We start from the raw sequence: 57671 nt of genomic DNA, 5'->3' as shown, positions 1-57671 counted from the left end.
GGCCCTGTGAGCTGGACTGCCACCCGGAGACCATGGACGAGCACCCAGGACTGCGCTGGCACTGCCGCGGGTCCTACGTCCTCGTACCGCCCGCCCAGCTGCCCGGCGAGGACCGGACCGTGCACTGGGTACGCGGCCCCGAGCACCCGCTGCCCGACCCGCTGAGCCTGCTGGAAGTCCTCACCGACGCCTGCGCACGCTACGCCGGCGAGGAGCCCGACCACGCCTCCGCGGCCTGGCCCCTGCGCCGCCACTGAGCGGACGCGGACCTCACTCGCCCTTCGCCGACGTCAGCCCCTGGATCCGGCCGAGCACATCCACCTTCCCGGAGCCCTTCGGATCCAGCGCCACCTCGTTGGAGACGAACTCCATCGTCAGCGACTGCTTGATCTCGCCCTGGGTCAGCGCCTCCACCGCCTTGCCCGGCGAGGGGACCGAGGTGCCCGCGTACGCCGTCCGCTTCTCGTAGTAGTGGGTGGTGAAGAACACCAGCGCACCGCCGTCCGCCGTGCGCAGCGCCAGCGGGGCGTAGTCCCCGTCGGTGAGCGGCTCGTCGATGAACTGGCTGACCAGGCCCGGCCGTTTGGCGTCCTTGTCCCGGTCCGCCCGCCAGGTGCTGGTGTGCGGACCCTGGGCGAACGTGCCGCCGCCGTCCTTCAGATAGCCCGCATAGTCCTTGCTCAAGTCCCCGGGCGGTACGGCCAGTTCGGTCGAGTTCGCGGGCACGGCCTCGGCCCAGCCGTCCTTGTCCGTCTTGAACTTCGGCACGTCACCGGGGGCCATCAGCGTCAGATACGCCGCCTCCCACGGGTCGTCCAGGCCGCTGCGGGTGAACACGAAGACCCAGCGCGCCCTGCCGCCCTTGTTGGCGGCCGTGTCCGCGACGAACCAGCGTGGCCAGCCCGCCTTCTTGGGGATCGTGAACTTGGCGTCCGACAACTCCAGCGGAGTGTGCGCCGCGTTGCCCTGGGGGCTGAGCGCCTTGCCCGCCTTCAGCCGGGCCCCGTCGATGTCGCTCAGCGCGCCCGTGACGTGATCGGCGTACAGCGAGTTGTCGTACGCCTTGTCCGCCTTGTTGTACGCGGTGGTGAACTCCTTGAGGGCCTCGGCGGCCTCCGCCCTGGTCGCCGAGGGAAGGATCTCCCGCTCCCCGTGGACCACCACACATCCGCTCGCCGTCAACGACAAAGCGGTCGCACCGGCCGCTATCAGTACGCTCCGGTCAAGCCTGCGGAGCCTTCGAGGGCCGCGTTCCCTGCTCATCAGGTCCCTTCACCTTCGCCTTCCCGGAGGCGAACCCTACCGGGGCGAGGAACAGCGCGAGCGTCGGGATCAGGTACAGCAGCCACACCGTGACCTGGAGGACGGTCGGATCGGGCTGGAAGTTGAAGACACCCTTCAGCAGGGTGCCGTACCAGCTCGACGGATCGATGGTGTCGCTGATGTCGAACGCCTTGTCGCTCAGGCCCGGCAGCCAGCGCGCCTCCTGGAGGTCGTGGAAGCCGTACGCCAGCACACCCGCCGCCACGACGACCAGCATGCCGCCGGTCCAGGTGAAGAACTTGGCGAGGTTGATGCGCAGGGCGCCCCTGTAGAACAGCCAGCCGAGGACGACCGCCGTGGCGATGCCGAGGGCCGCGCCGAGCAGCGGGCGCGGGGTGCCGTCACCGGCGGCGCGCACCGACGCCCACACGAACAGGGCCGTCTCCAGGCCCTCCCGGCCCACCGCGAGGAACGCGGTCGCCACCAGCGCGCCCGTGCCCATCTGCAGGGCCGCGTCCAGCTTGCCGTGCAACTCGTCCTTCAGATGCCGGGCGGTGCGCCGCATCCAGAACACCATCCACGTCACCAGCCCGACGGCGAGCAGCGACAAGGACCCGCCGAGTGCTTCCTGCGCCTCGAACGTCAGCTCCTGCGAGCCGAATTCGAGGGCGCAGCCGAAGCCGAGCGCGAGGGCGAGGGCGACACCGATGCCGATCCAGATCGGCTTGAGGGCGTCCCTGCGGTCCGTCTTCACCAGATAGGCGATGAGGATGCAGACGACGAGCGAGGCCTCAAGTCCCTCGCGCAGTCCGATCAGATAGTTGGAGAACACGGGCTACGCCTCCTTGCCGAACAGCGTGCTGCCCCACCAGTCGTCCTTGCCGCGGACGCCGGGCGGGACCGCGAACAGCGCCGAACCCACGTGCTGGATGTACTCGTTGAGCGAGTCGATGGCCAGGTTGCGCTGGATCCGGATGAACCCGGTGCGCGGGTCGCGCTGGTAGGCGAGGAAGAACAGGCCCGCGTCCAGGCGGCCCAGGCCGTCGGTGCCGTCGGTGAAGGAGTAGCCGCGGCGCAGGATCGTCGCCCCGTCGTTGGACTCGGGGTGCGCGAGCCGGACGTGCGCGTCGGGCAGCATCGCCTTCAGGAACGGCTTGTCGCGCTCCTTGGCCTTGCCGACCGGGGCGCCCTCGCCCTTGTCGCGGCCGATGATGTCCTCCTGCTCCTGGAGCGAGGTGCGGTCCCAGGTCTCGATGTGCATGCGGATACGCCGGGCGACGAGATACGAGCCACCGGCCATCCAGGCGGGGCCGTCCTTCTCCCCGACCCACACGAACTTCTCCAGCCGGTCCGTCTCCGTCCCGGCGATGTTCCGTGTCCCGTCCTTGAAGCCCATCAGGTTGCGCGGGGTCTGCTCCTCGGGGGTGGTCGAGGAGGTCTTCCCGAAGCCGAGCTGGGACCACTTGATGACGACCTTGCCGAAGCCGATGCGCGCCAGGTTGCGGATCGCGTGCACGGCGACCTGCGGGTCGTCCGCGCAGGCCTGCACACACAGGTCGCCGCCACTGCGGTTCTTGTCGAGGTTGTCGCCGGCGAAGTGCGGCAGCTCGACGAGGGCCTCGGGCCGCTGCTCGGCGAGGTCGAACTTCTCGAACAGCGAGGGACCGAACCCGATGGTGAGCGTCAGCCGCGACGGCTTCAGGCCCAGCGCCTCACCGGTGTCGTCCGGCGGCGCCTCGGCCGGCCCGCCGTACCCGCCCTCGCCGACGGCCTGCCCGGCGGTCATCCGGCGTGCCGCCGCCGTCCAGTCCTTCAGCATCTGCACGAACGCGGCGCGGTCGTCGGTCTTCACGTCGAACGCGGCGAAGTGCAGCCGGTCCTGCACCGGGGTGGCGATGCCGGCCTGCCGGTCGCCGTGGAAGGGGATCGCGGCCCCGGTCTCGGCGGCGGCCGGATCGACATCGTCACCGGTGCGGGTCATCGCCACGGCCGCACCGCCGGCCGCGACGGCGCCGAGCGCGAGCCCGGCACCGCCCCAGCCGATCAGCGAACGCCGGGACGGGGACTGAGCGTCCTCGGTCATCAGGGCCCCTCCCTACTTCACGACGACGGCGGCGGCGAGCTTGGACAGCGGCTCCGCGAGGGCGTTGACGCCGTCCGACAGCTCCTTGCGGTCGTCCTTGCCGACCTTGTCGTACGAGGTGAAGTCGTACGACGCCTTGTCCGCCCGGTACTTGTCGAGCAGCGTGTCCAGCGCGGCGAACTGCTTGTCGAGCTCGGTGACCAGCGCAGGGTCGTTCTCCTCGGCGACCGGCTTCAGCAGCTCGTACGCCTTCTCAGCGCCCTCGACGTTGGCCTTGAAGTCGACCAGGTCGGTGTGCGAGTAGCGCTCCTCCTCGCCGGTGACCTTGCCGGTGGCGACCTCGTCGAGGAGTTCCTTGGCGCCGTTGGCCATCGAGGTCGGGGTGATCTCGGCCTTGCCGACCCGGTTCTGCCAGTCCTTCAGGTCGGTGATGAGCTGGTCGGCGAGCTGCTTCTCCCGCTTACCGATCTTCTTGTCCTGCCAGAGGGACTTCTCCAGCCGGTGCCAGCCGGTCCAGTCCGTGGCCGGGTCCTGGCCGTCCTCCAGACCGTCCTCGCGGACGTCGACCTTCGGGTCGATGTCACCGAAGGACTCGGCGACGGGCTCGGTGCGTTCCCAGCCGATACGGGAGGTGGCGTAGGCCTTCTTCGCGGCCTCGATGTCCCCGTCCTTGACGGCCTTCGCGAAGGTCTCCGCGAGCGGCAGCGTCTCGTCTGCCTGTTCCTGGACGTAGGTGCGGTAGGCGGCGACGGCCTTGTCCAGCCGCGGGTCGCGCTTGGCGGCGGCGCCCTTGCCGGTGGCCTTGACGGTCTGCCGGATGCCGTCGCCCTTCATGCCCGGCTTGCAGGCGATCGTGTAGTCGCCCGCCTTCACCTCGGCGGTGACCCGCTGCTTGGTACCGGGGCCTATGTTCTCGCGCTCGGTGACGATGCGGTCGTCCGGGAAGAGGATGTAGACCTCGGTGACCTTGGAGCCCTTGTTCTCGATGGCGAGTTCGACGTGCCCGGCCGGGAACTCCTTCTTCGACACCTCGCACTTGTCGTCCGTCGAGGTCACGTTGACGACCCGGTCGCCGCCCTCGGTGCTCCCCTTCTCGGTGCACCCCGTGACGGCGGTCAGAGCCGCCACGGCGGCGATGGCGGTGGTGACGGGGAGTCTGACGGTGCGCATGAAGGCTCCATGAGGTGGCCGGAAAAAGTCCGTGACGGGCCTCACATACCAAGGTGAGGCTCGCCTAACGGAGATAAGGATTACCTAAGTGGCCAAAATCGACCCCATAGAGAAGTCAAAGGATGGTCAAAGGTTCCGTCGCGGGGTCACCAGCAGTGCCGCTGTCCGAGGATGCGAAAGCACGTCGACCGGCTGGTCGTAGACCTCCGACAGCAGCCGCTCGGAGAACACCTCGGCGGGCGGCCCGTCGGCCGCGATCCGTCCGGCGCGCAGGATCGCGACACGGTGCGCGTACGCGGCCGCGAGCCCCAGGTCGTGGAGTACGACCACGACGGCGTCCCCGGCCCGTGCCCGCGCCCGGCACACCCGCAGCACCAACTCCTGGTGCTTCAGGTCCAGTGCGGCGGTGGGCTCGTCGAGCAGCAGCAGCGGGGTTCGCTGCGCCAGCACCCGGGCGAGGGCGACGCGCGCTCGCTCGCCGCCGCTCAGCGCGGAGAACGACCGCACCGCGAAGTCGCCCACCTCGGTGGCGGCCATCGCCTCGGCGACAGCGAGGTCGTCCTCGGCGGGGGAGGAGGCGTGGGGTGCGCGGCCCATCCGTACGACCTCCTCGACCGTGAACGGGAACGAGAGTGTCGCCGACTGCGGGAGCACCGCGCGTCGCAGCGCGAGTTCGGGCGCGGTCCACTCCGTCGCCGGCCGCCCGTGAATCCTCACGACCCCCTCGGCGGCCGGCAGATCCGCGGCGAGCGCACCCAGCAGCGTCGACTTGCCGGCCCCGTTGGGCCCGACGAGCGCGAGCACTTCACCGGCCCGTGCGACAACGGAAACCCCGCACAACACCTCCCGGGCCCCAAGCCGAACCCGAAGCCCCACCGCCTCGGCAAGGACGTCACCGGGTACGGCGGGGGTGGGGTACGCGGGCCGAGGCCGGAGAAGTCTCATGCGCGGGTTCCTTGAAGGGTTGGTCGGGCGGTTCGGCACCGCCGAGGAGGTCGTGGGGGTTGAGCGCCGTTGCGGCGGAAGGGGGGTGGTGCGGGTGGTTGATGGAAGGGTCGGTGTGGTGGCGGAAGAGGCGGGGCGGGTCGGTGGCGGCAGTGGGTGGCAGCGGTGGTGCGTGGGCGGGCTCGGGCCGTGTGGCGGTCGGTTGGTGCAGTCGCCGGGGCAGTGGACGTCCCTCAGGGGCGCGGGGAACTGCGCGACCAGCCCCCACCGACCCGCAGCCGGCCCACGACCCACATGCCCTCACCAACCCGCAGTCGACGCCCACCCCCCTTGCCGCCGCAGAGTCCTCCGCAGCAGCCAGAAGAAGAACGGACTGCCCAGCAGGGCCGTGAGCACCCCGAGGGGCAGTTCCGCCGGTGCCGCCACCGTCCGTGCGGCGAGGTCCGCCGCGAGCAGGACCACCGCCCCGCCCAGCGCACTGCCCGGAATGAGGAACCGATGCCCCGGACCCGCGGCCATCCTCAACAGGTGCGGCACGACCAGCCCGATGAACCCGATGACCCCCGAGACACTGACCGCCGCCGCCGTCAGCAGAGCGACCACCAGGATCAGCGCGACCCGCATCCGCTCCACGTCCACCCCCAGATGCCGGGCGGGCCGGTCGCCGAGCGCGAGCAGGTCCAGGCGGCGCGCGTACAGCGGTGCCACCACCAGCCCCACGACCGCACATGGCAGGACGGCCGTCACCTTCGGCCACGTGGACTGGGCGAGTGAGCCGAGCTGCCAGAACGTGATCTGGTTCACCGCGGCGGAGTCCGCGAGGAAGATGAACAGGCCGATCAGTGCCCCGGCGAAGGCATTGACCGCGATCCCCATGAGGATCAGGGTCACGACCTCCGTACGGCCGCCCGCCCGGGACATCGCGTACACCAGCAGCACGGTGCCGAGACCGGCGACGAAGGCCATCGCGGGCAGCGTCCAGTTGCCGAGGAAGGTCAGCCCCAGCGAGATCGCGGCGACCGCGCCGACCGCCGCGCCCAGGGAGACGCCGATGGTGGCCGGTTCGGCGAGCGGGTTGCCGAACACCCCCTGCATCAACGCCCCGGCACACCCCAGCGACGCCCCGATGAGCAGCGCGAGCACGATCCGCGGGAAGCGCACGTTCCACAGCACCGACTCGGCGACCCGGTCCAACTCGCCCCCGCCGAGGCCCACTTTGTGCTGGATGGAGGCGAGGACGTCCCCGACCGGGATCGGGTAGGCACCGATCCCGGCGGCGACCGGGACGAGGACGAGGAGCCCGAGGCTCAGCCCGAGGGTCAGCAGCGGAACGGCCGTGTGCCGTCCGCGCGGCGGTCTCGCGGCCACGGCCTCGGACGGCTCGGCCTTCTCCACCACGGTCATGCCGCGTCCCCCTCGTACAGCTGTGCCACGACCGACTTCAGCACCTGGTCGGTGCGCGGCCCGTAGCTCAGCAGCGCACCGTCCTCGATCGACACGATCCGGCGGTCCGCGCCGGCCGGGGTCTCGGCGACGCCCGGGATTTTCACCAGTCCCTCGACGCCGCCGACCGATTCGAGGCCCTTGCTCATCACGAGGATCGCGTCAGGCGCCGCCTTCGCCAGGGCCTCACTGGTGATCGCGGTGAAGTCCTTCGCGAGCCCCGACTCGGCCCCGGCGTCGACCCCTCCGGCCGCCTCGATGAGGGAGGTGGCGCCGGAGCCCTTGCCGCCGATGAGGTAGACGGAGGCGGAGCCGCGCAGATAGAGGAAGGCGACCCGCGGCTTCTCGCTGCGCCGTGGTACTTCCTTGCGGGCGGCGGAGATTCGGTCCTGGGACCGCTCGGTCAGCTGCCGGCCCGCCGCCGGCACCCCGAGCGCGTCGGCGACGGCCCGGATGCGCGGGCCCACGTCGTCGAGTCCCCGCGCCGGGGCGACGACCAGGACCGGGACGCCCGCGGCACGGATCTGGTCCATGGCCTCGGCGGGCCCGGTCGTGGTCTCGGCGAGCACCAGGTCCGGCCTGAGCGACAGCACGCTCTCGGCCGAGACGTCATGGCCCCGGGTGACGACGGGCAGCTTCGCCGCCTGCGTGAAGGTGGCGGTGATGTCGCGGGCCACGACGCGGTCGCCGAGCCCGAGCGTGAAGACGAGCTCGCCGATGCTGCCCGAGAGGGGGACCAGGCGGTCCGCCTTGCGCACGGTCACCTTCCTGCCGTCGGCGGAGCGGACGGTGACCGGGAGGTCGGGGTCCGGTCGGCCGGCGAGGGGCTCGACCCGGTTGGCGGTGACGTTCGTGCCGGTGCCCTCGGCGTCGGTCGGCGCCGGGCTCCCGCCCCCGCATCCGGCCGTCGTGAGGGCGAGCACCGCCAGCAGTGCGCCCGTAAGTCGTGTGCGCAAGCGTCGCACGGTCCCGTCCGTTCCTCTCGGTCCACTGCCGTTCCGGCAGAGCAAAGCTTAGGTTAGCCTTACCTTCGTTCGCTACCGGTCGTCGTGTCCGTCGTCTCGGAGGGCCTCTCATGCCTGCCCCTGCCCGTGCTCTGGTCGCCGTGCTCTGCGCGGCCGTACTCGGTGCCCTGCTCCCGGCCACGGCCGCGCACGCCGCGAGCCGAACCGTGCAGGGAGGCAGGCTGGACTGGGGCGTCAAATCCTCCTTCCAGAGCTATGTCACCGGGCCCATCGCGCAAGGGAGTTACTCCCTGACCGGCGGCGCGGCGACCGTGGGCAGCGGCGGCTTCCGCTTCCATTCGGCGACGGGGACGTACGACGGCGACACGGGCGCCTTCCGGGCCTCCTTCTCCGGCGGTGTCCATTTCGTCGGCCACCGCACGGACGCCGGCACCTACCAGCTCGACCTCGCGCTCAGCCGCCCCACCGTCCGCATCTCCGGCTCCACCGGAACCCTCTACGTGGACGTCACCAGCAAGGCGAAGGGCACCGGGACGGTCACGACGTCCCGTCGGGTGCCCTTCGCCGCCCTCTCCCTGAGCGGGATCGACATGCGCGGCGGCGGCGAGGCGGTCGCCCTCGACAACGTCCCCGCCACGCTCACCTCCCAGGGCGCCCGCTCCTTCGCCGGGTACTACACCGCCGGGACCGCCCTCGACCCGGTGAGCCTGTCGGCGGACGTCGTCGCGGCGAAGACCACCGAGCCGACACCCTCGCCCACGCCGACCGCCACCAAGTCCCCCGCGAAGAAGGAGACTTCGGGCAGAAAGCTCGTGGACGGCGCCGTCGACTGGGGCGTGCGCCGCACCTTCCGGGAGTACGTCACCGGTGACATCGCCAAGGGCGAGTGGGCGCTGTCGTCGGGCGCCGAGGACGGCGGCGCGCTGTTCCGGTTCCCCGACGGACGGGGGACGTTCGAGAACGGTGACCTCCGGGCGTCGTTCAAGGGGGCGGTCCGTTTCACCGGGGCGCACGGCCTGGACCTGAGGCTGAGCGGCGTCCGCGTCACGGTCGAGGACGGCAAGGGCACCCTCTCCGCCGATGTGACCGCGGCCGGCTTCACCGGCGACGAGGTGCCCCTGGTCACCTTCACGGCCAAGGACCTGAAGGCCGAGGGCGGCCTGGCGAAGGTCACCGAGGCACCCGCGGAACTCACCGCGCAGGGCACCAAGGCCTTCGGCGGGATGTACCGGGCGGGCACGGGGATGGACCCGGTCTCCCTGGCCGTCGCCACCACCGCCGACGCCGAACTGCCCGCCCTGCCCGATCTGGGCAGCGACCCCACGCCGGCCAAGTCGTCGGCATCGGCCGAGCCGTCCGCCGAACCCGTCGTGAGCGCTTCCGACGACGACGGCAGCGTGCCCGCACTGCCCATCGGCCTCGCGGCCGGGTCGCTGCTGCTGGCCGCCGCGGCCTTCGCGTTCGTCACCGTGCGCCGGCGCCGTACCCGGCCCGCCGCCGAGACCGCCGCGTCCCCGTCCGACGCGGACTGACCGAACTCCACGCCCCGTCCGCTGGGCCGCGATCGGCCACGGCGGACCCACCACCCATCACAAGGAGCCCCCCGCCCATGCCTGCCAACGACCGCAGACGCCGTCCCGTCGTACTCGCCGCCGCCGTCGCCACCGCGGCCACCCTGGGAGCCACCGCGCTCGCCACCCTCGGCGCAGGCCCCGCCTCGGCGGCCGAAGTCCCGCTCAGCGGCTACGAGTTGACGTGGGGCATCAAGCAGTCCTACCGGACCTATGTGACCGGCATGGCGGCCGGCACCTTCACCGCGACGGACGGTGCCTCGCAGGCCGCCGGCAACGGCGCGTTCACCTTCACCGAGGGCACCGGCACCTACGACTCCACCGCCCACACCGTCGACCTCGGCTTCAAGGGCAGCCTGCGGATCGCCTCCACGGCGCACGGCTTCGACCTCACGCTGTCCGACGTGCGGTTCGACAGCGCGGCCGCCGAGATCACCGCCGACGTCACCAAGTCCGGTACGACCACCCAGGACGTGCCGCTCGCCGACGTCACCGTGACCCGGGCGATGACCGACATGACGACCAAACTGACCAAGGAGGCCGCGGACACCTTCGGCAGCCCGGGCTACGAGGGCGCGGAAGGCGACCCGTTGACGGTGGTGCAGAGGACCGCGCCCTCGTCCCCGCCCCCGACGGCCACCCCCACGCAGTCCCCGACCCCGACGGCCACCCCGACCGCCACCGCCACCGCCACCACTCCCGCCACGGAGTCCGCCTCACCCTCCACCAGCGCCGCCCCTTCCGAGCAGGCCCCCGAGGCCCCGGCCCGGGGCGACATGGCCGACGGCACGCTCGACTGGGGCGTCAAGCAGTCCTTCCGTACGTATGTCGTGGGCGGTGTGGCGAAGGGCGAGATCACGACGTCGGGCGGCGCCTCACAGGCCGCGGACAACGGGGTCTTCACCTTCACCGACGCGACGGGGGAGTACGACACCGACGCCGACACCCTCTCCGCGCACTTCAAGGGCGCGGTCACCTTCAAGGGCCACAAGGGCCAGGGCGAGGGCGGCGGTTACGGTCTCGACCTCACGCTGACCAACCTCCGCGCCACCCTCGACGAGGGCACCGGCGAACTCACCGCCGACGTCACCAGCCTCGGCGAGAGGACCGAGGACGCGGTCCTCGCCGACCTGAAGGCGGACGAGCCCGACCTGACCGCGCGGGACGACGTCATCACGGCCGACGACGTGACGGCCACCCTCACCGACGCCGGAGCGAAGGCGTTCGGCGGCTTCTACACCGCCGGCACCGAACTCGACCCGGTCGACCTGGCGGTGGCCCTGACGGCGGACGCCGAACTGCCGGACGACGGCGGCGCGGGCGGCGCTTCGACCGGCGGCGCAGGTTCGACGACCGGCGGCTCATCCGGTACGGCAGGGTCGACCACCGGCGGCACGGGCACGGGATCGACCACCGGCGGCATCACGGGCGGCCTGGCAAGCACCGGCTCCGACGTGCCGGTGGCCGCGCTGGGCACGGCGGCCGCGGTGACCGTGGCGGCCGGTGCGGGCGTGGTGTTCGCGATGCGCAGGCGGCGTACCGAGGCGTAAGCGGGTTTTTCAGCCGGCCGCGGGCAAGTGCTTCAATTCCCCCGTGACTGACTACGACGTCCTGCGCGTCTTCTGCGGGCCGACCGGCGGATACGGCAACGAACTCGGCGTCGTCCGCGAGGGATCCGTACTGCCGGACCCCGCGGAACGACAGGCGTTCGCGGCGAAGCTCGGCTTCAGCGAGACCGTGTTCGTGGACGACCCCGAGCGCGGGGTCATCGACATCTACACGCCCTCCGCGCGGCTGCCGTTCGCCGGGCACCCGTGCGTCGGCACGGCCTGGCTGCTCGACGTGCCCGAACTGATCACTCCGGCGGGGGTGGTGGGGGCGCGCCAGGACGGCGAGTTCTGCTGGATCGAGGCCCGGGCGGAGTGGGCGCCGCCCCGCACCCTGCGGCGGTACGGCAGCGCCGCCGAGGTCGATGATCTCGCCGTGCCCCCCGCCGGGGAGTGGGTGTATGCCTGGGCGTGGGAGGACGAGCCGGGCGGGCGGGTGCGTGCCCGTGGCTTCCCCGGGAGGGGCGACGGCGTCGAGGAGGACGAGGCCACGGGAGCGGCGGCGCTGCTACTGACCGATCAGCTCGGCCGCGCCCTGAACATCACCCAGGGCGCAGGTTCCCAGATCCTCACGGCGCCGCAGCCGGGGGGCTGGGTGGAAATCGGCGGCAGGGTGTTCCTGGAACGCTGACCCGCTGGGCGACGGTCAGGCGGACAGGGGGAACTCCTCACCCAGCGCGCGGAAGACCCCCGTGTTCAGGGCGAACGCCCGCTTGCACTCCGCCACGATCCGCTGCTTCTCCAGGTCGTCCGCGCGGACCGCGTCCAGCAGTTCGCGGTAACTCCGCTTGAACGCGGCCGGGTTGGAGATCTGATCGAAGACGTAGAAGCGGACTCCGTCGCCCTTGCGGGCGAAGCCCCACGTCTTCTCCGCCTTGTCGCGGATGATCTGCCCGCCGGAGAGGTCGCCGAGGTAGCGGGTGTAGTGGTGGGCGACATAGCCGGCCGGCCAGTCGTCGGCGCACTCCCGCACCCGCTCCGCGTACGCCCGGGTCGCCGGGAGTGCCGACAGTCCCGCGCGCCACCGCGGACCGCGCAGATGCGCCAGGTCCCGCTCCAGCGACGCCAGCCGGAACAGCTCCGGCCGGATGAACGGACCGGCCACCGGATCCGACGCCAGCCGCTCGGCGGCGGCCTCCAGCGCCTCGTACACGAACCACAGCTGCTCGGTGTACCGCGCGTACGCGTCCACGCCCAGCCGACCGCCGAGCATGTCGCTCATGAACGTCGTGGTCTCCGCCTGCACGTGCTCTTCGTGGGAGGCGGTGCGGATGACTGTCGAGAAGGAGTCCATGGGAGTATTTTCTGAGGTTAGGCTTACCTAAGTCAATAGGTTTACCGACGTCGTGTCGGTAAAAGCGTACCGAGAAAACCCGCCCTCCGCAGGAGGACGGGTTCCGGGCGATCACCGGGATCAGGGAAGCGTGAGGATCTCCGCCCCGGTCTCCGTCACCACCAGTGTGTGCTCGAACTGCGCGGTGCGCCTGCGGTCCTTCGTGACGACCGTCCAGCCGTCGTCCCACATGTCGTACTCGTGCGTGCCCAGCGTCAGCATCGGCTCGATCGTGAACGTCATCCCGGGCTGGATGACCGTCGTCGCGTGCGGGCTGTCGTAGTGCGGGATGATCAGGCCGGAGTGGAACGACGAGTTGATGCCGTGGCCGGTGAAGTCACGGACCACGCCGTAGCCGAAGCGCTTGGCGTACGACTCGATGACCCGGCCGATGATGTTGATCTGGCGACCCGGCTTGACCGCCTTGATCGCGCGGTTGAGGGACTCGCGGGTGCGCTCCACCAGCAAGCGGCTCTCCTCGTCCACGTCACCCACCAGGTACGTGGCGTTGTTGTCGCCGTGCACCCCGCCGATGTACGCCGTGACATCCAGGTTGATGATGTCGCCGTCGCGCAGGACCGTGGAGTCCGGGATGCCGTGGCAGATGACCTCGTTGAGGCTGGTGCACAGCGACTTCGGGAAGCCGCGGTAGCCGAGCGTGGAGGGGTAGGCGCCGTGGTCGCACATGTACTCGTGCGCCACCTTGTCCAGCTCGTCCGTCGTCACGCCGGGCGCGATCAGCTTCGCCGCCTCGGCCATCGCCCGCGCGGCGATACGGCCGGCGACCCGCATCGCCTCGACGGTCTCCGGGGTCTGCACCTCAGGACCCTTGTACGGGGTCGGTGCGGGCTTGCCGACGTACTCGGGCCGGCGGATGTTTCCGGGTACGGAACGGGTGGGAGACAGCTCCCCTGGTACGAGCAGCGACTGGCCAGACATGCCAGCGAGTCTAAGACAGCGGCCATGGGGGACCATGACCATGGCGAGCTCAGGTGAAAGGAGCGGGTCATGGCCCTGTTCAAGAAGCGCACGGTCGGCAAGCCGGGCGAGTGGTACTACTGCCTCGTCCACAAGAAGGTCGAGGAGGGCCCGGAGTGCCCGGCCAAGGACCGCTTCGGGCCGTACGCCACCCGGGCCGAGGCCCAGCAGGCGATGGACCTGGCGCGCGAACGCAACCTGGAGTGGGAGAACGACCCCAGGTGGCACGACGCCCCCACGGGCCCCGCGGACGAGAACTGATCCCGGCCGGTCAGCCCTCCGCCGGCACCGCCGCGGGCGGCGGCGGTGCGGCGGCCGCCGCCGTCCGCTGCTCCCGCAGCCGTACGGCGTGCTCGTTCGTGCGCGCGTCGTACGTCATCAGCTTCGGCAGGCACAGCGCCAGCAGCCCCACCGCACCCACGCACAGCAGCCCGCCCGACCACACGGACGCCCGTACGCCCCACCACGCGGCGAACCCGCCCGACCTGACCTGGCCGAGGGTCGGTCCGACGGAGTACGACAGCAACTCGATCCCGGCGAGCCGCCCGCGCAGCTCGTCCGGGATCGTCTGGTTCCACATCACCCCGCGGAAGAGCCCGCTGACCATGTCGCAGCCCCCGGCCACCGTCAGGAACAGCAGCACCAGCCAGACGTTGTCCACGACACCCGCGCCCGCGACGGCCACCCCCCACAGGGCCGCCGCCAGCACCACCATCCGCCCGTGCCGGTGGATCCGCCCGGTCCAGCCGCTGCTCACGCTCACCAGCAGCGACCCGAACGGCACCGCCGCGTACATCAGCCCCAGCGACCACTCCGCGTCCAACTCGTCCGCCAGGAACGGCAGCACCGCCAGCGGCATCGCCAGGAACATCGCGGCCAGGTCGATGGCGTAGGTGCCGAGCAACTCCTTGCGGCCCCAGGCGTACCGGGCGCCCTCCGCGATGGCCTTCAGGGACGGCTTCGCCGCCTCGTGCGCGGCGGGGGAGGAGGCCAGCGGAATGATCAGCACGACCGAGACCACGAAGGTCAGCAGATCGGCCGCGTAGGCCCAGCCGAGGCCCGCGTACGCCACCACGACACCTGCCAGCGCCGGTCCCGCGACCCCGCCGACCGTCCAGCGCAGGGCGTTCAGCGAGGCCGCGGCCGGGAGATGGTCGTGGGCCACGATCCGCGGCCACAGCGAGTCGAGCGCCGGGCGCTGCACGGACACCAGCGCCGAGGACAGGGCGGCCACCACGTACAGCGGCCAGACGGCGGGCTCCGGCAGCAGCGCGTTCACCAGCAGCGCCGCGCTCAGTACGCCCTGCCCCACCTCGGTCCACAGGATCAGCCCGCGCTTGTCCAGCGCGTCGGCGAGCGCACCCCCGTACAACCCGAACACGATCAGCGGCACCAGCTCCACGGCCCCGATCGCCCCCACGGCCGCGGCGGACCCGGTGAGCTCCTTGATCTGCACGGGCAGCGCGACGAACGTCAGAAAACTGCCGAAGGTCGTCACCAGCCCCGCCAGCCACAGCCGCCGAAAGTCGGCGGAGGCCCGCCAGGGCGCGAGATCGGGGAGCACGGAGCGGAGGCGGGAGGGACGGGCAGGATCGGACGTGGGGGATTCGGCGGTCACGAGGGGTCATGGTCGGACGGGGTAGGTGGCTGGGGCAACCGGTTTTCGGGTGCGGTCCAGCCGACGCGATGGCAACGCCGCCCAGGGGCGCGGGGAACTGCGCGACCTGCCCCCACACGCCGATGGCCGCCCGACAACAGCAGCCACCCCCACCATCGGCGCATTCACCACCGCGGCGGTGGCGGTGCCGTCAAGGACTCCACCAGCCGCGACAAACGGTCCCGGAACCGCCCGCGCCCCCGCCCGGAGGGCACCGTGTTCTCGCCCGCCCCCGCGCTGACCAGGTGCTGCACGGTGTCCAGGTCCAGCTCGGCGCCCTCGGGCACGACCAGCCGCTCGTGGGCCATGGTCGTCAGCTCCCCCTCGCCGGTGCCCAGCGCCAGCACCGTCGCCCCGGCCCGCCGGGCGTCGTGCACCCGTTCCAGCAGCGGCGCCCCCGGCCGGTCCGGCGACACCACCAGCAGCGTCTCGCCGCGCCGGGCCGCCGCGAGCCGCCCCAGGCCGACCGCCAGATGGGCCGGATCCGAGGCCCGCGCGTCATGCCGTACGAGAGTGGGCGCCAGCTCCGGCGTCCCCGACCACGCGGCCTCGTCGACCAGATGTGCCGCCAGATGCCACGGCTCGTACTCCCGGGTGCCGACCAGCAGCAGCCCACCCCCGTGCGCCACCGCCGACGCCCGCAGCGCCCCCGCGAACCGCCGGGTCGCCCCCAACCACTCGGTTCCGGCGAGTACTTCGCGCAGCAACGCGACACGTACGGCATCCATGCGACCGCATCCTGCCCTAACCGACCACTCGTGACCCGGAGTTCACCACGAATTCGCCCAACCTGGGCAGACGCCTTCGTTATCCCGCTCAACCACCTGCCGTGGTGATACCGGCCATCCGAGGAGCCCCCATGACAGAGACCAGCGTCCCCTTCCGCGCCGGCCAAGAGGGCTACGCGAGCTTCCGCATCCCGGCCGTCGTCGCCACCTCCACCGGCACCCTCCTCGCCTTCTGCGAGGGCCGGGTCAACTCCTCCGCCGACCACGGGCACATCGACATCGTGCTGAAGCGTTCGACGGACGGCGGACGCACCTGGGGGCCCCTGGCGGTGGTGGCCGACAACAACTACCACCTGGCGGGCAACCCCGCCCCGGTCGTCCTGGACACCGGCCGCATCCTGCTCGTCTACATCCGCAACCACGTCACCGCCACCGAGGCCGGCATTCTGCGCGGCGAGGTGAGCGACGCGGACGGCCGCCGGATCTGGGTGCGGCACAGCGACGACGAGGGTGTCACCTGGTCGAGCTCCAAGGAGATCACCGCGCAGGTGAAGAGGCCGGGCTGGCGGTGGTACGCCACCACCCCCGGCCACGCGATCCAGCTGAGCACCGGCCGGGTCGTCGTCCCCGCCAATCACACGATCCCGCCCGCCGGCGACGACATCGGCACGGAGTCCAGATACAACAGCGGCCACTGTCTCCTCAGCGACGACGGGGGCAGCGGCTGGCGCATCGGCTACATCGACGAGAACACCGACGGCTACATCAACGTCAACGAGACCACCGCCGCCGAACTCCCCGACGGCCGCGTCTACTTCAACACCCGCAACGACTCCGTGTCCCCCGGCAACCGCGCCGACGCCTACTCCGAGGACGGCGGCACGACCCTGACGAAGCCCTTCCGCCCACAGGCCGGCCTCGTCGCCCCCATCTGCCAGGCCGGCGTGCTCCAGCTCCGCGACCCCGACGTGCTCCTGTTCTCCGCCCCCGCCGACCCCGGCGCCCGCGCCCTGATGACGATCCGCGCCTCCACCGACCACGGCGTCACCTGGCGCACCGCCTACCCGGTCGACGGACTGCCCGCCGCGTACTCGGACCTGGTCCGGATCGACGAGGACACGGTCGGACTCCTCTACGAGACCGGCGACTTCGGCCCGTACGAGAGCATCACCTTCCGACGGGTGCCCGTGAACCGGCTCACCTGAGCCGTCGGCGCGGGCGGGGCGGACGTAAGGTCGGCCCATGACCTCTACCGACAGTGCACAGCAGCCCACCGACGCGCCCGCGAAGGCCCCCGCCAAGGACCCCTGGGACCTCCCGGACGTCTCCGGGCTCGTCGTCGGCGTGCTCGGTGGGACCGGGCCGCAGGGCAAGGGCCTGGCCTACCGGCTCGCCCGGGCCGGCCAGAAGGTGATCATCGGCTCGCGGGCCGCGGAGCGCGCCCGGGCCGCCGCGGAGGAACTGGGCCACGGCATCGAGGGCCACGACAACGCCGAGACCGCCCGCCGCAGCGACATCGTGATCGTCGCCGTGCCGTGGGAGGGCCACGGCAAGACGCTGGAGGCGCTGCGCGAGGACCTCGTCGGCAAGCTGGTCGTCGACTGCGTCAACCCGCTCGGCTTCGACAAGAAGGGCGCCTACGCGCTTCGGCCGGAGGAGGGCAGCGCCGCCGAGCAGGCCGCCGCCCTGCTGCCGGACTCCCGGGTGACGGCCGCCTTCCACCATCTGTCGGCGGTCCTGCTGGAGGACCCGGAGATCGAGGAGATCGACACCGACGTCATGGTGCTCGGCGAGGTCCGCGCCGACGTGGAGATCGTCCAGGCGCTGGCCGGCCGGATCCCCGGCATGCGCGGCATCTTCGCGGGGCGGCTGCGCAATGCCCACCAGGTGGAGGCGCTGGTCGCGAACCTGATCTCGGTGAACCGCCGCTACAAGGCGCACGCGGGGCTCCGCGTCACGGACGTATGAGGCGATGGGGGACACTGTTCCGGTAGCAGTGTCCCCCGAAGGAGCCGAGTGAAATGCCCCGCCTTGGTGTCTATGCCCTGATCGTATGTGTGCTGGCCGTGATCGCGGCCGTGGTCGCCTTCGCGCAGGGCAGCTGGCTGGGGATCGTGTGGGTGCTGCTGGCGGGGCTGTCGTCGAACATGACCTGGTACTACCTCAAGCGGGCCAGGGACGAGCGGCGGGGCTCGGCCACGGGCTGAGTCACCCGCCGACCGAGCAGTACTCGTTGGAGTCCCGCCAGAAGCGGAACAGGTCGTAGCCGCAGTAGGTGTCGCCGTCGCTGATGCCGAGCCCGCGCAGGATCGCGTCGATCACATCGAAGAACCCGCTGTTGATAGACGGCACCCACAGCAGCGCGAACACGAACAGCAGGCCGAACGGGGCGAACGGCTCCACCTGGCGCTTGATGTCGTGCGACAGCCAGGGCTCGATCACGCCGTAGCCGTCCAGGCCAGGGACCGGCAGGAAGTTCAGGATCGCGGCCGTGACCTGGAGCAGCGCGAGGAAGGCGAGCGCGAAGCGGAAGTCCCTCGGGACGTCGTCGAGGGCGCCCAGCCAGAACGGGGCCGTGCACACCACGGCGAACAGCACGTTCGTCAGCGGGCCCGCCGCCGAGATCAGACTGTGCCGCCAGCGGCCCCGGATCCGGCCGCGCTCGATGAAGACCGCACCGCCCGGCAGACCGATCCCGCCCATGATCACGAAGATGACCGGGAGCACGATGCTGAGCAGCGCGTGCGTGTACTTCAGCGGGTTGAGCGTGAGATAGCCCTTCGCGCCGACCGAGATGTCGCCGCTGTGCAGGGCGGTACGCGCGTGTGCGTACTCGTGCAGACACAGCGACACGATCCAGGCCGCCGTCACGAACAGGAACACGGCCAGCCCGGGCTGCTCGGCGAACCCGGTCCAGGTGGCCCAGCCCGTCACGGCGGTGACGGCCAGGATCCCGACGAAGACGGGGCTGATCCGCCGCTCGCTGCGGCGGCTGAGGGCGGTGGTCATGGGGCTCCCTGAGCTCTTGTGCACGCGGGACCGCGTGGGGACCAGCCCGACCGTACCGGGCGCACGGGGAAAACGTCTCGCGGTGGGGCAGTGGTTCCGGAGAGGGTGGAGCCGAACTGCCCGCCCGCGTCGACCACCGGCCGGGCCGCTCCCGCTCCGTCCGGGCCGCCGCGCCTCGGACCCCAACCCTGTGACCGTCCCCGAGCCCACCAGAGACAATGGACCCCGTGCGCTATCGCATTCTCGGCACCACCCAGGCACTACGCCCCGACGGCCGGACCGTTCCGGTCGGCGGGGCGCGGCTGCGTGCCCTGCTCACCGTGCTGGCGCTGCGCGTCGGACGGACCGTGCCGGTGGGGCTGCTGGTCGACGAGGTGTGGGGCGCGGAGCCGCCCGCCGACGCGACCGGCGCTCTCCAGGCGCTGGTGGGCCGGCTGCGGCGGGCCCTCGGCGCCGACGCCGTCCTCTCGGTGGACGGCGGCTACCGGCTCGCCGCCGCGCCCGACGACGTCGACCTGCACCGCTTCGAGCGGCTCGTCGGCGAGGGCACGCGCGCGCTGGCCGACGGCGACCCCGCGAAGGCGGCCGGCGTCCTCGACGACGCCCTCGCCCTGTGGCACGGCCCCGCCCTCGCCGACCTCCCCGACCACACCGCCGAGGCGGCCCGCCGGGAGACCCGGCGCGTGGACGCCCTGCGCGTCCGCCACACCGCGGCCCTCGCCCTCGGCCAGGCCGAACAGTCGCTGCCCGAGCTGACCGCCCTGTGCGACGCCCACCCCCTGGACGAACCCCTCCAGGCCCTGCGTCTGCGCGCCCTGCGCGACACGGGCCGCACGGCGGAGGCCCTGGCCGCCTACGAGGACGTACGCCGCCTGCTGGCATCCCGCCTCGGCTCGGACCCGGGCCCGGAACTACGCTCCCTGCACGCGGAGTTGCTCCACCCACAGCCACCGGCCCCGAAGGGGCCCAACGCCCCCACCACCTCCCACAAGCCGCCCACACCCCCCTCCAACGCCTCCACCCACGGCGCTCCACGCCCGGGATCCGGTGAGCGGCACGCTCCGGGCCCGTGGGTCGACCCTCGCCTGTCCGCCGATCCCGGCGAGGTGCACGCGCCGGGTTCCTGGGCGGAGCGTGGCGCGTCTGCCGGTGCTGGTGCGGGGTCCGGCGAGCCGCCCGTTCCCGGTTCCTGGGCGGACCCCGGTGCGGCAGCCCAGCCTGGCGCCCCCGCTCGTTCCCGCGGGGCGCACGCTCCCGGATCCCGGGTCGGCCCGGGTGCGCCCGCCGACCCCGATGCCCATGCGTCGGCCGGGTACCACGAGGGGCATGCTCACGGCTCCGGTGTGCCCGCGCACGGCGTCCGCCGTACCACTCGCCCCCACCCCCTCGACTCCCCGACCCGCGTGGACGAAGCCGCCCGTCGGGCCGCCGGCGATGGTCTCCCCGGCACCCCTGGGCCGGCCGGCAGGACCGCTCCGCCCCCGCCGGCCGGTACAGCCACGCAGGCTCCGGCGGCCGGCAGGATCAATCCGGCCTCGGCCACTCAGCCCGCGCCCACCGGCCCGTCCACCCCGCCCCCGCCGGCCGGCAATCTCCGTGCCCGGCTCACCTCCTTCGTCGGACGTGAACCCGATATCGAGGCCATCCGTGGGGATCTGGGCGGCGCCCGTCTCGTCACCCTGCTCGGCCCCGGTGGCGCCGGGAAGACGCGGTTGTCGCAGGAGGCCGCCGAGCGGGTGCGGGACGGTGTGCCGGACGGGGTGTGGCTGGCCGAGCTCGCGCCGGTCGACGACCCCGTGGCCGTACCGGAGGCCGTCCTCACCGCCGTAGGTGCCCGCGAGACCGTGCTGTACGGCGCCGGTGCCGAGGCCATGCGGGCCGGATCCGACCGGTTCGACGACCCCGTCGAGCGGCTCGCCGAGCACTGCGGCACGCGCCGCATGCTGCTGATCCTCGACAACTGCGAACATGTCGTCGAGGCCGCCGCCCGCCTCGTCGAGGAACTGCTGGAGCGCTGCCCGAGACTGACGGTCATGGCCACCAGCCGCGAACCCCTCGGCGTACCGGGGGAGTTGCTGCGCCCCGTGGACCCGCTGCCCGAGCCGGTCGCGCTGCGGCTGCTCGCCGACCGGGGGGCCGCCGCACGGCCGGGGTTCCGGATCGAGGACGACCCGGAAGGGTGCGCCGAGATCTGCCGGCGGCTCGACGGCCTGCCCCTCGCCATCGAACTCGCCGCCGCCCGGCTGCGCGTGCTCACCCCCCGCCAGATCGCCGACCGGCTCGACGACCGCTTCCGGCTGCTCACCTCCGGCAGCCGTACCGTCCTGCCCCGCCAGCAGACGCTGCGGGCCGTCGTCGACTGGTCCTGGGAACTGCTCGACGACGGCGAACGGGAGGTGCTGCGGCGGCTGTCGGTCTTCGCGGGCGGCTGCGACCTCGCCGCCGCCGAGGCGGTGTGCGGGCCGTCCGCCCTGGAGGCGCTCGGTTCCCTCGTCGACAAGTCCCTCGTGGTCGCGGCGCCGCTGCCCGGCAAGGGCACCGACGGCGAGATGCGCTACCGGCTCCTGGAGACCGTCGCCGAATACGCGGGCGAACGGCTCGACGAGGCCGGTCAGCGCGCGGAGGCCGGGCGCGCGCATCTGACGTACTACCGCGAACTCGCCCGCACCACCGACCCGTTGCTGCGCGGCCCCGGCCAGCTCGCCGCCGTGGCGCGGCTGGAGCGCGAGTACGAGAACCTGCGCACCGCCCTTCGCCACGCCGTCGCCGGCCGCGAGGAGCAGGAGGCGATGTGCATGATCCTGTCCCTGGCCTGGTACTGGCAGATGCGCGACCTGAAGACCGAGGCCCGTAACTGGTCCCGCGAGGTCATGGTCCTCGGCCCCGACCCGTTCCCCGAGACGCCACGGCCCGCCGCCCCCGTCTGGGAACGCTGCACGGACAGCCCGCCGCCGTGGACCGGGGAGGTCCTCGCCGAGGCCCGGCGCGGGGTGCATCTGGTTCATCTCGCCTGTATGGACACCGAGTTGGACGCCTGGCAGACCCCCGAGGCGCAGACGAAGCTGCGCTCCATCGCCGCCACCTACGAGCCCGGCCAGCCGCAGACCTGCCGCGTCCCCGGCATGCTCTGGTTCTTCGCCGTCATGCTCTCCGGCGACGTGGCGCGGCTGCGGACGATCGCCGACGCCACCGTCCGCACCTCCCGGGAGACACCCGGCTACGAGTGGGAGCTCGCCGCCGGCCTGCACTGGCGCGCCAACCTGTACGCCAACCGCAGCGACTGGGCGGGCGACGCGACCCGGGACGCCGAGGAGTCGCTGGAGATCTACCGGCGGCTCGGCGATCTGTGGGGCACCGCCGAGGCGTTCTCCGCGCGGGCCGAGGCCCATGAACGCACGGGCCGGCACGACCTTGCGGCCGCCGACTACCGGCAGGCCATCGAGATCGCCGAGCGTCTCGGCGCCCGCGCCCAGCAGTCGGTCCTCAAGGCCCGGCTCGGCAGCGCGCTGCTGGAGACCGGCGAGCTTGAGGAAGGCGAACGGCTGCTGCGCGAGGTGATCGCGGGGCCGGAGGGCGCGGCCAACGAGGCGATGCCCGCCGCGCGGCTCTTCCTCGCCGGGTGGCTCGCCATGACCGACCGGACCACCGAGTCGCGCGAGCAGATCAGGCTGCTGCGCGAGCAGTTCAAGATCGCCCATTTCGTCATCTTCGACGGCTTCATCCTCGGCATGGAAGCCTTCGTGGAGGTGGCCGACGAACACTACGAGGCCGGCCTGGACAAGGTCCGCGGCGCCCTGGAGCGGGCCGAGGACCCGCTGTCGCAGGCCATCGCCCCGCACATGCGCGCGATGTACCTGCACATCGCCGCGGTCGCCCTGGCCGGCGTCGACGGCGGGAGCCGGGCCCGCGACGGGGCCCGCTGCCTCGCCGCCGGCGACGCGCTGCTGCCGGACAACCACGCCCCGACGACCGTGGAACGCCGGACACACGCCGGTGCCACCCGGGCGCTGCGCGGCGTGCTCGGCGACGCCGCCTTCGAGTCCGCGTACGCGCAAGGCGGCGGACTCTCCCCCCAGGAGGCCGCCGCCCTGGTCTGACCCCCGTCCGGGACCGGCGTCAGCTCTTCGTGCGGAACTTGTGGATCGCGATCGGCGCCATGACCGCCGTGATGGCCACCGACCAGCCGAGCGTCACCCACAGGTCGTCGGCGACCGGACCGCCCACCATCAGGCCGCGCGAGGCGTCCGCGAGGGTGGACAGCGGGTTGTAGTCGGTGAAGCCCTGGAGCCAGCCCGGCATCGAGTTCGTCGGCGCGAAGATCGACGAGCCGAACTGGAGCGGGAACAGCACCAGGAAGCCCATCGCCTGCACGGACTGCGCGTTCTTCATGATCACGCCCAGGGTGAGGAACACCCACATGATCGACGAGGCGAACGCGGTGGACAGGGCCACCGTCGCGAACAGGCCCGGCCAGCTGGTGATGTCGAAGCCGACCAGGACGGCGACGATCATCAGTACGGCCGTGGCGAACAGCATCCGCAGCAGTTCCACGGAGATCTTCGCGAAGAGCACCGAGCCGCGTCCGATGGGCAGGGACCGGAAGCGGTCCATGACACCGGAGTTGAAGTCCTGGCTGAAGCCGGTGCCGACGCCCTGGGAGAGCGTCATGCTCATCATCGCGATCATGCCGGGGATCACGTACTGGACGTACTGGTCCTGGCCGCCGCCCAGCGCCTGTCCGATCGAGCCGCCGAAGACGAACACGAACAGCAGGGTGAAGATGACCGGCATCAGCAGCGCGTCGGCCATCGACTCCGGGTCCTGCCGGATCCACAGCAGGTTGCGGCGCACGAGCGCGCCGGTGTGCCGCAGGTGCCCGCGCAGCGGGATGCGCGCGTCGTCCTTGATGCCGGCGTCGGTCATGGTGGTGGCGCTCATACGGCGACCTCCTCGCGGTCGTCGACGGGCACGGTGTCCTGCGGGGCACTGGCGCGGTGGCCGGTGAGGGACAGGAACACCTCGTCGAGGCTGGGCAGTTCGGTGGTGATGGAGGCGAGCGTGATGCCGCGGGAGGTGATGGCGCCGACGACGGCGGTCAGCTGCTCGTCGCTGAGGATCGGGATCAGCAGGGTGCCGCCGGCGGTGTCCACGGTGGTGGCGGCGAGCCCGGTGATGCCGAGCTCGTCGAGGTACCCGGCGAGCGGGCGCAGCTGGAGCGGGTCGACCGGGCGGACCCTGAGCGTCCGCCCGCCCACCTTGGCCTTGAGCTCCTCGATGCCGCCGCCGGCGACGACCTTTCCCCGGTCGACGACGGTCAGCTCGGTGGCGAGCTGCTCGGCCTCCTCCATGTACTGCGTGGTCAGCAGCACGGTCACCCCGTCCCCGACCATCGCCTTGACCTCGTCCCACACCTCGTTGCGGGTGCGCGGGTCGAGCCCGGTGGTGGGCTCGTCGAGGAACAGCACGGCCGGCCGTCCGATCATGGAGGCGGCCAGGTCGAGCCGTCGCCGCATACCGCCGGAGTAGGTGGAGGCGGGCCGCTTGGCCGCCTCCGTCAGCGAGAACCGCTCCAGCAGCTCATCGGCACGCCTGCGTGCCTCCTTGCGGGGCAGGTCCAGCAGCCGCCCGATCAGATACAGGTTCTCCCACCCGGGGAGCTTCTCGTCCACGGAGGCGTACTGCCCGGTCAGCCCGATCACCCGGCGCAGCTGCCGCGGCTGGCGCACGACGTCGTACCCGACGACGGTCGCCTGCCCGGAGTCCGGCGCCAGCAGTGTCGACAGGATCCGCACCAGGGTGGTCTTGCCCGCCCCGTTCGGTCCCAGCACCCCCATGACGGTGCCCTCAGGTACGTCCAGGTCCACACCGTCCAGAGCCTTGGTCTCGCCGTAGTGCTTGACCAACCCCCGCACGGAGACGGCGCTGCTCACGCCGCCCGGCTTCATGTCGATTCGCGTCATGACGACGACGGTGCCAGGCCACACCGACAAACCACCGACAGCCCGCCGACACGACCTACAAGGACACTCAGGACGCGGTGGTGTCGACCTTCACACGCGCCGCCACCGGCAGATGGTCGCTCCCGGTCTCCGGGAGCGTCCACGAGCTCATCGGCTCGATGCCCTTCACCATGATCTGGTCGATCCGGGCCATCGGGAACGACGCCGGCCAGCTGAATCCCATCCCGCTGCCCGAGGCGCCCTGGGTGGAGCGCATCTGGGCGGTGATCGCCCGCAGCGCGCGGTCGTTCATCGTGCCGTTCAGGTCGCCGAGCAGGACGGCCTTGTCGAGCGGCTCGTCGGCGATGGCCTCACCGAGGGCGTCGGCGCTCTTGTCGCGCTGCCGGGCGGTGAACCCGGCCTCCATCTTCACGCGCACCGACGGCAGATGGGCCACGTACACGGCGACCTGCCCGGCAGGCGTGGCCACCGCGGCCCGCATGGCGCGGGTCCAGCCCAGCTGGATGTCGACGGAGCGCACACCGCTCAGCGGGTACTTGCTCCACAGTCCGACCGTGCCCTGCACCGAGTGGTACTTGTACGTCGCGGCCAGCGCCTTCTCGTACGTCGGCACCGCGTCGGTCGTCAGCTCCTCCAGCGCCACGACGTCCGCGCCGGACGCGGCCACGTCCTGGGCGGTGCCGGCCGGATCGGGGTTGTCGGCGTTGACGTTGTGGGTGGCCACCGTCAGATCGCCGCCGGAGCCGGTCTTGTCGGTGAGCTGGCCGCCGAAGAGGTTCAGCCAGACGATCGCCGGAACCAGCACCGCGATCAGCGCGGTCGCGGACCTGCGCACCAGGCCCAGCAGGAACAGCACCGGGACGAACAGGCCCAGCCAGGGCAGGAAGGTCTCGGTCAGGCTGCCGAGGTTGCCGATCACGTTCGGGATCTGCGCGTGCAGCAGCATCACCAGCGCGAGGATCACCGCGAGGGCCGCCAGCACGATGCCGCGCCGCCAGATGCGCGGGTCCCCGCGCCAGCCCGCGGCCAGGCGGTTCAGGCGCCGAAGCCCGGATCCTCTGCGGTCGGGCCCCTGGCCGCCGCTGTCGGTCTCCGTCACGTACGCCTGCTGCGCCATACCGTCGCCTCACTACCTGCCGTGCACTCCGTCGTCCCCCCGCGCCCATGGAAAACCCTAGGGGATGATCGGCTCCGTTCCTGCCGTACTCATGACGGCCGTACGGGGGCGAGGACGTACAAGTCGGCTTCGTGAGTTCCGGTCGACGGTGGGGAAAGCGCGCTCTGTGACGAAACGCGCACATGCGTGCTACGGAGTGCGCGAACTGACGGGCCGTAGACCTTCGAGCACCGCGTCGACCATCTGCTCCGACAGCCCTTCGGGAAGGTCGGCGTCCGGGCGCATGACGGCCCGCACCAGCATCGGGCCGAAGATCATGTCGTTCATCACGTCGACGTCGATGTCCGTGCGCAGCTCGCCGCCCTCCTGTCCGCGGCGCAGGATCGCGTGCTGTGTCCTGCGCCGCGGCTCGACGACGATCGAGTGGTAGGCGTCCCAGATCTTCGGGCTGCGCTTCATCTGGGCGATGACGTTGTGCAGGAGCACCGAGGACCGGGTCATCAGGCCGCGTTGGCGCAACTGCTCCAGCAGCGTCACGAGATCGTCGCGCACGGAGGTGCCGGGCAGTTCGGGGTCCGGGGGCTCGGCGGCGCGTACGACGTCGACGAAGAGCTCCTCCTTGCCGTTCCAGCGGCGGTAGATGGTGGCCTTGCCGACGCCGGCGGTGCGGGCGATGCGCTCGATGGACAGCTCCGCGAGCGGCACGCCCTCCTCCAGCAGTCCGATGACGCCCTCGATGATGGACCGCTCCACGGCCTCGCTGCGGGGGCGGCCCCGGCCGGGTCCGTCCGGCCGGGGATGACTGTCGGCGCGGCTCACTTGGTCGGTCCTTTCCGTGGGGTGTGCTGATTGTCCCCCGGGTACGACTGCGCTCCGCTGGAAACGCCGTGGTGTGCCGTCGTTCGTCTGCGGCGCCGTTGTGGCTGGTCGCGCAGTTCCCCGCGCCCCTCGGGTGTTGCGCTCGCCGCCCCTTAGGGCGTGCCCTACTCGGACGCCACCAACTCCCGTTCCTCCTCGCCCTCTTGAGTCGCCTTCGGCCTGCCCGGCAGGAACAGCGCCACGACCACCGCGCCGAGCACCGCGATGCCCGCGCCCCACAGTGCCGTGATGTGCATGGCGTGCAGGAACGCGTCGTGGGCCGGGCCGATGAGGGCCTCGCCGCGCGGGCCGAGCTTGTCCGCGATGCCGAGCGTGGCCTCGATGGACTCGCCCGCGGTGTGCCGTACGCCCGCCGGCAGCGCCGTGAGCCGGTCCTCGATGTCGGTGCGGTACGCCGTGGACAGGACCGAGCCGAGGACGGCGATGCCGAGGGCGCCGCCGACCTGGCGGAAGGTGTTGCTCAGCGCGGAGGCGGAACCGGCCTTCTCGCGGGGCAGGGCCTGCATGATGACGACGCTGATGGGGGTCATGATGTGGGCCATGGCGGCGCCCATGAAGAAGAAGACGACCTCCAGCAGCCAGATCGGCGTGTCCGCCTCGAAGGTCGCGAACGCGGCCAGCGTGAGTGCGATCAGCAGCATGGCGCCGGTGGTCGTGGCCCGGTTGCCGAACCGGTCGACCAGGAGCCGGGCGCGCGGCGCGAAGATCATCTGGGCGGCGGCCAGCGGCAGCATCAGCAGGCCGGTCTCCAGCGGCGAGTAGCCGCGCACGCTCTGGGTGTAGAAGACCGAGAAGAAGGTCACGCCCATCAGTGCGAAGAAGACCAGCGCGATGACGCCGATCGCGGCCGAGAAGACCTTGTTGCGGAAGTACGTGATGTCGATGGACGGATGGTCGCTGCGCTTCTCGAACACCACGAAGGCGGCGAGGACGGCGAGACCGGCGGCGATGGTCGCGAGGACCGTCACATCCGTGAAGTCGGCGAGCTGGCCGCCCTTGATGATGCCGTAGACCAGCAGGACCAGGCCGACCACGGAGAGCACCACGCCGATCGGGTCGATCCGGCCGGGGTTCGGGTCGCGCGAGTCCGGGACCAGCCACAGCATCAGCCCGAGCGCGAGCAGCACGATCGGCACGTTGATGAGGAAGACCGAGCCCCACCAGAAGTGGTCGAGCAGCACACCGCCCGTGATGGGCCCGATGGCGATGGCGAGCCCGACACCGCCCGCCCAGATGCCGATGGCCTTGGGCTGCTCGTCCCGCTCGAAGACGTTCATCAGCACCGCGAGGGTGGCCGGCATGACGAAGGCGGCGCCGAGGCCCATCACCGCGCGGAAGGCGATCAGCTCGCCGGGGGAGCCGGAGAACGCGGCGAGCGCGGAGCCGATGCCGAACACGGCGAGCCCGCCGAGCAGCACCTTCTTGCGGCCGAGCCGGTCGCCGAGGATGCCCGCGCTGAACAGCAGGCCCGCGAAGACGAGGGTGTAGGCGTTGATCGCCCATTCCAGCTCGCTCTGTGTGGCGCCGAGACCGGTCGGCGCGGGGGTCGAGATGGTCTTGATGGCGACGTTCAGGATGGAGTTGTCCAGCACGACGATCAGCAGGCTGAGCATCAGCACACCGAGGATCGCCCAGCGGCGCCGGTGCACCGCCTCGGGTATGGGGGTGGCTGGGGCGGCGGGAGAAGTCATGCGTCCGAACGTACCGCATTTACGATACGGAACCGTCTCGTATCTTATTTTTCTTACTCGGGCTTTGGTTTTCTTACCGCCGCTTTACGCGGGGTGGATCACACCGGGGGGCCTGGCCCCGCCCGGCACGAAGTGCCACCATGGAGGGGATCCGGGGACGCCGTCAGGGCGCCTCGAGATGACAGAAGGAGCCGTTGCAATGACGCAGCTTTCGGCTGCCCAGACGCCTCAGGCGAAGACCTCCGACGGCAGCAAGGCGCTGTACGGGGGCAAGGGCACTCGGCGCATCACTGTTCGGGACATCGCCGCCGCCAAGGAGCGCGGCGAGAAGTGGCCCATGCTCACCGCGTACGACGCGATGACCGCGTCCGTCTTCGACGAGGCCGGCATCCCGGTCATGCTCGTCGGCGACTCCGCGGGCAACTGCCACCTCGGCTACGAGACCACGGTGCCCGTGACGCTCGACGAGATGACCATGCTCTCGGCGGCCGTCGTACGCGGCACCTCCCGCGCCCTGATCGTGGGCGACCTGCCCTTCGGCTCCTACCAGGAGGGCCCGGTGCAGGCGCTGCGCTCGGCGACCCGGCTGGTGAAGGAGGCCGGTGTCGGGGCGGTCAAGCTGGAGGGCGGCGAGCGCTCGCACCGCCAGATCGAGCTGCTCGTCGAGTCCGGCATCCCGGTCATGGCGCACATCGGCCTGACCCCGCAGTCCGTCAACGCCATGGGCTACCGCGTCCAGGGCCGCGGCGAGGAGGCGGCCGCGCAGCTGCTGCGGGACGCCAAGGCGGTCCAGGACGCGGGCGCGTTCGCGGTCGTCCTGGAGCTGGTGCCGGCGGAGCTGGCGGCCGAGGTCACCCGCGTGCTGCACATCCCGACCGTCGGCATCGGCGCCGGCCCGGAGACCGACGCACAGGTCCTGGTCTGGACGGACATGATGGGCCTGACCGGCGGCCGCGTCCCCAAGTTCGTCAAGCAGTACGCCGATCTGCGCCGGGCCATGGGCGACGCGGCGAAGGCGTTCGCGGACGACGTCGTCGGCGGAACGTTCCCGCTGGACGAGCACTCCGTCCACTGAGACCGAGGTCCACTGACACCGAGCCGGCCCGGCCGGCACCGCTGAACCACCGCCACCTCTGAACCACTGCGGCACCAAGCGCCCCGCCGATCTTCCCCCGTCGGCGGGGCGCCTCTCTTCGCCGGTGTCAGTGGCGGCGGTAGGACTCCACGTAGCCGCCCGCGGGCGTGCCCACGCCCGTCACGTCGTCGTAGCCCTTCACGGCGCTCAGCGAGCTGTCCTTGCCGAGGCTGCGGACGGACGTGCTCAGACCCTCCGTCGCGTCATAGCCGTTGACGAAGTCGACGCGGGCCACCGCCAGGCCGGAGCCCGTCGGGTCGTCCGTGACGTCGTGGTACGCCTTTGAGCCGTAGCGGGCGTAGATCGCGGGGTTGGCGAAGCCGAGGGGCTTGCCGGCCGCCTCCTGCGCGAGGGCCTGCACGGCCGCGACGACCGGCGCGGCCAGTGAGGTGCCGCCCAGCCGGTACTCGTCGTAGGCCTGCGTCCTGCCGTCCGGCAGGGTCTGCGTCTGGCCCACCAGGAATCCGGTGTTCGGGTCGGCGATCGCCGCGATGTCCGGCACGACCCGGTTGCCGTCGGCACTGTTGGCCTTAGCCGGCGCGTCCGGGACGACGCCCTTCTGCCAGTACGGCTCGGCGACCGTCCTGCTCGTGCCGCCGCCCGCGCCCGAGGTGAACGCGCCGGGGAAGTCGGTCCAGCTCTTCCCGTCCGCCGACAGGCTCGCCTTCTGCGTGCCCCAGCCGGTCTCCCACAGGTACTTCTCGCCCTTGCCGACCGCCAGCGAGGTGCCGCCGACCGCCGTCACCCACGCCGAACTCGCGGGGATGTCCGTCTGCTTGACGCCGCTGGCGGCGACCTCGTCGCCGTCGTCGCCGGAGGAGTAGTAGAAGCCGATGCCCTCGACCGCGCCGAACTGGAAGACCTGGTCGTAGGCGGCCGCCAGGTCCGGCGTCTGCGCGTCCTCGGTCTCGCCCCAGGAGTTGGAGACGATGTCGGCGAGGTGCTTGTCGACGATCTTGCTCAGCGAGTCGAGCAGGTCCTCGTCGTAGCAGGACGCGGCGCCCACGTACGTGATCTGCGCGCCCGGCGCGACCGCGTGCGCGGACTCGACGTCCAGGGTCTCCTCGCCGTACCAGCCGGCCGCCGAGCACTCCTTGGTCCGTGTGTACTTGGCGGGCAGGACCTGCCGCAACCGGCCCGTGCTCCAGGCCGCGTCCCCGTTGCGCCTGGCGTAGGTGGCCGCGTCGAAGGCGATGGTCGGGGAGGCGTACGCGTCGGTGATGGCGATGCGCACGCCCTTGCCGGTGCGCTTGCCCGCGCCGTACGCGGCACGCAGCTGCTTGCCGGTGTAGCCCTTGACGGCGTACGGGACCTTCGTGCCGTACGCGTCCGGCAGCGTCTTCGCCACGTTCGAGCCGTGGTACGTCGAGAACGGCCCGGCGTTGCGGAACACCGTCTCCGGCGGCGGGAGCTGGTCCCGGTGGCTCGCCAGGTGCGGCGCGTCGTCGAGGCCGGTGATGGTCAGGACCGCGTCCTTCACCGCGTCCGGCACCGAGGCCGCCGTAGCCGGGGCGCGATAGGTGCGGGCGCCCTTGGTGTAGTTGTGCAGCTGGGTGCCGAACGCCTTCTCCGCGGCGGCCACATCGCCGCTGACGGCGACATAGTGCTGCGTGACACCCGTGACCTTCAGCCCCGCGGCCCTCAACCAGCCCCGGACGGCGGCCACTTGGGCCTTCGTCGCGCCGAAGCGGGCCTGCGCCTGCCTGGCATTCAGATACTTGCCGTAGGACGCCGAGGCCGGGTCCGAGACGGCCTTCGCGTATGCGGCGAGGCCGGCCGCGTCGCGGCCCGCGAGGTAGACGCGCGCGGAGACCCGCGCGCTATCCGAGGTCGCGCCCTGGTCCGTCCGAGCCGTGGCCCAGCTGGGCTTGGTGCCGGCGAGCCGGTCACGGCCCGGCCCGTCCGCGGCGTGCGCCGCCGGTATGCCGAAGGCCAGCGCGCCGGTGAGGAGAGGCAGTGTCGCCGCCAGACTCACCGATGCGCGCAGCGCGGCACGTCGAGATCTCATGGAACCCCCTGTGCGATTCGTGTGCGAGTGGATCACCCGACGGTGGCCACTCAATCGCCGAACCGTTCACGCCAGGGGAATGCGCGGCTCAAGAAGGTCTCAACTACGTTAATGACAAGGCCATTTCAACGGCCACCCGAACGGCTCACGGCCGTGGCTCGGCGCCCCGTTCCTTCAGCATGTCGGCCATCAGGTCGATCTCGGACCGCTGCCCGTTCACCATGGTCCGCGCGAGCCGCTTCTCCACGCCGACCTCGCACCTGTCGAGGCAGCCCTCCGCCATATGGATACCGCCCTTGTGATGGGCCGTCATCAACTGGAGGAACAACACCTCGGCCTGCTTGCCGCTGAGGGTTCCCAGCTTCTTCAGCTCCGTGTTGGTCGCCATGCCGGGCATCAGCGCGCCGTCCTCGCCGGAGGCCATGCCGCTCATGCCCATCCACGCCATCGGCTCCTTCGACGACACCTTGGGCAGCTTCCACAGATCCAGCCAGCCCAGCATCATGCCGCGCTGGTTGGCCTGCGTCTGCGCGATGTCGTACGCCAGGCGCCGCACCTCCTCGTCCTCGGTGCGGTCGCGCACGATGTACGACATCTCCACGGCCTGCTGATGGTGCACCGCCATGTCCCGTGCGAACCCCGCGTCCGCCGAGTCGGCACCCGGCGTATCGGCCGAACCGCCGTCCTCGGCCACGGAGTAGGTGAGCGCGCCGACCGCGACCAGCACGGCCGCCGCTGTCCCGGCCATCCAGCCGACGTGCCGCTTCACTCCGGCAGACCGCCCGTGCACGCCGCGCCCGGCTCGGGCGTCTGCTCACCCTGGACGTACGTCTCGAAGAACTTGCCGACGTTCGCGTCGCTCGCGCTCGTCACCGTGCGCTGGTGGCCCCAGGCGCTGAGCATGATCGGGTCCTTCTGGCTCTCGTCGGGGCTCATGAGGGTGTACGGCGTCTGCTTCACCTTCGCCGCCAGCGCCTCGACGTCGGACTTGGACGCCTTGCTGGTGTACGTCACCCAGACCGCGCCGTGCTCCAGCGAGTGCACGGCGTTCTCCTTGCGGAGCTCCTTGGTGTAGACGTCGCCGTTGCAGTTCATCCAGGCGCGGTGGTGGTTGCCGCCGACCGGCGGGTTCATGGGGTACTTCACGGCCGTCTCGACGTGGGTGCTCGCCAGCGTGCCCTTCCAGGTGTTCACGCCGTCCGCGCCGGCGACGAACTTCCCGGTGGTCTTCTTGTCGGCCTGAGGCTCGTCCTTCTTGTCGGACTGCGACTGGATCAGAACGACTCCGCCGACGACGAGACCGGCGACGACCACCACGCTCGCCGCGATGGTGAGGATGCGGTTGCGGCGCTCACGGGCACGCTCGGCACGCCGCATCTCCTCTATCCGAGCCTTGCGTGCCGCGTTGCTCTTGTTCTTGGCGGAGCCCATGAGGTCATGTCCTTCTGGGGAAAGAGACGGTCGGGTCCGCTGATCGTAATGGGGAAGGTGTGACCTTCAGTAGGGCGGCCGATATTTTGAACCGCGGATGCGCATTATCTAGGCTTCGGGACATGCGGCTGTTGCGCTCCACCGATCTGGCCCTGCGCCTCCTGATGCGGCTCGCCGTCCTCGGGGACGCCACGCCGACGACCCGCGAGGTCGCGGCGGACATGGAGGTGCCGTACACGCACGCGGCCAAGGTCGTCGCCGAGCTCCAGCACATGGGGCTGGTCGACGCCCGCCGAGGACGCGGCGGCGGGCTCTCGCTCGGCGACAAGGGCCGGACGGCCTCGGTCGGCGCGATCGTGCGGGCCTTCGAGGGGGAGGGCGACGTCGTCGAGTGCGAGGGCGACCACCCCTGCCCGCTGAACTCCGGATGCCGGCTGCGCGGCGCGCTGCGGCGGGCCCAGGAGGCTTTCTTCGCCTCGCTGGACCCGCTGACGGTGGCCGACGTGACCGCGGACCCGACCGGGCCGCTGCTGCTCCAGATCGGCCGCGCGCCTTGATCCCGGCCGGGCCTCAGCCCTCCTGGGCCAGCCAGAGGTCGGGCCCGAACACCTCGTAGTGGATGTCGGCCGGCGCCACACCCTTGCCGATCAGCTGCGCCCGCACCGCCCGCATGAAGGGCAGCGGACCGCACAGGTACGCACGCGTGCCCCGCGGTACGTCGACGCCGGCGAGGTCGACCAGGCCGGTGCGGTGGGCGGGCACGACCGCCTCGGCGCCGGTCTCGTACCAGAAGTGGACCGAGGCGTCCGCGAGCTTCCCGGCGTACGCCTCGTGGTCCGTGCGCAGGGCATGCTCGGCGGGGGAGCGGTCGCCGTGCACGACCAGCACCGGGCCCTCGTGCCCCTGGTCCGTGAGCTGACCCAGCATGGCGACCATCGGGGTCACACCGATACCGGCGGAGGCCAGCAGCAGCGGCGCGTCGGCCGCGAGGCCGGTGAGCACGAGATCGCCGTACGGCGCCGACAGGCGCAGCCGGTCGCCGACCCCCACGCGCGCGTGGAGGTGGTTCGAGACCTCACCGTCGGGCCCCGCCTCGCCGTGCACCCGCTTCACGCTGAACTGGCGGACCGGTGAGCCGGGGGCGGCGGACAGGCTGTACTGGCGTATCTGCCGGGCCCCGTCCGCCAGCTCCACCTGGACCGAGACGTACTGCCCGGCCCGGAAGCCGGGTGCCGGGCGGCCGTCGGCCGGGCGCAGCCGGAAGGTGGCGACGTCGGCGGTCTCCTCGACACGCGCGACGACCTCCCACGGACGCCACTCGTTCCCGCCCTGCTCCGCGTAAAGCCGCTTCTCGATCGCGATCAGCGCGTTCGCCATCAGCCAGTAGACCTCGTCCCAGGCTGCCGCGACCTCGGGCGTGACGGCCTCGCCGAGCACCTCGACGATGGCGGCGAAGAGGTGCTCGTGGACGAGCTCGTACTGCTCCGCCGTGACGCCCAGGGAGGCGTGCTTGTGGGCGATCCGGCCCAGCATCGCGTCGGGCCGCTCGTCGGGGTGGGCCACCAGATGCGTCGCGAACGCGGCGATCGACCCCGCGAGCGCCTGGCGCTGGGTGCCGGCCGCCTGGTTGCCGCGGTTGAACAGATCGCGCAGCAGTTCGGGGCGGGCGGCGAAGAGCCCGGCGTAGAAGCGCTCGGTGATCTCACCGATGGCCCCGCCGACGACGGGAAGGGTGGCGCGGACGGTGGCGGCGGACTGCTCGGACAGCATCAGGTCTCCTCAGGCTCGGTCGAGTGCCGTGCCCTCATTAAAACTTGCATCCGAGATGCAAATTAAAGCGGGGTGGGTCCTGAGGGGCCGGGCATTACGAATGGGGGTCCGAGCAGGCAAGATGGGCGGCGGAGCAGTACACCGGCATGCCGGGGCCGCGGCGGGACACTTGTCGTAGGCCGTACGTTCGACCCGAGGTCGCTCCGGCGATCAAGGTCCGCAACGCGCCTGAAACGGTGTTGTGGTGTGATGCTCAGGTGCCCGACCGCCTTCTGCGGGACGGAGACAGGCGGCCTGACCAGCAAGGATGGGGAAGCGGAAGATGGACAAGCAGCAGGAGTTCGTGCTCCGGACGTTGGAGGAGCGCGACATCCGTTTCGTACGGCTGTGGTTCACGGACGTGCTGGGCTTCCTCAAGTCCGTGGCCGTGGCCCCCGCCGAACTGGAGCAGGCCTTCGACGAAGGCATCGGCTTCGACGGCTCGGCGATCGAGGGCTTCGCCCGCGTATACGAGTCCGACATGATCGCCAAGCCGGACCCGTCGACCTTCCAGATCCTGCCCTGGCGCGCGGAGGCCCCCGGCACGGCCCGCATGTTCTGCGACATCCTCATGCCGGACGGCTCCCCGTCCTTCGCCGACCCCAGGTACGTGCTCAAGCGCGCCCTGGCCCGCACCTCCGACCTGGGCTTCACCTTCTACACCCACCCGGAGATCGAGTTCTTCCTGCTGAAGGACCGCCCGCTGGACGGCACCCGCCCGACCCCGGCCGACAACTCCGGCTACTTCGACCACACCCCGCAGAACATCGGCATGGACTTCCGCCGCCAGGCGATCACCATGCTGGAGTCCATGGGCATCTCGGTCGAGTTCTCCCACCACGAGGGCGCCCCGGGCCAGCAGGAGATCGACCTGCGCTACGCCGACGCGCTCTCCACGGCCGACAACATCATGACGTTCCGCCTGGTCATGAAGCAGGTGGCGCTGGAACAGGGCGTACAGGCCACGTTCATGCCGAAGCCGTTCTCGGAGCACCCCGGCTCCGGTATGCACACCCACCTGTCCCTGTTCGAGGGCGACCGCAACGCGTTCTACGAGTCGGGCTCCGAGTACCAGCTCTCCAAGGTCGGCCGCTCCTTCATCGCCGGCCTGCTCCGCCACGCCGCGGAGATCTCCGCGGTCACCAACCAGTGGGTGAACTCCTACAAGCGCATCTGGGGCGGCTCGGAGCGCACGGCCGGCGCAGGCGGCGAGGCCCCCTCCTACATCTGCTGGGGCCACAACAACCGCAGCGCCCTGGTCCGGGTCCCGATGTACAAGCCCGGCAAGACCGGCTCCGCGCGCGTGGAGGTCCGCTCCCTCGACTCCGGCGCCAACCCGTACCTGGCCTACGCCGTCCTGCTGGCCGCCGGCCTCAAGGGCATCGAGGAGGGCTACGAACTCCCGCCCGGCGCCGAGGACGACGTGTGGGCCCTCTCCAACGCCGAACGCCGTGCCATGGGCATCGAGCCCCTCCCGCAGAACCTCGGCGAGGCCCTCACCCTCATGGAGAACAGCGACCTGGTCGCCGAGACCCTGGGCGAACACGTCTTCGACTTCTTCCTGCGCAACAAGCGGCAGGAGTGGGAGGAGTACCGCTCGGAGGTCACCGCCTTCGAACTGCGGAAGAATCTGCCGGTTCTTTAGTGCCCAAGCGTTGTGAGGGGCGCGGGTTGTGTGGCGGGTGCTGGCCGGCGGGGGCTGGTCGTGCCCACGCGGCGGAGCCGCATTTCGACACTGCCCCGCGCCCCTGAAGGGTCGGCTAGCTCGACGCCTGCTGCGACAGGAACGCGTGCAGCGGCTCCGTCGCCCGGCGGCGGTACTCCTGGATCGACCAGCCGTTGCCGTCCGGGTCCGTGAAGTACATGAAGGTGGCGCCGTCGTCGGGGGTGTACTGGACCGGCTCGGAGACGTCGAGGCCGCGTTCGGTCAGCTCGGCGTGGGCCGCCTTGATGTCGGCCACGCAGAGCTGGAGGCCCTGATAGGAGCCGGGCTCCGGCCTGGTCTCGCCCTTGGTCATGTCCCAGATGCTGTCACCGAGGGCGATCGAACAGCCGGAACCCGGAGGGGTCAGCTGGACGATGCGCATGCCCGGCATGACCTCCTGGTCGATGTCGACGTGGAAGCCGACCTTGTCCCGGTAGAAGTCGCGGGCCCGGTCGATGTCGCTCACGGGCAGCGGGATCACTTCGAGGGTGAAGTCCATCAGTGGTCCTCCCTGGGGAATCGCCAGCGGGTCTGGCTGAACGGCTCACCCTTACCGAAGCCGAAAACGGTACGTGGCGCCACTGAAAACACGTAGGCGTGTCCCGATCCGTGCCGGAAGGAACCGTTCCACACCTCGAAGTGCCAGAAGGGGCCGTATTTCGTCTCCCACGCCACGGCCAGTTCGTGCAGCCGGGCTTCGTCGGTGATCCGTTCCGCCACGCCCTCCACCACCAGGTCGTAGCCCTCGTTCCAGAGGTTCGTGCCGGTCGTCAGCACCAGATTCGGGTTCTGTGCGAGGTTCCTCGCCTTGCGTTCCTCCGGGCCCGTGCAGAAGTGCAGCGCGCCCCGCGACCACACCGCCGGCAGCGGGGTCACATGCGGACGCCCGTCCGGCCGTACCGTCGAGATCCAGAACAGCTCGGCCTCGGACAGCAGCTTCTCCGCCTGCGACCAGGGGACCGCGGTCGCCGTCTCGTCGCTGTAGCGCGTGTCCAGTCGGGTCAGTGGTTGGTTGTCGGTCATCGGCCGCCCTCCAGATGCGTCGCAGGACCTCTCCCTCTGCAGAGAAGACCACCCTGAGCGCCGGAACTCATCGGCGCCACTTCCAGGCTCTGCGGCTAGGCTCGACCGCGTACGACCTTGATCGGGTGCGTACGACCCCGATCGGACGGGAGGGCGAGCATGACGGCGCCGGGGCGCAGGAGCAGTACCTTCACGCGGCTGCTGCGACACGGATTCACCGACCCGTCGGCCGCCGAGCGGCTCCTGGAGAGCCCCGAGCTCGCGCCGATCCGCAACGACCCGGTGCTGCTGGAGGCCCTCGGCGGCACCGCCGACCCCGACCTCGCCCTGGGCGGCCTCGTCCGGCTCGTCGAGGCCCAGCCCGACGCCACCGCACAGCGGGAGCTGCTCGACACGGTGATAGCGGCCAAGCCGCTGCGCGACCGGCTGCTCGGCGTGCTCGGCGCCTCCGCCGCGCTCGCCGACCACCTGGCCCGCCACCCCGGCGACTGGCAGGCGCTGGTCATGTACGAACCGCGGGACCTGCACCCCGAGGTCGAGGAGTTCGAGCAGGGCCTCGCCGGGGCCACCGACCCGGTGTCGCTGCGCGTCGCCTACCGGCGCTGCCTGCTGTCCATCGCCGCACGGGACGTCTGCGGCACCACCGACCTCGCCCAGACCGCCGCCGAGCTCGCCGACCTCGCCACCGCGACCCTGCGCGCCGCCCTCGCCATCGCCCGCGCCGCCGCGCCCGAGGACGCCTCGCAGTGCCGGCTCGCGGTGATCGCGATGGGCAAGTGCGGGGGCCACGAACTCAATTACGTCTCCGACGTCGACGTCATCTTCGTAGGGGAGACGGCCGACGGAGCCGATGAGGGCAAGGCGCTGCGCTCGGCCACCAAGCTCGCCTCGCACATGATGCGGATCTGCTCCGAGACCACCGTCGAGGGCTCCATCTGGCCCGTGGACGCCAACCTGCGCCCCGAGGGCAGGAACGGCCCCCTGGTGCGCACCCTCAGCAGCCATCTCGCCTACTACCGGCGCTGGGCCAAGACCTGGGAGTTCCAGGCGCTGCTCAAGGCCCGCCCGGTGGCCGGCGACATCGAGCTCGGCGAGGAGTACGTCGCCGCCCTCGAACCGCTGGTCTGGAAGGCCGCCGAGCGGGACAACTTCGTCCCCGACGTGCAGAAGATGCGGCGCAGGGTCGTCGAGAACATCCCGGTCTCCGAGCTGGACCGGCAGCTCAAACTCGGCCCGGGCGGGCTGCGGGACGTCGAATTCGCCGTACAGCTCCTGCAGTTGGTGCACGGCCGCGACGACGCCTCGCTGCGCAGCGGCACCACCCTGGACGCCCTGCAGGCGCTCGCCGCGGGCGGCTACGTCGGGCGCGCGGACGCCGCGCAGCTCGACACCGCCTACCGCTTCCTGCGCTCCATGGAGCACCGCATCCAGCTCTACCGGCTGCGGCGCACCCACCTGGTGCCCGAGGACGAGGCGGACCTGCGGCGCATCGGGCGCTCGCTGGGGCTGCGCGTCGATCCGGTCGCCGAGCTGAACCGCGAGTGGCGACGGCACGCGAGTGTCGTACGACGGCTGCACGAGAAGCTCTTCTACCGGCCGCTGCTCGACGCGGTCGCCCAACTCGCCCCGGGCGAGGCGAAGTTGAGCGCCGGTGCGGCCCGGGAGCGGCTGATCGCGCTCGGGTACGCCGATCCCGCCGCGGCCCTGCGGCATCTGGAGGCGCTGGCCTCGGGCGTCACCCGCAAGGCGGCGATCCAACGCACGCTGCTGCCGGTGCTCCTGGGGTGGTTCGCCGACTCCGCCGATCCGGACGCGGGGCTGCTGAACTTCCGCAAGGTGTCGGACGCGCTCGGCAAGACCCCTTGGTATCTGCGGCTGTTGCGGGACGAGGGCGCCGCCGCCGAGAACCTCGCCCGGGTGCTGTCGGCCGGCCGTCTCGCCCCCGATCTGCTGATGCGGGCACCGGAGGCGGTCGCGCTGCTCGGCGACGGCGACGGCGGCACCGGGCTGGAGCCCCGCTCGCGCCGGCACCTGGAGCAGGAGATCCTCGCCGCGGTCGGCCGCGCGGACGGCGGCGTCCAGGCTGTCACGGCGGCGCGTGGCGTGCGCCGCCGGGAGCTGTTCCGTACGGCCGCCGCCGACATCGTCGACTCCTACGGCACCGAGACCAAGCCCGCCGAGGCCGATCAGGGCGCGCTGGTGGACCGGGTCGGGGCCGCGGTGTCCGATCTGACCGCGGCGACGCTGGCGGGCACCTTGCGGGCGGTCGTCCGGGAGAACTGGGGCGACACCCTGCCGACCCGGTTCGCGATCATCGGCATGGGGCGGTTCGGCGGCCACGAGCTGGGATACGGCAGTGACGCCGACGTCCTGTTCGTGCACGAGCCGCAGGACGGGGTCGACGAGCATGAGGCCGCCGCCGCGGCCAACCGGGTCGTCAGCGAGATGCGGCGGCTGCTCCAGGTTCCCAGCGCGGATCCGCCGCTGCTGATCGACGCCGATCTGCGGCCGGAGGGCAAGTCGGGGCCGCTGGTGCGCACGCTGAACTCTTACGCGGCGTACTACCGACGGTGGTCGCTGGTGTGGGAGTCGCAGGCGCTGCTGCGGGCCGAGCCGGTCGCGGGGGACGCGGAGCTGGCGGGGCGGTTCATGGAGCTGATCGATCCGCTGCGGTATCCCGCCGAGGGGCTCGGCGAGGACGCCGTGCGGGAGATCCGGCGGCTGAAGGCCCGTATGGAGTCCGAGCGGTTGCCTCGGGGGGCCGATCCCAAGCTGCACTCCAAGCTCGGGCCGGGCGGGCTGTCCGACGTGGAGTGGACCGTGCAACTGCTCCAGCTCCAGCACGGGTGGGCCGAGCCGGGGCTGCGGACGACGCGGACGCGGGAGGCGCTGGCCGCCGCCTGTGCGGCCGGGCTCATTCCGGCCGAGGAGGCGGAGATCCTGGACGAGGCGTGGGTGCTGGCCACGCGGGTGCGCAACGCCGTGATGCTGGTGCGGGGGCGGGCCGGGGACACCTTCCCGTCCGATGCGCGTGAGCTGGCTGCCGTGGGGCGGTATCTGGGGTACGAGCCGGGGCACGTGGGGGACATGCTCGATGCGTATCGGCGTACGGCGCGGCGGGCTCGGGGTGTGGTGGAGGAGCTGTTCTACGGGGGATGACGCCCGTGGGGTGGGGTGCGGCTCGATGCCTGCGGCGGCCCGTGGCGGTGTGTGGGGGTGCGTCTCGCGCCTACGGTTTGGGGGTGAGTCGGGGCCGCGCCGGGGGGTGTCCGTCCTCGGTCGGGCGGTTGCCGTCGGGAGAGAGGTGCTGTTTCTTGACGCCCGCCGCTGCGGGCGGACACCCCCCGGCACGTCCCCTGCCCGCCGTGCGCGGCTTGGGCACCGTCCGGGGCAGGGAGTACGGCAGCGCTCCGTACCAGAGGCGTGCCACCGTGTAGCCGAAGGCCAGGCAGATGAGGCCGCCGACCGCGTCCAGCCAGAAGTGGTTGGCCGTCGCGACGATCACGACGAGGGTGGCCGCTGGGTAGAGCAGGCCCAGGATCCGGACCCAGGGGATGCGTGCCAGCGCGAAGATCGTCAGGCCGCTCCAGAGCGACCAGCCGATGTGCATCGACGGCATCGCGGCGTACTGGTTCGACATGTTCTTCAGGTCGCCGGAGGCCATCGAGCCCCAGGTGTCGTGGACCAGGACCGTGTCGATGAAGGTGGTGTTGGTCATCAGGCGGGGAGGAGCCAGTGGGTACAGGTAGTAACCGATGAGGGCTACGCCTGTGGTGGCGAAGAGGACCAGTCTCGTTGCCGCGTAGCGGCCCGGGTGGCTGCGGTAGAGCCAGACCAGGACGGCCAGGGTGATGATGAAGTGCAGCGTCGCGTAGTAGTAGTTCATGCCGACGATGAGCCAAGTCACCGAGTTCACGGCGTGGTTGATCGACTCCTCCACCGCGAGGCCGAGGCTGTGTTCCAGGTTCCAGAGCCAGTCGGCGTTGCGCAGGGCCTCCGCCTTTTGCTCCGGGACCGCGTTGCGGATCAGTGAGTACGTCCAGTAACTCACCGCGATCAGCAGGATCTCGAACCAGAGGCGAGGTCGGCGGGGGGTGCGCAGGCGGCGCAGGCGGCTCCGCCCCGTCTCGTCCGCGACAGGGTGCGGAACGGCCGCTTCCCGGCCCTCCAATGTCGTCACGGTCGTGTCACCCATAGGCACAGAGTCTGCCAGAAAAGACTTCCCCGACCGATCATCCTCCCGATGGGTTCAGGGCGCACGTTCTACGGCCCGCGGAGCGCCTCTTCTCCTACCAACGCAGGGGCGGGCGTGGTGATTCTCCGCCCTGCGGACGACTTAGGGGCGAACCCTGTCACCAGGTGCCGAAGCGGTCGAACCGCGCACCACCAGCTCCGGCATGAACACGAACTCACTGTGCGGCGCGGGGGTCCCGCCGATCTCTTCCAGCAGCGTGCGTACCGCGGCCTGGCCCATCGCCGGGACCGGCTTGCGGATCGTGGTGAGCGGCGGGTCCGTGAAGGCGATCAAGGGGGAGTCGTCGAAACCTACGACGGAAATGTCCTTGGGGACGTCCAGGCCGTGCTGGCGGGCCGCGCGTATCGCGCCCAGCGCCATCATGTCGCTGGCGCAGACCACCGCGGTGCAGTCACGGGAGATGAGGGCCGTCGCGGCCGCCTGGCCGCCCTCCAGCGTGTAGAGGGAGTGCTGGATCAGCTCGGTCTCGATGACGTCGGTGGGGAGGTTCAGCCGGTCCTGGACCGCGCGGACGAAGCCCTCGATCTTGCGCTGGACCGGGACGAAGCGCTTGGGGCCCAGTGCCAGGCCGATGCGGGTGTGGCCCAGGGAGGCGAGGTGCGTCACGGCCAGGGTCATCGCCGCGCGGTCGTCGGGCGAGATGAACGGTGCCTGGACCTTGGGGGAGAAGCCGTCCACCAGGACGAAGGGGACACCCTGGGCGCGCAGCCGCTCGTAGCGCTGCATGTCGGCGGTGGTGTCGGCGTGCAGACCGGAGACGTAGATGATGCCGGCCACTCCGCGGTCCACGAGCATCTCGGTGAGCTCGTCCTCGGTGGAGCCGCCGGGGGTCTGGGTGGCCAGGACGGGGGTGTAGCCCTGCCTGGTCAGTGCTTGGCCGATGACCTGGGCCAGGGCCGGGAATATCGGGTTCTCCAGCTCCGGCGTGATCAGGCCCACCAGGCCCTCGCTGCGCTGGCGCAGTCTCACCGGGCGCTCATAACCGAGCACGTCGAGTGCGGCCAGCACGGACTGGCGGGTGGTGGCGGCGACGCCCGGCTTCCCGTTGAGGACGCGGCTGACGGTCGCTTCGCTCACCCCCGCCTGCGCAGCGATGTCCGCAAGCCGTGTGGTCACGGCACTGGACTGTACCGGCCGTATGTCGCCTTGCACACCAATCGGACGCCGTGGGCGACCTGTTGACCGGCCGCGCCCGGGCTGCTGGGTCATCGCGCTCCCTCGTGAAAGTGATGGCAAGAGCTTGCAGAGTCTTGCACAAGTGGCCCGAGTACCGCTCCACCGCTGTAAAGAAGCGTCTCATGGCGGTCGCACAGCGGTCACGCCCCGGTAACTTCCGTGTCCTCTTGCACTTTTTTTCTGCAAGGTCTTTCGCAAGTCTTTCAGCGCTGTTACGTTCACGTCGCCCGGCCGCTCCATCGGCGCAGTCGGCAAGACAGCAGGGCTCGGCAGACGGGGCCGCCCTGCATCACACGGGCTTTCACCCTCAAGGAGAACTCATGCGGCGTGGCATAGCGGCCACCGCGCTGGTGGCGTCCCTCGCCCTGGCGGCGACGGCCTGCGGCGGCGGGGACGACAGTGGCAGCGACTCGAGCGGGCCGGTGACCCTCACCTGGTGGGACACCTCCAACGCCACCAATGAGGCGCCGACGTACCAGGCCTTGGTCAAGGAGTTCGAGGCCGCCAACAAGGACATCAAGGTCAAGTACGTCAACGTCCCCTTCGACCAGGCGCAGAACAAGTTCGACACCGCCGCCGGTTCCAAGGGCGCCCCGGACATCCTGCGCTCCGAGGTCGGCTGGACCCCCGCCTTCGCCAAGAAGGGCTTCTTCCTGCCGCTGGACGGCACCGAGGCCCTCGCCGACCAGGCCAAGTTCCAGCCCAGCCTGATCGAGCAGGCCAAGTACGAGGACAAGGTCTACGGCGTTCCGTTCACCACGGACACCCTCGCCTTCGTCTACAACAAGGACCTGTTCAAGAAGGCCGGCGTCGAGGCCCCCAAGACCTGGGACGACCTGAAGAAGGCCGCCGCCACGATCAAGGCCAAGACCGGCGTCGACGGCTACTGGGGCTCCACCCAGGCCTACTACGCCCAGACGTTCCTCTACGGCGAGGGCACCGACACCGTCGACGCCGACGCCAAGAAGATCACCGTCAACGGCGCCGAGGCCAAGAAGGGCTACGGCACCTGGCTGAGCCTCTTCGACGGCAAGGGCCTGCACAAGGCCGACACCACCGCCGACGCCTACGCCCACATCCAGGAGGCGTTCGTCAACGGCAAGGTCGCCTCGATCATGCAGGGCCCGTGGGAGATCACCAACTTCTACAAGGGCTCCGCGTTCAAGGACAAGGCCAACCTCGGCATCGCCACCGTCCCGGCCGGCTCCGCCGGCAAGGCGGGCGCCCCGACCGGTGGTCACAACCTGTCGGTCTACGCCGGCTCCGACGAGGCCCACCAGAAGGCCGCGCTGAAGTTCGTGAACTTCATGACCTCGGCGAAGGCCCAGGAGACCATCGCGCTGAAGAACAACACGCTGCCCACCCGCGACGACGCCTACACCGCCGAGGTCAAGGCCGACCCGGGCATCGCCGGCTACCAGGGTGTCCTCGCCGCCGCCCAGCCGCGCCCGGCGCTGCCCGAGTACAGCTCCCTGTGGGGCCCGCTGGACGCCGAGCTGCTGAAGATCGCCGGTGGCAAGGTGTCCCTGGACAAGGGCCTGAGCACCGCCGAGACCTCCATCGCCAAGCTGGTCCCGGACTTCACCAAGTGACCCCGAGTGGCCGCCGGAGCTCCCTGATCATGGGGGGAGAGTTCCGGCGGCCACCGGCCTGTGCGTCGTACACCCTGATCCGTCGATCCTCATGAAGGTTGTCGAACCATGACAGTCGCCATCGACCGCGCGACCGGCAAGCGCCGCGGTGATCGCGCGCCGCGGCCCGGGCTGGGCCAGCGCCTGAAGCACGGCTACCAGAAGCACTGGTACGCCTACGCGATGATCGCCCCCGTGGTGGTCGTCCTCGGTGTGCTCGTCGTGTACCCGCTGGTGTACGGCTTCTACCTCACGCTCACCGACGCCAACAGCCTGAACAGCGCCCGAACGATCGGCGTCAACGAGATCGAGGCCACGTACAAGTTCATCGGCTTCGACAACTACGCCGACATCCTGTGGGGCGACACGGCGTACGACCGCTTCTGGTCGCACTTCATCTGGACGATCTTCTGGACCGCGGCCTGCGTCACCCTCCACTACACGATCGGCCTCGGCCTGGCCCTGCTGCTCAACCAGAAGCTGCGCGGGCGCACCCTGTACCGGCTGGTCCTGATCCTGCCGTGGGCCGTGCCGACCTTCGTCACCGTCTTCGGCTGGCGGTTCATGCTCGCCGACGGCGGCATCATCAACTCGTTCCTGGAGACACTGCACCTGCCGACGCCGCTGTGGCTGGAGGACACCTTCTGGCAGCGGTTCGCCGCGATCATGGTCAACACCTGGTGCGGTGTGCCGTTCATGATGCTCTCGCTGCTCGGCGGGCTGCAGTCCATCGACTCCTCGCTGTACGAGGCCGCCGAGATGGACGGCGCGAGCCGGTGGCAGCAGTTCCGGTACGTCACCCTGCCCGGCCTGCGGTCCGTCAGCTCCACCGTCGTCCTGCTCGGCATCATCTGGACCTTCAACCAGTTCGCCATCATCTTCCTGCTGTTCGGCGACACCGCCCCGGACGCGCAGATCCTGGTGACCTGGGCCTACTACCTCGGCTTCGGACAGCAGCCGCGCGACTTCGCGCAGTCGGCCGCCTACGGCATGCTGCTGCTGGCCATCCTGATCGTCTTCACCTCCTTCTACCGCCGCTGGCTGAACCGCAATGAGCAGCAGCTCGCGATCTGAGGCAGGAGTCCCCATGAGTACGACCACTGTTGAGAACCCGGTGAACAAGCAGGACTCCGTGAAGCCGGCCGCCCCGCGCCGGGTGCGCCGCGGTGAGAACAGCCGCGGGACGTCCGTCGTCTCCCACGGCCTGCTGATCGTGGCGAGCCTGATCGCGCTCTTCCCGGTGGCCTGGCTGGTCTTCCTGTCGCTCGGCCCGGACAAGGACGACTACCTGCACCCCGGCGGCATCTGGAAGAAGATGACGCTGGACAACTACACGTTCGTCCTCCAGGAGACGAAGTTCTTCGACTGGCTGACCAGCACACTCATCGTCACGCTGGGCACCACCCTGATCGGCGTCGTGATCTCCGCGACCACCGGCTACGCGGTCTCACGGATGCGCTTCCCGGGCTACAAGAAGTTCATGTGGGTGCTGCTCGTGACCCAGATGTTCCCGGTGGCCGTGCTGATGGTGCCGATGTACCAGATCCTGTCCGAGGTCCAGCTGATCGACAACTACCTCGGCCTGATCCTGGTCTACTGCTCGACGACCGTGCCGTACTGTGCCTGGCTGATGAAGGGCTACTTCGACACGATCCCGTTCGAGATCGACGAGGCGGGACGCGTCGACGGACTGAGCCCCTTCGGCACCTTCGCGCGGCTGATCCTGCCGCTCGCCAAGCCGGGCCTCGCGGTCGCCGCGTTCTACAGCTTCCTCACGGCCTTCGGCGAGGTCGCGTTCGCGTCGACGTTCATGCTGTCCGACACGAAGTACACCTTCGCGGTCGGGCTCCAGACCTTCGTGAGTGAGCATGACGCGCAGCGCAACCTGATGGCCGCGACCGCGGTGCTGATCGCCATACCCGTTTCCGCCTTCTTCTACTTCGTGCAGAAGAACCTGGTGACCGGGCTTACGGCCGGCGGCACGAAGGGGTGACCTCGGCAGTGGATCGTGCGCGGCGCCGTCGTGGCTGGTCGCGCAGTTCCCCGCGCCCCTTGAGGGGGCGCTGCCCCCTCACCCCCCTGGAAACCCGAGGCGGTCGCGGTGTCCATCCGACCCCGCTGTCACCGCGGCCGCCTCGTCATCACCGTTGTACGCACACCTGACCCCCTGACCCTTCCCCACCGCACCAAGGACGCCATGAGCCAGCAGCACTCCGCCATCGCCCCGGCCCCGCGCTCCGCCGAAGCCCGGCGCAGCGACTGGTGGCGGGACGCGGTGATCTACCAGGTCTATCCGCGCAGCTTCGCCGACAGCAACGGCGACGGCATGGGCGACCTGGAAGGCGTACGCTCCCGACTCCCTTACCTGCGCGACCTCGGCGTCGACGCCGTGTGGCTGAGCCCCTTCTACGCCTCGCCGCAGGCCGACGCCGGCTACGACGTCGCCGACTACCGTGCCGTCGACCCGATGTTCGGCAACCTGCTCGACGCGGACGCGCTGATCCGTGACGCCCGTGAGCTGGGCCTGCGGATCATCGTCGACCTGGTCCCCAACCACTCCTCCGACCAGCACGAGTGGTTCAAGCGTGCCGTCGCGGAGGGGCCGGACTCCCCGCTGCGCGACCGCTACCACTTCCGTCCCGGCAAGGGCGCGAACGGTGAACTGCCGCCCAACGACTGGGAGTCCATCTTCGGCGGCCCGGCCTGGACGCGGGTCACCGAGCCCGACGGCACCCCCGGCGAGTGGTACCTCCACCTCTTCGCCCCCGAGCAGCCCGACTTCAACTGGGAACACCCGGCGGTCGGCGACGAGTTCCGCTCGATCCTGCGCTTCTGGCTCGACATGGGCGTCGACGGCTTCCGTATCGACGTCGCCCACGGCCTGGTGAAGGCGGAGGGGCTGCCCGACCTCGGATCCCATGATCAGCTCAAGCTGCTGGGCAACGATGTCATGCCGTTCTTCGACCAGGACGGTGTGCACGCGATCTACCGCCAGTGGCGCACGATCCTCGACGAATATGCCGGGGAGCGGATCTTCGTCGCCGAGGCGTGGACCCCGACCGTCGAGCGCACCGCGCACTACGTCCGCCCGGACGAGCTGCACCAGGCCTTCAACTTCCAGTACCTGTCGACGGACTGGGACGCGGAGGAGCTGCGCAAGTGCGTCGACCGCACCCTGGAGGCCATGCGCCCCGTCGGCGCCCCCGCCACCTGGGTGCTGTCCAACCACGACGTCACCCGGCACGCCACCCGCTTCGCCAACCCGCCCGGCCTCGGCACCCAGATCCGCACCGCCGGCGACCGCGCGCTGGGCCTGCGTCGTGCCCGCGCCGCCTCCCTGCTGATGCTGGCCCTGCCCGGTTCGGCGTACATCTACCAGGGCGAGGAGCTGGGCCTGCCGGACGTCGTCGACCTGCCGGACGAGGTCAGGCAGGACCCCGCCTACTTCCGCGGCGCCGGTCAGGACGGCTTCCGCGACGGCTGCCGGGTGCCGATCCCGTGGACGCGTACGGGGTCGTCGTACGGCTTCGGCGCCGGTGGCAGCTGGCTGCCGCAGCCGGCGGGCTGGGGTGAGCTGAGCGTCGAGGCGCAGACCGGTGACGCCGACTCCACCCTGGAGCTGTACCGCTCGGCGCTCGCCGTCCGCCGCGCCCAGCCGGACCTGGGTGCCGGCGACGCGGTGGAGTGGCTGAAGGCACCCGAGGGTGTTCTCGCCTTCCGGCGCGGCGAGTTCGTGTGCGTCGCGAACACCGGCGGCGAGTCGGTGACGACCCCGTCGTACGGCCGGCTGCTGCTGGCCAGCGGTGAGATCAGCGAGACGGACGGCGAGGCGAAACTGCCCGGCGACACCACGGTGTGGTGGACGACGGCCTGACCTGACGGTCGTCCGCTCCACAACTTCTTTCGTTGAACTTCGCACGGCCCGCTGCCCTTTTGGGCGGCGGGCCTTTAACATCTGGCCACCGCAAGGTTTCTGAAAGATTGCAGCAAGAACCTTCAACGGAGAAGGACCCCACATGGCCAGCAGCAGGACACTGGCGAGTGCGCTCGCGCTCGCCGCGGCGGCAGCGGTCGCCGCCCCCGTCACCGCCCATGCCTCCCCACCCGGCACCAAGGACGTCACCGCGGTGATGTTCGAGTGGAACTTCGCCTCGGTCGCCAAGGAGTGCACCAACACCCTCGGCCCGGCCGGCTACGGATATGTGCAGGTCTCCCCGCCCGCCGAGCACATACAGGGCGCGCAGTGGTGGACCTCGTACCAGCCGGTGAGCTACAGGATCGCCGGTCGCCTCGGTGACCGTACGGCCTTCCAGAACATGGTGAACACCTGCCACTCGGCCGGCGTCAAGGTCGTCGTCGACACGGTCATCAACCACATGGCGGCGGGCAGCGGCACCGGCACCGGCGGCTCGTCGTACACGAAGTACAACTACCCGGGCCTGTACTCGTCGTTCGACTTCGACGACTGCACCAGCCAGATCAGCAACTACCAGGACCGCTGGAACGTCCAGCACTGCGAACTGGTCGGCCTCGCCGACCTGGACACCGGTGAGTCCTACGTCCGCGGTGCCATCGCCGGCTACATGAACGACCTGCTCTCGCTCGGCGTCGACGGCTTCCGCATCGACGCGGCCAAGCACATGGACGCCGCCGACCTCGCCAACATCAAGTCCCGGCTCAGCAACCCCTCGGTGTACTGGAAGCAGGAGGTCATCCACGGCAGCGGCGAGGCCGTCCAGCCGACCGAGTACACGGGCAACGGCGACGTCCAGGAGTTCCGGTACGCGTACGACCTCAAGCGCGTCTTCAACAACGAGAACCTCGCCTATCTGAAGAACTACGGCGAGGGCTGGGGCTATATGAGCAGCGGCGTCTCCGGTGTCTTCGTGGACAACCACGACACCGAGCGCAACGGCTCCACGCTCAGCTACAAGGACAACGCCAACTACACCCTGGCCAATGTCTTCATGCTGGCCTGGCCCTACGGCGCGCCCGACATCAACTCCGGCTACGAGTTCTCCGACACGGACGCCGGGCCGCCCAACGGCGGTTCGGTGACCGCCTGCTGGCAGAACGGCTGGAAGTGCCAGCACAACTGGCCGGAGATCAAGTCGATGGTCGCCTTCCGCAACGCCACCCGCGGCGAGTCGGTCACCAACTGGTGGGACAACGGGGGCGACGCCATCGCCTTCGGGCGGGGCGGCAAGGGCTACGTCGCCATCAACCACGAGTCGGGCAGCCTGAGCCGCACCTACCAGACCTCCCTGCCCGCCGGGACGTACTGCAACGTGCAGAACAACACGACCGTGACCGTGAACTCCGGCGGCCAGTTCACCGCCACCCTCGGCGCCAACACGGCCCTGGCGATCTACGCCGGCAAGTCGAGCTGCTGAGCGGCCGACTGAAAGTTTTTGCCGATGGTTTCAAGCCTCTTGCTGTAAGTGTTGCGGCGGCGATACGGTCGCGCGGGGTCGGACCCAAAGAGCCGTAATCGCAAGGAGCCCATCTGTGATACCGAGATGGCCGACGCCGTCGAGGCGCCGAACCGCCCATGCCGGACGGGTCGCTGCGGTCACCGTGACCGCGCTGGCCGCAGCGCTCGTCCAGCCACTCGCGGCGCGGGCCGACACCCCGCCCCCACCTCCCTCCGACGCCAGGCTCGCCGCCGAGCCGGCCCGGCACGACGCCACCCGCGACCAGTTCTACTTCGTTCTGCCGGACCGTTTCGCCAATGGCGACACCGGCAACGACAAGGGCGGCCTGACCGGATCCCGCCTCGCCACCGGGTACGACCCCACCGACAAGGGCTTCTACCAGGGCGGCGACCTCAAGGGCCTGACCAAGCGCCTCGACTACATCAAGGGCCTCGGCACCACCGCCATCTGGATGGCCCCGATCTTCAAGAACCAGCCCGTGCAGGGCACCGGGAGCGACGCCTCCGCCGCCTACCACGGTTACTGGATCACCGACTTCACCCAGGTCGACCCGCACTTCGGCACCAACAAGGACCTCGAAACCCTCATCTCCAAGGCGCATGCCAAGGGCATGAAGGTCTTCTTCGACGTCATCACCAACCACACGGCCGACGTCGTCGACTACGAGGAGAAGTCCTACGACTACCTCGCCAAGGGCGCCTTCCCGTACCTGACCAAGGACGGCAAGCCGTTCGACGACGCCGACTACGCGGACGGTAAGTCCGGCTTCCCGGCCGTCGACGAGGACTCCTTCCCGCGTACGCCGAAGGTCGCCAAGAACAACAAGGTGCCGTCGTGGCTCAACGACCCGACGATGTACCACAACCGGGGCGACTCGACCTTCGCCGGTGAGAGCTCCGCCCACGGCGACTTCTCCGGCCTCGACGACCTGTGGACCGAGCGTCCCGAGGTCGTCAGCGGTATGGAGCGGATCTACCAGCGCTGGGTGCGGGACTTCGACATCGACGGCTTCCGGATCGACACCGTGAAGCACGTCAACATGGAGTTCTGGACCCAGTGGGCCACCGCCCTCGACTCCTATGCCGCCAAGCAGGGCCGTGACGACTTCTTCATGTTCGGCGAGGTGTACTCCGCCGACACGTCGATCACCTCGCCGTACGTCACCCAGGGCCGCCTCGACGCCACCCTCGACTTCCCCTTCCAGGAAGCCGCACGGCAGTACGCCTCCCAGGGCGGCAGCGCGAAGAAGCTCGCCGGCGTCTTCGGCGACGACTACAAGTACACGACCGACAAGGCGAACGCCTACGAACAGGTCACCTTCCTCGGCAACCACGACATGGGCCGCATCGGGTACTTCCTGAACCAGGACAACCCGAAGGCCGCGGACGCCGAGCTGGTGAAGAAGGCGAAGCTCGCCAACGAGCTGATGTTCCTCAGCCGCGGCAACCCGGTCGTCTACTACGGCGACGAACAGGGCTTCACCGGCGCCGGCGGCGACAAGGACGCCCGTCAGACCCTCTTCGCCTCGAAGACCGCCGACTACCTCGACGACGACCAGCTCGGCACCGACCGCACCCACGCGAGCGACGCCTACGACACCAAGGCCCCGCTCTACCGGCAGATCAGCGCCCTCTCCGAGCTCCGCAGGGCCAACCCGGCCCTCGCCGACGGCGTCCAGAGCGAGCGCTACGCGGCCGACGGCGCCGGCATCTACGCCTTCTCCCGCACCGACACCCGCACGGGCACCGAGTACGTCGTCGCCTTCAACAACGCGGACGAGGCGCGCACGGCCACCTTCGCGACCGGTTCGGCCGGCATGACCTTCAAGGGGATTTACGGCAGCAGCGCCACCCTGAGGAGCGACGCCGACAAGAAGGTCACCGTCACCGTCCCGGCCGGTTCGGCGGTCGTCCACAAGGCGGCCGGCAAGCTCGCCAAGCCCGCGACCGCACCGACGATCAGCCTGAAGGCCCCGGCCGCCGGCGCCACCGGCACCGTCGAGATGGGTGCCGACGTCGACGGCGGACAGCTCAACCGGGTCGTCTTCGCCGCCCAGGTCGGCGGCGGCAAGTGGAAGACCCTCGGCTCCGCCGACCACGCCCCGTACAAGGTCACCCAGACCATCGGCGAGGACGTGCCGGCCGGCACCGCCCTGCGCTACAAGGCCGTCGTGATCGACTCGGCGGGCCGCACGAAGAGCGCCACGGCGGCCTCCACCACGGGCACCCCGCCCGCGCCCGAGACGCCCACCGCCTCCTCCCGCGACTACGCGGTCGTCCACTACAAGCGCGCCGACGGCGACTACGCGAACTGGGGCGTGTACGCCTGGGGCGACCTCGCCGACGGGGAGTCCACCAACTGGCCGGACAGCCACCCCTTCACCGGCCGTGACTCCTACGGCGCCTTCGCCTACGTCAAGCTGAAGCCCGGCGCCTCGTCCGTCGGCTACCTCGTCATCGACAAGGACGGCAACAAGGACGTCTCCACCGACCGCACGATCGACGTCACCAAGACCGGCGAGATCTGGGTCGAGCAGGGCAAGGAGGCCGTGCTGACCGAGAAGCCGGCGGCCGACTACCCGGCGCCGGACAAGTCCAAGGCAGTCCTGCACTACCACCGCGCCGACGGGAACTACGACGGCTGGGGACTGCACACCTGGACGGGTGCCGCGAACCCCACCGAGTGGTCGAACCCCCTGAAGCCGGTGAAGACTGACAGTTATGGTGCGGTCTTCGAGGTACCGCTCACCGACGGTGCCACCAGCCTCAGCTACATCCTCCACAAGGGCGACGAGAAGGACCTGCCCGCCGACCAGTCGCTCGACCTCACGGCGAACGGCCATGAGGTGTGGCTGTTGAGCGGCCAGGAGAAGTACCTGCTCCCGCAGCCGGCCGGGTCCGCCGCCGCGCTCGACCTGACCACCTCCAAGGCGGTCTGGATCGACCGGAACACGCTCGCCTGGAACGGCTCCGAGGCCGCCGCCTCCACCCAGCTGCAGTACAGCCGGGACGGCGGGATCGCGGTGAAGGACGGCGCGCTGACCGGCCACGCCAAGTGGCTGCGGCTGTCGAAGAGCTCCCTCACCGACACCCAGAAGGCGAAGTTCCCGCACCTGAAGGACTACACCGCCTTCTCCGTCGACCCACGCGACCGCGACCGGGTCCGCGAGGCCCTGCGCGGCCAGGTCGTCGCCTCCCAGCACGCCGCGAACGGTGCCGTGCTCGCCGCGACCGGGGTGCAGATCGCGGGCGTCCTCGACGACCTGTACCCGGGCGCGACGAAGGCGGACCTCGGGCCGGTCTTCGACAAGGGCCGCCCGACGCTCTCCGTGTGGGCGCCTACGGCACAGTCCGTGAAGCTGGAGATCGGCGACTCCACGGTCGCCATGAAGCGCAGCGACAGCACCGGCGTCTGGTCCGTCACCGGCTCCAAGTCCTGGAAGAACAAGCCGTACCGGTACGTCGTGAAGGTCTGGGCGCCCAGCGTCCGCGAGGTCGTCACCAACAAGGTCACCGACCCCTACTCGGTCGCCCTGACCGCGAACTCCGAGCGCAGCCTGCTCGTCGACCTCGACGACCGGACCCTGGCGCCGACCGGCTGGTCCACCTACACCAAGCCCAAGGCGGTGCCGCTGAAGGACGCGCAGATCCAGGAGCTGCACGTCCGCGACTTCTCGGTGGCGGACAAGACGGTGCCCGCCAAGGACAAGGGCACCTACCTCGCCTTCACCGACAAACTCAGCGACGGCTCCAAGCACCTGAAGAAGCTGGCCGAGGCCGGCACGTCGTACGTCCATCTGCTGCCGGCCTTCGACATCGCCACCATCCCCGAACGCCGCGCCGACCAGGCGACCACCGACTGCGACCTCGCCTCCTTCCCGGCCGACTCCGACAAGCAGCAGGAGTGCGTGGCGAAGATCGCCGCGAAGGACGCCTACAACTGGGGTTACGACCCGTACCACTACACGGTCCCGGAGGGTTCGTACGCCTCCGACCCCGACGGCACCGCGCGTACCGTCGAGTTCCGCAAGATGGTCAAGGCGCTCAACGAGGACGGCCTGCGCGTGGTCATGGACGTCGTCTACAACCACACGGCGGCCAGTGGCCAGGCGGACACCAGCGTCCTGGACCGCGTCGTCCCCGGCTACTACCAGCGTCTTCTGCCCGACGGCTCGGTCGCGAACAGCACCTGCTGCGCCAACACCGCCACCGAGAACGCCATGATGGGCAAGCTGGTCGTCGACTCGATCGTCACCTGGGCCAAGAAGTACAAGGTCGACGGCTTCCGCTTCGACCTCATGGGCCACCACCCCAAGGCCAACATCCTGGCGGTCCGCAAGGCCCTGGACGCGCTGACCCTCGCCAAGGACGGCGTCGACGGCAAGAAGATCATCCTGTACGGCGAGGGCTGGAACTTCGGCGAGGTCGCCGACGACGCCCGGTTCGTGCAGGCCACCCAGAAGAACATGGCCGGCACCGGCATCGCCACCTTCTCCGACCGCGCCCGTGACGCGGTGCGCGGCGGCGGCCCCTTCGACGAGGACCCGGGCATCCAGGGCTTCGCGTCCGGGCTGTACACCGAGCCCAACTCCTCGAAGAACAACGGCACCGAGGCCGAGCAGCAGGCGCGTCTGCTGCACTACCAGGACCTGATCAAGGTCGGGCTGTCCGGCAACCTCGCCGACTACCGCTTCACCGACACGGGCGGCAAGGAGGTCAAGGGCTCCGAGGTCGACTACAACGGCGCACCCGCCGGCTACGCGGCCGCCCCCGGCGACGCCCTCGCCTACGCGGACGCGCACGACAACGAGTCCCTGTTCGACGCGCTGGCGTTCAAGCTGCCCGCCACGACGAGCGCGGCCGACCGCGCCCGGATGCAGGTCCTCGCCATGGCCACCGCGACCCTGTCACAGGGCCCGGCGCTCTCCCAGGCCGGCACCGACCTGCTGCGCTCCAAGTCCCTGGACCGCAACTCCTACGACAGCGGCGACTGGTTCAACGCCATCCACTGGAACTGCGCCGACGGCAACGGCTTCGGGCGAGGGCTGCCGCCGGCCGCCGACAACGCCTCCAAGTGGCCGTACGCCAAGCCGCTGCTGGGCACCGTGAAGGTCGGCTGCGAGCAGATCGACGGCGCCTCGGCGGCGTACCGGGACCTGCTGCGCATTCGTTCGACGGAGAGCGCCTTCTCCCTCGACACCGCCGAGCAGGTGCAGTCGAAGCTGTCCTTCCCGCTGTCCGGCAAGGAGGAGACGCCCGGCGTGATCACCATGCGGCTCGGTGACCTCGTCGTCGTCTTCAACGCGACGCCCGAGCGGCAGGAGCAGCGCGTGGCCTCGCTCACCGGCGACGGGTACCGGCTGCACCCGGTGCAGAACGCGGGCGCGGACCCTATCGTCAAGTCCGCCTCGTTCGACGGGAAATCGGGCACGTTCGCCGTTCCGGGGCGTACTGTCGCGGTCTTCACCCGATCCCTCTGATACGCCACTAGTTTGAGTGGGGCGGGCCCGGCCACCGGGTTCGCCCCACTCACGCGTATCCGAGGACTGCCGACGATGAACGATGACGTCCAGCAGTCGGGCACGACCGTGATGGTCGTCGACGACGTCCCGGCCAACCGCTACGCCTTGGGCGCGGTCCTGCGCCGCGCGGGCCACCATGTCGTACCGGTCGCCAGCGCGGGCGAGGCACTGATTGAGCTCGACGTACGGCTCAGAGCGGGCGCCCTGCCCGACGCGGCCCTCGTCGACGTCGGACTGCCGGACATGAGCGGCTTCGAACTGTGCCGTCGGGTCAAGTCCCGGCCCTCCACCGCCGCCCTGCCCGTCGTCCACTTCTCCGCGACGGCCGTGGACGCGAGGGCCCGGTGCCGGGGCCTGGACGCGGGCGCCGACGCCTTCCTGACCGTGCCGGCCGAGCCGAGGGAGATCCAGGCCGTCGTCCACGCGGCGGTCCGCAGGGCCCGCCGGCGCACCGACGCCGAGGCGCTCGCCCACCGTCTGACGCTGCTGTCCCAGGCCATCGTCACCGTGCAGACCGCGCGCTGCCTGGGGGAACTGGCGGACGCGGCAGCCACGGGGGCGGCCCGCCTCACGGGTACACCGGCGATCGTCTTCGTGGTCGGCCCCGACGGCGAGGCCCACTACGGCACGTCCCGCAGCCGCCTGGCCCTCCCCGACAGGGGCCGGCACCAGGCCGCGGCCCGCCTGATCACCCGAATCGCAGACCGACGACCCGGCCTGCACGGCACGGTCGTCCCCGCATCCCTGTGGCCAACGGGCCTCTTCCACCCGGGCATCCAGGACGACGCCCACTTGGTACTGGCGTCATCCAGGGAGACCCGAGCCCAGGTCTGCATAGCGACACCGGCACGAGCAACGCCCCTAAGGGGCGCGGGGAACTGCGCGACAAGCCACGACGCACCCGCAGACGACCGATGGCACCGCGAGGCACTCTCTGTCGTGGAGCGCCTCGCACAGGCAACGGCCCTCGCCGCCGAGCCCCTCCTCATGTACCAGGCCGAGCGGGACATCGCCCTCACCCTCCAGCACAGCTTCCTGCCCCAGCCGCACCGGCTGCCCGACCTGCCGGGCGTCGACCTCGTCGTACGGTACGTGCCCGCCTCCCGGCAGACCGAGATCGGCGGGGACTTCTACGCCGCCCTGCCCACCGGCGACGGCGTGCTCACCGCGGTCGGGGACGTCGTCGGGCACTCGCTGGACGCGGCCACCGTCATGGTCGAGCTCCGCCACGCGCTGCGCGCCTACTCCGTGGAGGAGAGCGACCCGCGTGCCCTCGCCGAACGGCTCGACCGGATGCTCCTGCGCTACCACCCCGAGGTCACCGCCACGGTGTGCCTGGCCCTGATCGACCCCGGCACGGGCGGGGTCCGGATCGCCAACGCCGGTCACATACCTCCGGTGATCGTGCGGGAGGGCGGCCAGGCCGAGTACGTCCCGGTGTGCGGGCCCCTGCTCGGGCTCGAACTCGGCCGCCCCGAGCCGGTCGAACTGGTCCTGCACCGCAAGGAGCGTCTCCTCATGGTCACCGACGGTCTCATCGAGACCCGTGGCGTCGACCTCACCACCTCGATGGAGCAGCTGCGCACGGCCGCCGCCGGTGCTCCGGCCGGCCTCGACGCGCTGTGCGACACCCTGCTGGACTGCTTCGGGCACGACCGGGAGGACGACATCGCCATGCTGGCCCTGCGGTTAGGGTGAGCGCTGCCGTCGTAGAACAGGAGTGCTCATGCCGCAGATCACCGTCGACCACTCGAAGACGATCTCGTTCGACCGGGCGGCCTTCGCCCGGGACCTGCACACCGCGACCGTCGAGATCGCGGCGGCCAAGCCGGAGGCCTGCAAGACGCAGTTCCGGCCCGGCGAGTTCACCGCCTTCGGCTACGAGGACCCCGAGGACCAGCACCACGCGGTCGTCCACGTCACCCTCGGCCTGCTCGCCGGCCGCAGCGACGAGACCAAGGCCAAGCTGACCGAGACGGTCCTGGACCTGTTGCGGCGGCACATCGAGGACGACGGCATCGTGCTGCACGCCTCCGCCGAGATCCGCGACCTCGACGCGTCGTACCGCAAGTTCGAGCGCTAGGTGTACTCGGCCGGGAGGTTGGTGACACGCCTGCTGCCGGTTGTTGATCATGGGGGGACC

Annotated in this window: 46 protein-coding genes (1 of these 46 running past the window's edge); 21 read left to right on the top strand and 25 right to left on the bottom strand. The window is 70.7% G+C overall.

Annotated elements, in window-relative coordinates; all coding sequences use genetic code 11:
- Positions 1–257 carry the final stretch of a bifunctional DNA primase/polymerase gene (locus ACFPQ9_RS35345; protein ID WP_380862601.1) on the top strand. 478 nt of this gene lie to the left of the window's left edge, so only the last 257 of its 735 coding nucleotides appear in the window; the start codon falls outside the window, past its left edge; its stop codon occupies positions 255–257.
- 13 nt (positions 258–270) lie between these two features.
- Here ACFPQ9_RS35345 and ACFPQ9_RS35340 read toward each other — a convergent pair whose 3' ends face one another.
- The 7 genes from ACFPQ9_RS35340 to ACFPQ9_RS35310 all read right to left on the bottom strand — a co-directional run bounded on the left by ACFPQ9_RS35340 (position 271) and on the right by ACFPQ9_RS35310 (position 7869).
- On the bottom strand, positions 271–1263 hold the full coding sequence (locus tag ACFPQ9_RS35340) for an SCO2278 family lipoprotein (RefSeq protein ID WP_380862599.1): 993 nt from the start codon (positions 1261–1263) through the stop codon (positions 271–273).
- Entirely contained in the window at positions 1223–2095 is an 873-nt protein-coding gene (efeU, locus tag ACFPQ9_RS35335; RefSeq protein ID WP_380862597.1) for an iron uptake transporter permease EfeU, read from the bottom strand. The genes ACFPQ9_RS35340 and efeU overlap by 41 nt, the downstream gene beginning before the upstream one ends.
- A 3-nt stretch (positions 2096–2098) precedes the next feature.
- The gene (efeB, locus tag ACFPQ9_RS35330; protein ID WP_380862595.1) at positions 2099–3346 is read right to left on the bottom strand and encodes an iron uptake transporter deferrochelatase/peroxidase subunit; all 1248 of its coding nucleotides are present in this window, start codon (positions 3344–3346) and stop codon (positions 2099–2101) included.
- 12 nt (positions 3347–3358) lie between these two features.
- Positions 3359–4516, bottom strand: a complete 1158-nt coding sequence (efeO, locus tag ACFPQ9_RS35325; RefSeq protein WP_380862593.1) for an iron uptake system protein EfeO — start codon at positions 4514–4516, stop codon at positions 3359–3361.
- Positions 4517–4642: 126 nt separating this feature from the next.
- Positions 4643–5461 carry a heme ABC transporter ATP-binding protein gene (locus ACFPQ9_RS35320; RefSeq protein ID WP_380862591.1) on the bottom strand — a complete coding sequence of 273 codons (819 nt, stop codon included), beginning with the start codon at positions 5459–5461 and terminating at the stop codon, positions 4643–4645.
- 300 nt (positions 5462–5761) lie between these two features.
- Positions 5762–6865, bottom strand: a complete 1104-nt coding sequence (locus ACFPQ9_RS35315; protein ID WP_380862589.1) for a FecCD family ABC transporter permease — start codon at positions 6863–6865, stop codon at positions 5762–5764.
- Positions 6862–7869, bottom strand: coding sequence for a heme/hemin ABC transporter substrate-binding protein (locus tag ACFPQ9_RS35310; protein WP_380862587.1), 1008 nt, complete (start codon positions 7867–7869; stop codon positions 6862–6864). The genes ACFPQ9_RS35315 and ACFPQ9_RS35310 overlap by 4 nt, the downstream gene beginning before the upstream one ends.
- A gap of 110 nt (positions 7870–7979) precedes the next feature.
- On the opposite strand from ACFPQ9_RS35310, the gene ACFPQ9_RS35305 reads away from it, so the two are divergent.
- From ACFPQ9_RS35305 to ACFPQ9_RS35295, 3 genes are all read left to right on the top strand, one after another.
- Positions 7980–9401 (top strand): HtaA domain-containing protein, encoded by a 1422-nt coding sequence (locus ACFPQ9_RS35305; RefSeq protein ID WP_380862585.1) that lies wholly within the window; start codon positions 7980–7982, stop codon positions 9399–9401.
- Positions 9402–9478: 77 nt separating this feature from the next.
- Positions 9479–10990, top strand: a complete 1512-nt coding sequence (locus tag ACFPQ9_RS35300; RefSeq protein ID WP_380862583.1) for an HtaA domain-containing protein — start codon at positions 9479–9481, stop codon at positions 10988–10990.
- Positions 10991–11033: 43 nt separating this feature from the next.
- Positions 11034–11678, top strand: coding sequence for a PhzF family phenazine biosynthesis protein (locus ACFPQ9_RS35295; protein WP_380862581.1), 645 nt, complete (start codon positions 11034–11036; stop codon positions 11676–11678).
- A 15-nt stretch (positions 11679–11693) separates the two neighbouring features.
- Here the strand turns inward: ACFPQ9_RS35295 and ACFPQ9_RS35290 are convergent, their stop codons facing one another.
- Both ACFPQ9_RS35290 and map read right to left on the bottom strand, forming a co-directional pair.
- Positions 11694–12341 carry a biliverdin-producing heme oxygenase gene (locus tag ACFPQ9_RS35290; RefSeq protein ID WP_380862579.1) on the bottom strand — a complete coding sequence of 216 codons (648 nt, stop codon included), beginning with the start codon at positions 12339–12341 and terminating at the stop codon, positions 11694–11696.
- Positions 12342–12461: 120 nt separating this feature from the next.
- Positions 12462–13319, bottom strand: coding sequence for a type I methionyl aminopeptidase (gene map, locus ACFPQ9_RS35285; protein ID WP_380862577.1), 858 nt, complete (start codon positions 13317–13319; stop codon positions 12462–12464).
- Between the two features lie 69 nt (positions 13320–13388).
- Between map and ACFPQ9_RS35280 the strand changes: the two genes are divergently transcribed.
- Positions 13389–13619 (top strand): hypothetical protein, encoded by a 231-nt coding sequence (locus ACFPQ9_RS35280; protein ID WP_380862575.1) that lies wholly within the window; start codon positions 13389–13391, stop codon positions 13617–13619.
- Positions 13620–13629: 10 nt separating this feature from the next.
- On the opposite strand, the gene ACFPQ9_RS35275 is transcribed toward ACFPQ9_RS35280, so the two are convergent.
- A complete protein-coding gene (locus tag ACFPQ9_RS35275) occupies positions 13630–14976 on the bottom strand; it encodes an MFS transporter (protein ID WP_380862573.1) in 1347 nt (448 codons plus the stop codon).
- 164 nt (positions 14977–15140) lie between these two features.
- Positions 15141–15743, bottom strand: a complete 603-nt coding sequence (locus tag ACFPQ9_RS35270) for a hypothetical protein (RefSeq protein ID WP_380862571.1) — start codon at positions 15741–15743, stop codon at positions 15141–15143.
- A 131-nt stretch (positions 15744–15874) separates the two neighbouring features.
- Between ACFPQ9_RS35270 and ACFPQ9_RS35265 the strand changes: the two genes are divergently transcribed.
- The 3 genes from ACFPQ9_RS35265 to ACFPQ9_RS35255 are packed head-to-tail and all read left to right on the top strand — an operon-like array spanning position 15875 to position 17950.
- Positions 15875–16948, top strand: coding sequence for a sialidase family protein (locus tag ACFPQ9_RS35265; RefSeq protein ID WP_380862569.1), 1074 nt, complete (start codon positions 15875–15877; stop codon positions 16946–16948).
- 37 nt (positions 16949–16985) lie between these two features.
- Complete coding sequence (gene npdG / locus ACFPQ9_RS35260; RefSeq protein WP_380862567.1) at positions 16986–17711, top strand: NADPH-dependent F420 reductase; 726 nt, start codon at positions 16986–16988, stop codon at positions 17709–17711.
- Between the two features lie 53 nt (positions 17712–17764).
- The gene (locus tag ACFPQ9_RS35255) at positions 17765–17950 is read left to right on the top strand and encodes a hypothetical protein (RefSeq protein WP_380862565.1); all 186 of its coding nucleotides are present in this window, start codon (positions 17765–17767) and stop codon (positions 17948–17950) included.
- Position 17951: 1 nt separating this feature from the next.
- Here ACFPQ9_RS35255 and ACFPQ9_RS35250 read toward each other — a convergent pair whose 3' ends face one another.
- Positions 17952–18752 (bottom strand): site-2 protease family protein, encoded by an 801-nt coding sequence (locus tag ACFPQ9_RS35250; protein ID WP_380862563.1) that lies wholly within the window; start codon positions 18750–18752, stop codon positions 17952–17954.
- A 218-nt stretch (positions 18753–18970) separates the two neighbouring features.
- Here ACFPQ9_RS35250 and ACFPQ9_RS35245 point away from each other — a divergent pair, with 218 nt between their 5' ends.
- The gene (locus ACFPQ9_RS35245; RefSeq protein ID WP_380862561.1) at positions 18971–22849 is read left to right on the top strand and encodes an AfsR/SARP family transcriptional regulator; all 3879 of its coding nucleotides are present in this window, start codon (positions 18971–18973) and stop codon (positions 22847–22849) included.
- A gap of 19 nt (positions 22850–22868) precedes the next feature.
- Here the strand turns inward: ACFPQ9_RS35245 and ACFPQ9_RS35240 are convergent, their stop codons facing one another.
- The 5 genes from ACFPQ9_RS35240 to ACFPQ9_RS35220 all read right to left on the bottom strand — a co-directional run bounded on the left by ACFPQ9_RS35240 (position 22869) and on the right by ACFPQ9_RS35220 (position 28399).
- Positions 22869–23690 (bottom strand): ABC transporter permease, encoded by an 822-nt coding sequence (locus tag ACFPQ9_RS35240; RefSeq protein WP_380862559.1) that lies wholly within the window; start codon positions 23688–23690, stop codon positions 22869–22871.
- Positions 23687–24712: an ATP-binding cassette domain-containing protein gene (locus ACFPQ9_RS35235; protein WP_380862557.1), complete on the bottom strand. Its 1026-nt coding sequence runs from the start codon at positions 24710–24712 to the stop codon at positions 23687–23689. Before ACFPQ9_RS35235 ends, ACFPQ9_RS35240 begins: the two co-directional genes overlap by 4 nt.
- A 67-nt stretch (positions 24713–24779) precedes the next feature.
- Entirely contained in the window at positions 24780–25829 is a 1050-nt protein-coding gene (locus ACFPQ9_RS35230; RefSeq protein WP_380862555.1) for an endonuclease/exonuclease/phosphatase family protein, read from the bottom strand.
- A gap of 189 nt (positions 25830–26018) precedes the next feature.
- Positions 26019–26648 (bottom strand): TetR/AcrR family transcriptional regulator, encoded by a 630-nt coding sequence (locus ACFPQ9_RS35225; protein ID WP_380862553.1) that lies wholly within the window; start codon positions 26646–26648, stop codon positions 26019–26021.
- Between the two features lie 164 nt (positions 26649–26812).
- Positions 26813–28399, bottom strand: a complete 1587-nt coding sequence (locus ACFPQ9_RS35220) for an MFS transporter (RefSeq protein ID WP_380862551.1) — start codon at positions 28397–28399, stop codon at positions 26813–26815.
- Between the two features lie 199 nt (positions 28400–28598).
- On the opposite strand from ACFPQ9_RS35220, the gene panB reads away from it, so the two are divergent.
- On the top strand, positions 28599–29474 hold the full coding sequence (gene panB, locus ACFPQ9_RS35215; protein ID WP_380862549.1) for a 3-methyl-2-oxobutanoate hydroxymethyltransferase: 876 nt from the start codon (positions 28599–28601) through the stop codon (positions 29472–29474).
- Between the two features lie 127 nt (positions 29475–29601).
- On the opposite strand, the gene ACFPQ9_RS35210 is transcribed toward panB, so the two are convergent.
- The 3 genes from ACFPQ9_RS35210 to ACFPQ9_RS35200 all read right to left on the bottom strand — a co-directional run bounded on the left by ACFPQ9_RS35210 (position 29602) and on the right by ACFPQ9_RS35200 (position 32973).
- On the bottom strand, positions 29602–31542 hold the full coding sequence (locus ACFPQ9_RS35210) for a S53 family peptidase (protein ID WP_380862547.1): 1941 nt from the start codon (positions 31540–31542) through the stop codon (positions 29602–29604).
- A gap of 145 nt (positions 31543–31687) precedes the next feature.
- Positions 31688–32290, bottom strand: a complete 603-nt coding sequence (locus ACFPQ9_RS35205) for a DUF305 domain-containing protein (RefSeq protein WP_380862545.1) — start codon at positions 32288–32290, stop codon at positions 31688–31690.
- A gap of 17 nt (positions 32291–32307) precedes the next feature.
- Entirely contained in the window at positions 32308–32973 is a 666-nt protein-coding gene (locus tag ACFPQ9_RS35200) for a DUF3105 domain-containing protein (protein WP_380862543.1), read from the bottom strand.
- A 122-nt stretch (positions 32974–33095) separates the two neighbouring features.
- On the opposite strand from ACFPQ9_RS35200, the gene ACFPQ9_RS35195 reads away from it, so the two are divergent.
- Positions 33096–33530 carry an Rrf2 family transcriptional regulator gene (locus tag ACFPQ9_RS35195; protein WP_380862541.1) on the top strand — a complete coding sequence of 145 codons (435 nt, stop codon included), beginning with the start codon at positions 33096–33098 and terminating at the stop codon, positions 33528–33530.
- A 13-nt stretch (positions 33531–33543) separates the two neighbouring features.
- Here ACFPQ9_RS35195 and ACFPQ9_RS35190 read toward each other — a convergent pair whose 3' ends face one another.
- Positions 33544–34743 carry a globin domain-containing protein gene (locus ACFPQ9_RS35190; RefSeq protein ID WP_380862539.1) on the bottom strand — a complete coding sequence of 400 codons (1200 nt, stop codon included), beginning with the start codon at positions 34741–34743 and terminating at the stop codon, positions 33544–33546.
- A gap of 322 nt (positions 34744–35065) precedes the next feature.
- Between ACFPQ9_RS35190 and ACFPQ9_RS35185 the strand changes: the two genes are divergently transcribed.
- A complete protein-coding gene (locus tag ACFPQ9_RS35185) occupies positions 35066–36427 on the top strand; it encodes a glutamine synthetase family protein (RefSeq protein ID WP_380862537.1) in 1362 nt (453 codons plus the stop codon).
- Positions 36428–36542: 115 nt separating this feature from the next.
- Here the strand turns inward: ACFPQ9_RS35185 and ACFPQ9_RS35180 are convergent, their stop codons facing one another.
- On the bottom strand, positions 36543–36986 hold the full coding sequence (locus ACFPQ9_RS35180; protein WP_380862535.1) for a VOC family protein: 444 nt from the start codon (positions 36984–36986) through the stop codon (positions 36543–36545).
- Positions 36986–37510 (bottom strand): pyridoxamine 5'-phosphate oxidase family protein, encoded by a 525-nt coding sequence (locus tag ACFPQ9_RS35175; protein WP_380862533.1) that lies wholly within the window; start codon positions 37508–37510, stop codon positions 36986–36988. The genes ACFPQ9_RS35180 and ACFPQ9_RS35175 overlap by 1 nt, the downstream gene beginning before the upstream one ends.
- Before the next feature lie 159 nt (positions 37511–37669).
- Between ACFPQ9_RS35175 and ACFPQ9_RS35170 the strand changes: the two genes are divergently transcribed.
- The gene (locus ACFPQ9_RS35170; RefSeq protein WP_380862531.1) at positions 37670–40669 is read left to right on the top strand and encodes a bifunctional [glutamine synthetase] adenylyltransferase/[glutamine synthetase]-adenylyl-L-tyrosine phosphorylase; all 3000 of its coding nucleotides are present in this window, start codon (positions 37670–37672) and stop codon (positions 40667–40669) included.
- Positions 40670–40739: 70 nt separating this feature from the next.
- Here the strand turns inward: ACFPQ9_RS35170 and ACFPQ9_RS35165 are convergent, their stop codons facing one another.
- Positions 40740–41705 (bottom strand): phosphatase PAP2 family protein, encoded by a 966-nt coding sequence (locus ACFPQ9_RS35165; RefSeq protein ID WP_380862529.1) that lies wholly within the window; start codon positions 41703–41705, stop codon positions 40740–40742.
- A gap of 141 nt (positions 41706–41846) precedes the next feature.
- The gene (locus tag ACFPQ9_RS35160; protein WP_380862527.1) at positions 41847–42881 is read right to left on the bottom strand and encodes a LacI family DNA-binding transcriptional regulator; all 1035 of its coding nucleotides are present in this window, start codon (positions 42879–42881) and stop codon (positions 41847–41849) included.
- A gap of 380 nt (positions 42882–43261) precedes the next feature.
- Here ACFPQ9_RS35160 and ACFPQ9_RS35155 point away from each other — a divergent pair, with 380 nt between their 5' ends.
- The 8 genes from ACFPQ9_RS35155 (at position 43262) to ACFPQ9_RS35120 (ending at position 57611) form a co-directional block, all read left to right on the top strand.
- Positions 43262–44533 (top strand): extracellular solute-binding protein, encoded by a 1272-nt coding sequence (locus tag ACFPQ9_RS35155; protein ID WP_380862525.1) that lies wholly within the window; start codon positions 43262–43264, stop codon positions 44531–44533.
- Positions 44534–44641: 108 nt separating this feature from the next.
- Positions 44642–45646 carry a carbohydrate ABC transporter permease gene (locus tag ACFPQ9_RS35150; protein WP_380862523.1) on the top strand — a complete coding sequence of 335 codons (1005 nt, stop codon included), beginning with the start codon at positions 44642–44644 and terminating at the stop codon, positions 45644–45646.
- 13 nt (positions 45647–45659) lie between these two features.
- Positions 45660–46565 (top strand): sugar ABC transporter permease, encoded by a 906-nt coding sequence (locus tag ACFPQ9_RS35145; protein ID WP_380862521.1) that lies wholly within the window; start codon positions 45660–45662, stop codon positions 46563–46565.
- Positions 46566–46769: 204 nt separating this feature from the next.
- Entirely contained in the window at positions 46770–48446 is a 1677-nt protein-coding gene (locus tag ACFPQ9_RS35140; RefSeq protein WP_380862519.1) for a glycoside hydrolase family 13 protein, read from the top strand.
- A 142-nt stretch (positions 48447–48588) separates the two neighbouring features.
- Positions 48589–49965, top strand: coding sequence for an alpha-amylase (locus tag ACFPQ9_RS35135; RefSeq protein ID WP_380862517.1), 1377 nt, complete (start codon positions 48589–48591; stop codon positions 49963–49965).
- A gap of 115 nt (positions 49966–50080) precedes the next feature.
- Complete coding sequence (gene pulA / locus ACFPQ9_RS35130) at positions 50081–55486, top strand: pullulanase-type alpha-1,6-glucosidase (protein WP_380862515.1); 5406 nt, start codon at positions 50081–50083, stop codon at positions 55484–55486.
- Between the two features lie 75 nt (positions 55487–55561).
- Positions 55562–57226, top strand: coding sequence for a SpoIIE family protein phosphatase (locus ACFPQ9_RS35125; protein WP_380862513.1), 1665 nt, complete (start codon positions 55562–55564; stop codon positions 57224–57226).
- A 28-nt stretch (positions 57227–57254) separates the two neighbouring features.
- A complete protein-coding gene (locus tag ACFPQ9_RS35120; protein ID WP_380862511.1) occupies positions 57255–57611 on the top strand; it encodes a 5-carboxymethyl-2-hydroxymuconate Delta-isomerase in 357 nt (118 codons plus the stop codon).
- The last annotated feature ends 60 nt before the right edge of the window (positions 57612–57671 follow it).

This window comes from Streptomyces coerulescens (assembly GCF_042657965.1).
GTDB classification, from domain to species: Bacteria; Actinomycetota; Actinomycetes; order Streptomycetales; family Streptomycetaceae; genus Streptomyces; species Streptomyces coerulescens.
This window is presented reverse-complemented; position numbering and strand designations above follow the sequence as displayed.

What these genes read in the sequence shown, in the direction of transcription:
- ACFPQ9_RS35290 (WP_380862579.1), bottom strand. Translation starts at nt 12,341, where the DNA reads ATGGACTCCTTCTCGACAGTCATCCGCACCGCCTCCCACGAAGAGCAC.
- ACFPQ9_RS35245 (WP_380862561.1), top strand. Translation starts at nt 18,971, where the DNA reads ATGGACCCCGTGCGCTATCGCATTCTCGGCACCACCCAGGCACTACGC.
- ACFPQ9_RS35340 (WP_380862599.1), bottom strand. Translation starts at nt 1,263, where the DNA reads ATGAGCAGGGAACGCGGCCCTCGAAGGCTCCGCAGGCTTGACCGGAGC.
- ACFPQ9_RS35270 (WP_380862571.1), bottom strand. Translation starts at nt 15,743, where the DNA reads ATGGATGCCGTACGTGTCGCGTTGCTGCGCGAAGTACTCGCCGGAACC.
- ACFPQ9_RS35170 (WP_380862531.1), top strand. Translation starts at nt 37,670, where the DNA reads ATGACGGCGCCGGGGCGCAGGAGCAGTACCTTCACGCGGCTGCTGCGA.
- ACFPQ9_RS35120 (WP_380862511.1), top strand. Translation starts at nt 57,255, where the DNA reads ATGCCGCAGATCACCGTCGACCACTCGAAGACGATCTCGTTCGACCGG.
- ACFPQ9_RS35135 (WP_380862517.1), top strand. Translation starts at nt 48,589, where the DNA reads ATGGCCAGCAGCAGGACACTGGCGAGTGCGCTCGCGCTCGCCGCGGCG.
- efeO (WP_380862593.1), bottom strand. Translation starts at nt 4,516, where the DNA reads ATGCGCACCGTCAGACTCCCCGTCACCACCGCCATCGCCGCCGTGGCG.
- ACFPQ9_RS35150 (WP_380862523.1), top strand. Translation starts at nt 44,642, where the DNA reads ATGACAGTCGCCATCGACCGCGCGACCGGCAAGCGCCGCGGTGATCGC.
- ACFPQ9_RS35195 (WP_380862541.1), top strand. Translation starts at nt 33,096, where the DNA reads ATGCGGCTGTTGCGCTCCACCGATCTGGCCCTGCGCCTCCTGATGCGG.
- ACFPQ9_RS35165 (WP_380862529.1), bottom strand. Translation starts at nt 41,705, where the DNA reads ATGGGTGACACGACCGTGACGACATTGGAGGGCCGGGAAGCGGCCGTT.
- map (WP_380862577.1), bottom strand. Translation starts at nt 13,319, where the DNA reads ATGTCTGGCCAGTCGCTGCTCGTACCAGGGGAGCTGTCTCCCACCCGT.
- ACFPQ9_RS35280 (WP_380862575.1), top strand. Translation starts at nt 13,389, where the DNA reads ATGGCCCTGTTCAAGAAGCGCACGGTCGGCAAGCCGGGCGAGTGGTAC.
- ACFPQ9_RS35200 (WP_380862543.1), bottom strand. Translation starts at nt 32,973, where the DNA reads ATGGGCTCCGCCAAGAACAAGAGCAACGCGGCACGCAAGGCTCGGATA.
- ACFPQ9_RS35305 (WP_380862585.1), top strand. Translation starts at nt 7,980, where the DNA reads ATGCCTGCCCCTGCCCGTGCTCTGGTCGCCGTGCTCTGCGCGGCCGTA.
- ACFPQ9_RS35240 (WP_380862559.1), bottom strand. Translation starts at nt 23,690, where the DNA reads ATGAGCGCCACCACCATGACCGACGCCGGCATCAAGGACGACGCGCGC.
- ACFPQ9_RS35230 (WP_380862555.1), bottom strand. Translation starts at nt 25,829, where the DNA reads ATGGCGCAGCAGGCGTACGTGACGGAGACCGACAGCGGCGGCCAGGGG.
- ACFPQ9_RS35145 (WP_380862521.1), top strand. Translation starts at nt 45,660, where the DNA reads ATGAGTACGACCACTGTTGAGAACCCGGTGAACAAGCAGGACTCCGTG.
- ACFPQ9_RS35205 (WP_380862545.1), bottom strand. Translation starts at nt 32,290, where the DNA reads ATGGCCGGGACAGCGGCGGCCGTGCTGGTCGCGGTCGGCGCGCTCACC.
- panB (WP_380862549.1), top strand. Translation starts at nt 28,599, where the DNA reads ATGACGCAGCTTTCGGCTGCCCAGACGCCTCAGGCGAAGACCTCCGAC.
- ACFPQ9_RS35265 (WP_380862569.1), top strand. Translation starts at nt 15,875, where the DNA reads ATGACAGAGACCAGCGTCCCCTTCCGCGCCGGCCAAGAGGGCTACGCG.
- ACFPQ9_RS35185 (WP_380862537.1), top strand. Translation starts at nt 35,066, where the DNA reads ATGGACAAGCAGCAGGAGTTCGTGCTCCGGACGTTGGAGGAGCGCGAC.
- ACFPQ9_RS35300 (WP_380862583.1), top strand. Translation starts at nt 9,479, where the DNA reads ATGCCTGCCAACGACCGCAGACGCCGTCCCGTCGTACTCGCCGCCGCC.
- ACFPQ9_RS35235 (WP_380862557.1), bottom strand. Translation starts at nt 24,712, where the DNA reads ATGACGCGAATCGACATGAAGCCGGGCGGCGTGAGCAGCGCCGTCTCC.
- ACFPQ9_RS35155 (WP_380862525.1), top strand. Translation starts at nt 43,262, where the DNA reads ATGCGGCGTGGCATAGCGGCCACCGCGCTGGTGGCGTCCCTCGCCCTG.
- ACFPQ9_RS35140 (WP_380862519.1), top strand. Translation starts at nt 46,770, where the DNA reads ATGAGCCAGCAGCACTCCGCCATCGCCCCGGCCCCGCGCTCCGCCGAA.
- ACFPQ9_RS35210 (WP_380862547.1), bottom strand. Translation starts at nt 31,542, where the DNA reads ATGAGATCTCGACGTGCCGCGCTGCGCGCATCGGTGAGTCTGGCGGCG.
- ACFPQ9_RS35250 (WP_380862563.1), bottom strand. Translation starts at nt 18,752, where the DNA reads ATGACCACCGCCCTCAGCCGCCGCAGCGAGCGGCGGATCAGCCCCGTC.
- npdG (WP_380862567.1), top strand. Translation starts at nt 16,986, where the DNA reads ATGACCTCTACCGACAGTGCACAGCAGCCCACCGACGCGCCCGCGAAG.
- ACFPQ9_RS35255 (WP_380862565.1), top strand. Translation starts at nt 17,765, where the DNA reads ATGCCCCGCCTTGGTGTCTATGCCCTGATCGTATGTGTGCTGGCCGTG.
- efeB (WP_380862595.1), bottom strand. Translation starts at nt 3,346, where the DNA reads ATGACCGAGGACGCTCAGTCCCCGTCCCGGCGTTCGCTGATCGGCTGG.
- ACFPQ9_RS35175 (WP_380862533.1), bottom strand. Translation starts at nt 37,510, where the DNA reads ATGACCGACAACCAACCACTGACCCGACTGGACACGCGCTACAGCGAC.
- ACFPQ9_RS35125 (WP_380862513.1), top strand. Translation starts at nt 55,562, where the DNA reads ATGAACGATGACGTCCAGCAGTCGGGCACGACCGTGATGGTCGTCGAC.
- ACFPQ9_RS35315 (WP_380862589.1), bottom strand. Translation starts at nt 6,865, where the DNA reads ATGACCGTGGTGGAGAAGGCCGAGCCGTCCGAGGCCGTGGCCGCGAGA.
- ACFPQ9_RS35190 (WP_380862539.1), bottom strand. Translation starts at nt 34,743, where the DNA reads ATGCTGTCCGAGCAGTCCGCCGCCACCGTCCGCGCCACCCTTCCCGTC.
- ACFPQ9_RS35320 (WP_380862591.1), bottom strand. Translation starts at nt 5,461, where the DNA reads ATGAGACTTCTCCGGCCTCGGCCCGCGTACCCCACCCCCGCCGTACCC.
- ACFPQ9_RS35220 (WP_380862551.1), bottom strand. Translation starts at nt 28,399, where the DNA reads ATGACTTCTCCCGCCGCCCCAGCCACCCCCATACCCGAGGCGGTGCAC.
- ACFPQ9_RS35180 (WP_380862535.1), bottom strand. Translation starts at nt 36,986, where the DNA reads ATGGACTTCACCCTCGAAGTGATCCCGCTGCCCGTGAGCGACATCGAC.